This is a genomic window from Desertivirga brevis, assembly GCF_017355835.1.
Map to the genome: position 1 here is coordinate 346,027 of NZ_JAFEWF010000009.1, position 50,451 is coordinate 396,477.

The window sequence follows — 50,451 nt, forward strand, 5'->3', positions numbered from 1 at the left end:
GACTCAGGATAGAGCGTGCATATCTTATGGTACAGTTATCCGATCAGCTCCTGAAGGTTCAGGCAGAGACGGAGGTGGCAAAGCATGAGGCCGATACCTGGTATGAAAATGCCTGGGAATCTGTCCGCTCATCGGTGAAAGAGGGGTTTTCAGAAGTCTGGAATCCCATTGTTGAACTCCGGAACCGTATGCAGGTCGGTCTGCAGCTCCTGCTGGCATCCCTGCTGGAAACGGTTGCAATATGGTTGCTCAGATGCTCCGTATATCTGATATTTATGCTGCAGATTATCTTCTCTACTATTCTAATAATACTCGGGCCTTTCTCGGTTGCAATAAGTATACTTCCCGCTTTCCGTGATTCCTTCACCACCTGGATAGCCCGGTTTATCTCCGTTAATCTTTATTCCGGAATAGCCTATCTGGTACTTTTTGTTGCCTCTCTTTTTCAGCAATATGCTCTGGAAGCAGAAATTACACGGTATACTGATCTGGTGGATCATTCAGGTGCAAATATGGCCAAGCTTGCTGCATTTGCCGGAAATGGTATTCTTTCCTTTGGAATGGTGATCGGAACTTTTGTACTTGGCGCCCTTACTATGCTTACTGTTCCCAGCATCAGTACCTGGGTAGTTTCTACTTCGGGAGTTACCTCCGCTATTTCTACAGTTGCACGGGGCGCCTCAACCATGTCAAGATCTTTTATCTCATTTATCAGGTAGCTCTGGTTTGTTGGTTAGGTGAGGCCGGCTGTGATCTGCAGCTGGCCTTTTTATTTAAAAATCATGATTATCCGAAACATAGAAAACAAAGTGAAGCTCGCCACTTTCGTCTCCGTCGGAAGCCTTCTTGCATCAGTTGCCATTTCTTTTCTGGTCTCACTGTATGCCTACAGACAGGTTTCCAACGCAAGGAAAAGCGTTTATGTGCTGGATGCTAACAGTATTCCACTTCTTATCAGACAGGCTGATATCAAGGTTAACCGGGTGGCGGAGTACAAAGCTCACATCAACCTCTTTCATTCCCTCTTCTTTTCGGTGACTCCTGATGAGAAATTCATCGAGTACCAGATGAAAAAAGCGATGTATCTCATTGATGAGAGCGGGGCCCTGCAGTATAATAACCTTAAGGAAAAGGGATACTTCAACTCCATTCTCTCATCAAGTGCCGTTCTCACATTGCAGACGGATTCTATACTGGTTGACGAAGGCCGGAAGTACTTCCGCTATTATGGTAAACAGAAGATCGACAGAAGAAGCTCGTTCATAATCCGCTCCCTGGTCACCGAAGGAAATATCCAGGATCTTGAGGTCCGTTCTGACAATAATCCTCATGCAGCACTGATCATTCACTGGAAAACAATAGAAAATAAAGACCTTGAAAATGCACAGAAAAACACATTCTGAAGGCGAAAGTGAACCTTTGGCGGAGAGCATGAGCGGCTTTGCCGGGAAGGTAAACCATAGTCGTTTCATTTATTTTACGATGATCATTCTGATTGGCTTGTCTCTGATTCAACTGATCTTTAGGGTAACAGGCGACAAAAAGGAAGCTTCTTTAAGCTTGAAGGGGAGGTACCCTCCCGGACTAGCATTCCCCGCATTACCCTCCGGAACTCTAAGCGATCTGGATAATCTTCTTAAACTCAACGCTGCGATCAGTCTCCTTTCATCTCGGGATTCCCTGACGTCGAACGACTCCATGAAACTTAAAGAGGCTCTGCTCCAGATGCAGCATATCGAAACACAGCTTCAACAAAAACTCAAATAGGTATGAAAATAGATTTTAAACAACCACGATACATTATTCCCCTCATCGTTTTTCCCTTCCTCTGCTGTTTCTTTTACATCTATAAGTCCAGCCTGGAGAAAAAGCAGGAACCCCTGAGCCGGAAAGATGATCTTCAGGAAAACATTGCAGATGTTTCTGATCAGGTGAAAGCCTCGGGAATAGAGGATAAGCTGGACGCTTACAGAAACCAGTTCAGGGAATCCGACGGGTACACGGCGATGAACAACCTGCAGGAAGAGCAGTCAGGGGAAACCCGGGTACCGGATCTCTACAATGAGCAGGAAAAACAGGTACTGGATTCCATTGAGAAGGCCATTAAGTCCCAATACCGGTCCCCTGGTTATAATCAGGTGCCGGCTTACAGCCCTGTGAATAAAAATGTTCCCAGGAAACAGGCCGCTGATATTAATTCTCATCAGGCTCTTGCCCGTGCTCTGAATAGCTTTTCCCACCGGGACGGCAGAGAACCTAAGGAAGAACCCGATCCGATGAAAGTCTTCAGAGAGCAGATGGCGCTGGTAGACAGTATGAGCAGGGCCAATGATCCGGAATATAAAGCGGAATTGGCAAAACAGCGAAGGGCTGAGTTATGGGAAAGGGAAAAGGCGGAAAAGAAGCTGTTGCCGGTAAGGAAAACCTCAGGAGATATGATCTTTAACACCATACTTCCCCACCAGGATAGAAGCTTTATTACTGCTTTAATCGATCAGGATACCCGTAGTTATTCCGGTTCCAGGGTACGACTCAGACTGACGGAGGATCTCCTGGCTGGCAAATTCCTGGTTCCGAAAGGAACTTTGCTTTATGCTACAGTCTCGGGATTTTCTGCAGAGCGTATCAAACTGAGTATTTCTTCGATCCTATGTAAAGATCATATTCTGCCGGTTAGTCTCGAAGTCTATGACCTGGATGGTTTGCCCGGCCTTTACGTACCGGCCTCCGTATTCCGGGAGTTTTCCAGGGAGCTTGGCGGTAATACCATCCAAGGTGTGAATATTCAGGATCAGGTGGAGACCAACAGCCAGCTCGTCATGAGCCTCATGCAGAAAATGTTTCAGTCTACCTCAACTGCTGTTACCAAGCTGCTCCGCCAAAATAAGGCAGAACTTCAATACAGTACTCACGTGTATCTGATTGATCCTGCAGAACTTAAGAAAAAACAGAATAATTATTAAATAGAAATGCTATGAAATATTTCGCTATTTTTATCAATGTGATGATTTTCAATCTCACCTATGCTCAAATGTTTACCCGCCTGTCCGATGTTCCCCTTATCTCTGTAAGCCCTGGCGGTACCCTGCACCTGGTCTCTCCTGAATCAATAACCTATGTCGATATTTCCAGCTCCAGTTTTGCTGGTGACCTTCCTCTTAAAAATCTTCTGAGGCTCAAAGCCCGGCCCGATTCAGGAAAAGTAATGTCGCTTATTAAGGATTGTCTGATAACAGTAGCAGGCGAAAGTTATATAGCGCACTACAAGGTGAGTTGCAACAGGGCGATGCCTCCTGATACAGCTATTGTCCGGGTCAGTATTTTGCCTGAACAGATGAGTCCTTTGCTACATAAAGATCACCACTTGTCGTCGGGGGACTTGAGAAAATCTGCTTTAAGTATTCTTCGCTCCGGCAGTAAAGGAGCCATGAGGCGACATTCAGGTAGGGGCATTCAGGGACGTGTAAATGGTGTTTATGTGCAGGAGGACTATATTTTCCTTGACCTTGGCTTTGCAAATCGCAGTAATCTTTCCTATTCGATAGACGACATACGGTTCTCTATTGAAGACAAAAGAATTCATAAAACCGCCAATGTGCAGGCTGTAAGCATCTCGCCTGTCTTCTCCCTGTTTTCCAGGGATGCCTTCAAACACAATTACCGTAACATCTTTGTCTTCCGGAAGCTCACCTATCCGGGTAATAAAGTGCTTAAAATTACATTAAATGAAAAGCAGATATCGGGAAGAACGGTTACTGTACAGTTACCCTATTCCGATATCCTTTCCGCTGACCTTATTCCTTATGATCAATAAAAATGATGAATCTATGAACAGTCCTGCCCGAATAAGCATCAGATCTGCTTCTGTTCCCGGGAGTACAAACGATGCAGACCCAGAGATCGTTGCTTTTTTTCGTGGCATCCTTAAATCCTCTTTCCCTGAGGAATACGAGCGGCTGGATCTCGAAGGGAAGCTGGAAGAGGAGCTCGTTCGTATTTTCAGTGCATGTCAGTCTATAGTTGCTGACTATAATATGGAAATGGATTTGAACAATCCTTATTTTCTTTATCGGGTAATAGAGGAGATCTATTGCCATTTCCTGAAACCTTAGTTCTCGCCTTTCCCGGGCAGTTCCTCTGTATTCTATTATGAGGAATTTAACATGATATACTTATGGAAGAGTCAAAGGAGCAGCAAAGCCTCCATCGTCTGCTGCAATTCTCCGTTTATATTTCTGTGGTTGCCGAAATTCTGATTTTTGAGGTTTATAGGTTTCTTCTCCTGGATGGTATACCCGGTAGAATAATTACTCATCTGCTTGTTTCGTTATCCAGGATCCCCATGTATAAAGATCTCCTTTACAGTAAACTTTTCACTTTGGGGCTTATCATGCTTGTCTCGGTAGGCACTTTAAGCCGGAAGAAAAGGGATTTCAATAGCACGCATCTGATTGTATTCCCACTGGTAGTAGGGTTGTCGATTACATTTTCCGGGATTTACTTTCATAGTTTTCCTCGTTCGCATCACTTCCTTTCTCTCATTCCCGCAAGGATTCTTTATGTGCTTAGTGCCTTTGCCGGAACTATTCTGGTTCACGTGGCCATGGACAATATCTCGAAGATCATCGCAACGAAGCTTGGCCGCGACAGATGGAATATCGAAGAGGAATCTTTTATGCAGCCTCTCAGGGCAAGGAAAACGCCCTATTCTGTAAATATCCCCATGCTGTTTTATTTCCGTGGCCGGGTGCGAAAGGGTTGGATCAATATTGATAATATTTTTCGCGGTACATTGCTCATCGGGACACCTGGATCCGGCAAGTCTTTTGGTGTTGTAAACTCCTTCATTCGCCAGCTCATTGCAAAGGAATTTACAGCCTGTATATATGATTTCAAGTTCCCGGATCTTGGAAAAATTGCTTACTACCATTTCCTTAAGGCAAAGCGGGAGGGAAAATGCAGGGACTATGCTTTTCACGTTATTAACCTCAGTGAAGTCCAGAAGAGCAGAAGAGTTAACCCATGGAAGAGTGAGTATATCAAAACCCTTGCGGATGCTTCCGAAACTGCCGAGGCTCTGGTAGAAGCATTAAAGAAGGGAGACAAGTCCGGTGGCAGTGATCAGTTCTTTACCCAGTCTGCCGTAAACTTCCTGGCTTCCTGCATCTACTTCTTCAGCAAGTACGAGCAAGGCCGGTACTCAAGCCTTCCTCATGTTCTGGCTTTTCTGAACTGTTCCTACGAGGAGATCTTTCATACGCTTTTTTCAGAGCCGGAACTAAGCTCTCTCCTGTCTCCTTTTATGACCGCCTATCGGGCGCGCGCTTTTGAACAGCTCGAAGGGCAAGTGGGAACTTTGAAGATCTTTATCAGCAGGCTGGCAACGAAGGAAACGTTCTGGGTCTTTTCAGGAGATGATGTCAATCTCAAAATAAGCGGCTCCCAGTCTCCTTCAGTGATTGTGCTGGCTAACGATCCTGAAACCCAAAGCATAAATTCGGCCTGCTACTCCGTTGTGCTGAACCGCCTTACCCGTCTGATAAATACAAAAGGCAATCTTCCCAGTGCCCTTATTATTGATGAGGTGCCTACGCTTTTTATGCATCGCATAGAAAACCTTATTGCAACTGCCCGGAGCAATAAGGTGGGTGTGCTACTCGGGTTACAGGAATTGCCGCAGTTTAAACAGCAATATGGCAAGGAAACAGCTACGACTATTGCCGCTGTTATCGGAAATGTGCTTTCCGGGTCAGTAAGAAATAAGGAAACACTTGACTGGCTTGAACGCCTGTTTGGTAAAGTAAAACAGACAGGTGAAAGCCTAAGCATCGACCGTTCTAAAACTTCTCTTTCTCTGAGTGAAAAGCTTGAGCCCCTGATCCCGGCAGGAAAGATTGCTTCGCTGAAAGCGGGAGAAATGGTGGGTATTCTCGCCGCAGAGGCAGAAGAAGGATACTCGGGCAAGTATGAGACATCAGCCGTCCACTGTAAGGTTAACCTGGATATGGACAGTATTAAAAAGGAGGAGGCTGCTTATCCGCCCATGCCGGATTATTACCAATTCGGGGGGAAAACGGAGGAGGTTCTGCGAAAAAACTATCAACGGATTACTACTGAAGTAAAGGAGCTTACGGCCTTGTTTAAACCTCCAGCTCCCCGGACCGAAAATTCTGCAGCCGATAATAATTAAAAACCAAAATCTTTTTAATGAAACTGATGCAAGGACTTGTAATGGCAATATCGTGGGCAGTCTCAGCAACAGCTCAGGAGATGCCTCTTGCTCTTCCCTTAGAATCGCTCAGGGTCACCTCACCATTTGGATACAGAACCCACCCTCTTTTAAAAGGTTCGCAATTTCATAAGGGGATAGATCTGGCTGCCAGGCAAGAACCGGTACGGGCGGTAATGGTAGGTGTGGTATTTGAAACGGGCATCCATCCAACTCTGGGAAACTATATCGTGATAGATCATGGAGGGATCAGGAGCCAGTATGGTCATCTAAGAAAGATTATTGTTGAGCCGGGAAGAATCGTTACAGCCGGGGAAGTAATAGGCATTACCGGGCATTCCGGCAGGGTCACGGGGGAACACCTGCATTTTGCCCTATTTTATAATCATCAGCCTATCGACCCTTTGTTGTTTTTAGGGAAACTAATAGGATATATCACTTCTCGTTAATAAAAACTATGATTTATGAAGACAATATTTGAAATGGAACAGCTACCACTTGATCAGTTCAGGGAGCTTGGCCTGATAGAAGGCGACCGCCTTCTTTTGCCCGAGAACCATATACAAGCAATGCTTGCGGGAAGACGGACTGACTTTATAAGACTCGAAGATCTTTCTTTCGGAGCCGATCGTATTCCTGAAATCGATGTGAAGTTGTCGCTTTCTTATGTCGGCGGGGAAGCAAGCCTGAATATTCATCCGGTATACAAGGAACCCAAAATGCATCCCTCGTTAACAGACTGGGCAAAAGATTACCTTATAGAAGGAGAGGGCCGGTCAATGGAGCTTGAAGTTGAAAGTGAAAAGGGGAAAAGACAGAACAGAATATTTGAATATGACCCCGAGACTAACGAATTCCTTTCCTATGCTCCGTCATACCTGTTTGCTCCTGAGCAGATTAATCAGTCCGTTCTTAACATGGGCCAGAAAGCCCGGTTTAGGAAAGGTGAATGGGTACTTTTGGATGACGGCACCTCTATCCAGCATCGGGCTTCCGATTCAAAAGGCCTTTTAAGCAGTGGCAAACAGGTAATGTTTTCTGTAAAGGAAGATAAAAACATGGTTGTTTATCGAATCGGAGACTTAAAACAGCTTTTTGGAGATGAAAAGGAAAGTAATAATAGGGGTTTAGAGAAAGAGCAAAAAAAATCCTTTGAGGTATCGAAAGAAATAGATAGCGTTAGTATTCATGAGCGGAACAGAGGCTATAACCAGAATGGTTCGCGCTGATGCACCCCTTCGATTCTCTCGGTCTGGCAGCTAAGGTCGTGACTTTTTTTGAGCCATTTTTTCATTACGCTGAAGACCTCTCCATTCTTTTTGCATACTACAGCCAGTCTGACATTGCCTTTGAAACCTTTATATCCGGAAAGGTCCGTTCTGTTGCCACCAGAGGTATCTGGCAGGCTTGCCCAACTCATCCCCGCTGCGTTAGAGATCTGTATCTCTTTCCCTCTGCTATGGAAGCTCTTGCCTTCTTTCATTATAAAACTTCACTGCTTTCCGAGGGCTCTGAAATTGCAGCAGTTTCAACGGGAATCCTGCCTCATAAGGAACAGGTACTGCTTTTGAAAGAAAGGTATAAGGAAGCAAAATTACATTTAGTCTGTCCTTCTGACCTCGCCGGTCGTATTGCCGATTGTAAAATAGCTCTCTGGGCAAAGGGACTTAATGCTTTTTTTCATTGTGATAGGGACAGTCTATTAATTGAGTTTGGAGGAAGAAACCTTTTGCTGCCAGGAAGCATGCTTTCACTGTCTAGTTTTCAGAAGCAGGCGGGACTGAAGTTTTCGCTTAGAACTCATAAACCCAGGAATCGCTACAATACCTACTATGAGCTGCTTCTTGATTCAATTTGATTTTACACTTTAAATTTCTAGTTATGAATGAAAACAATCTTGATTATCTGAAAAACAGTCTTAAGTATCTTGGCTTTGGCGATAAGCTTAACAAGGTACTTGAATCCGCCATCTCTCAGGAGTTGCCCAAGTTTACCATCAGTCTCAATAATGAGGTAAACAACCAGTCAAAAGAAAAACAGGGCCAGAAGGATTTTATGCGTTACGACATAAACTTCAGCAAAAGTAATGAAAGCGATATGTACTTCCTCAACGGCTATCACGCGAAGCTTGAAAAGCCGGATGCGCCCTCCCGGGAACATACCTTCAATCTCAGCCAGAACAACTGGATTACGGCCAAAGAAGCTTATAATCTTCTCTCAGGAAGGTCCATAAATAAGGATATACCTCGCAGGGAGGAAGGCGCAGAAAAGGTGAATGTCTGGATGAAGCTTGACCTGGAGGTGAAAGATGCACGCAATAATTTCCCCGCCAGATATTTCTATCCCAACTATGGATTCGATGCAGAGCAAACCCTAGCCAAATACCCACTGAAACAGCCTGACGAGAAGCAGAAGGAAGAAATGCTGAATGCCTTCAGGAAAGGAGATTTAGTTCAGGTCGAAGTGAAGCTGAACGGAAAGCTTCAGCCCGCGTATGTTGCAGCCAATCCAGAAATGAAAGCAATGGACTTCTTTGACCAGAAGCTGCAACCGATTCACAGTTCTAAGTTATTGCCAGAGCAGGGGAAGGAGGCTAAGGAAAGTAAAGTGTTGGTTGTAGATGAGAAAGCCTCCGCTGGCATAAATAAAGAGGATAAGCCCTGGGAACAGGCTCCCGAAGAACAAAAGAACTCGAAGTCAGTCGGCCGTTAAGCAATTATGATTGGTGCTGCTCATCAACAGGAGCAGCACTTATTGCCCCCAAATACTTTCTCCATTACCTTACCTGTTGTTCCTAAGATTTTGACTGCAGAGTGGGGGGATAAGCAGGTAGACAAGGAGGGTAGTCCAGTGAAAGCTTATTGCCAGGTATAAATAAACAGAAAACAATTACAATAATTCAAAGTTTCTTCTGCCGTTTAGCTGATCCTGCACTAATATGTGGAACTTCCCCAAAAGACTTCACATTCTTATAGCTGTGAAATTAAAATTCATTATTATTGACCTGATGTCAGCATCAGCACATGAGCAGGGTTTTAAAAACAGAAATACCATTAGTTTCAGTATTGAATAATTGCTTTCCGAGAATTGATTACCAGGATTGTTATTGCATGCAGGTGGACCGTGGTGATCTGCAATTAAATGATGTCGTCCGGTGCTTTTTCACCACCGCTCCAGGTTGGGTAGTAAATATGATGAAACTTAGGGATAAACTCGGAAAGATTGCAGGCCTTAAAGTCAATAAGGATACGCGGCATGTCTCCTCAAACCCCAATACATCCGCTTTTTTACCGGGAGAGAAGTTTGGCTTGTTCCAGATAATAGAGAGGAATGAATTAGAGGTGATTATGGGATCAGATGATAAGCATCTTAACTTTAGAGTTTCCCTGTTCCTTGATAAGCTATCCGGTAATCAAAAAAGGATTTTTATTTCAACAGCGGTCTTAATGCACAATGGATTTGGTCGAAGCTATATGAAACTCGTTGCCCCATTTCACCGGATAGTGGTTCATGGAATGATGAATAAGATATACAGCAGGCTCAAGCAGGCTTCCTGAAAAAACGAAAAATTTGTTGCCCTACAAGCAGCTCTGCAGTTATTACAGTTGGAGGGCTGGTAAAATACTCCATCTCCATAATCGTTTTTTGTGTTTGGTGCGAAACTCAATGCTCCGGCTTATTCCTGCTTCATTTTCAGCGCGGTCAAATAACATGATTTATAGTCTGTCTAAGGAGTTGCTCTGAATAAACAGGTAGTTGACGTTGACCCAGACCAAATGTTATCCTGAAAAACTACTAATAGGCATCTGCAATTAAATAAATCAAATAAAGGGGCGTAAGCTTCGTCCACGCGGAAAAAAAATATTAAAAGTTTGGATTGTTGAATGAGATGTCTACTTTTATTCAACAATGTTGAATAGTCTTTAACGCTGCTCACTAACTAAGTTATTTACTAACCATCAACTCATTTATGATTAAAAGAATTGCGAAGCTTTTAGTATACGTAGCCATATTATTGCAGGCGAATAAAGTATACTCCCAGGCAATGGGTGCCGCCTGTATTAATGTAGACTTAAAAGAGAAAGTTGGTACTATGGACCCAGTCTGGGCATGGTTCGGTTATGATGAGCCGAACTACACTTATATGAAAGATGGGAAGAAACTCCTTTCGGAAATAGCAGAATTAAGTCCTGTTCCTGTTTATGTAAGAACCCATAGCCTTCTGGTAACAGGCGATGCTAAGGCTGCTCTAAAATGGGGATCTACAAATGCTTATACAGAAGATGCAAGGGGCAATCCTATCTACAACTGGGCAATCATCGACAGTATTTTTGACACTTATATCAAAAGAGGAATGAAACCTCTTGCTCAGATCGGCTTTATGCCAGAAGCTTTGTCAACCAACCCAACTCCGTACAGGCACTATTGGAAGCCAGGCGATCCGTATTCTGATATTATAACCGGGTGGGCCTATCCACCTAAAGACTACAATAAATGGCGCGAGCTGGTATATCAGTGGGTAAAACATTCCATTGAAAGATATGGCCAAAAAGAAGTAGAGAGCTGGTATTGGGAAGTTTGGAATGAACCTAATGGTTTCTATTGGAAAGCCAGTATGGAAGAGTTCTTTAAACTTTATGATTATGCAGCCGATGGTGTAAAAAGAGCGCTTCCTACAGCAAAGATCGGGGGAATAAATATCGCAGCCACAGGAGAAAAAAGCGGGATTGAATGGACAACTAAATTTGTAGAGCATTGCATAAATGGTACAAATTACGCAACCGGTAAAAAGGGTTCTCCAATGGATGCACTGCTGTTCCATGCTAAAGGAAGTCCCCGCTTAACAAATGGTATAGTAAGGATGAATATGTCTCCTCAGATGAGGGATATAGAAGCTGGTTTCAAGATTGCTGCTGCCTACCCCCAAACCAAAAACCTTCCTTTAATTATCGGAGAGTCAGATCCTGAAGGTTGTGCGGCATGTGGTATGGCTACAAATCCTGAAAATGCTTATCGAAACGGTACTTTATATTCAAGTTACACTGCAGCAACTTTCGCCAGGAAATATATGCTTGCCGACCAGTACGATGTCAATTTTTTAGGGGCTGTCTCCTGGTCATTTGAATTTGAAGATCAACCCTGGTTTTATGGCTTCCGTGATCTGGCAACAAATGGAGTAGATAAGCCGGTGCTTAACGTTTTCAGAATGTTCGGCAAAATGAGTGGAGACAGGGTGAAAGTGACTGGCAACAGAATGTATCCACTAAAAACTGTTGTAGATTCAAGCATTCGCGGAGCTAAAACAGAAATAGGAGGATTAGCAGCTAAAGCATCCAAATCCGCAGCCGTAATGGTGTGGAATTACCACGATGAAGACAGGCAAGGCCCTGCCGAAGCCGTTAATGTTTCCATTTCCGGAGTTCCGGCTAAATCAGCAAAGCTTAACATTTACCTTATTGATGACGAAAACAGCAACTCCTACGAAGTGTGGAAGAAGATGGGTTCTCCGCAAAGTCCTTCAGCTGCACAAATTTCTGAGTTAGAAAAAGCGGGAAAATTAAAGTGTGTACAAACAAAGAACATAGCTATCAAATCAAACAAGGCTCAAGTGCAACTGAATTTAAAACGCCAGGCAGTGGCCCTGGTAGCTCTCGCCTGGTAATGATTCAATAGTTAAGAAGCTTGTTCAACGGCCTCGAATTCTATAGCTTTGAGAAAAATAAACCATGTAATTACAAAAGTGAGTACTAAAACCGAATTGTTGAATGAGTCCAGTGCGGAAACCTTAGAGGTTGGTGATAGGATCAGGATCTTAAGGATAACCCAGAAAAGAACGTTGCAGGAGGTTGCCGACAGCTGCGGTCTGTCCAAGAGTATGATCTCGAAAATCGAAAACAACAGGACGGTGCCTTCTGTAGCAACACTTGTTAAAATCGCACAAACGCTCGGGACCAATATATCCAATCTCCTGGAGCGTGATGGCTGGTCAAAAGCAATTGTTACTACCCGGCAGGAAGCGGAGGAGAAATTCGTTTCAACGGAAAAAGGGTATTCAATATTCCCTTATGCCTCAGAGTTTCATGGAAAAAAAATGCAGCCCTTTTTATTTGAAGCGATAAAAGGGAAAGTTATCCCTCATCAGCTGTCGCATGAGGGGGAGGAGTTTGTTTTTATTGTGGAAGGATCTATGAGGATGCAGGTTGCCGAAACGGAGTATATCCTTAAAACGGGAGATAGTTTGTATTTCAACGCACTTCAAAAACACGGCATTATTCCTATCTCTGATAAGGTGGTTTACATAGATATTTTTGTCTAAGCTAATTGCCAATTCATTCAGTACCTCTGTCTCGCCCTACTATTACATATGAAGAGAACCGTCTTTATTGACAGCAGTTTGCGCTGTTAATGGAGCCCCTGGGAACATAAACTGCCTCGTTACTTTAAAAAATATTTTATTGAAAATGACCTTTATTGAAATATCAAAACTAGCCATAACCCTTTCCGCTGTTGTTTTCTTAGCGGTTAGCAGTACACTTGCTCAATCAACCACTAACGCTGGCTTAACACTTCCCAGCAAATTCAAGGCAGAGATGCTGATCGACGGGTTAGGCGGGGCCCGCCACATTGCAGTTACCCCCAACAACAAGATCTATGTACGCTTATCCCGGTTAAGGGAAGGTAAGGGCACGGTGTTGCTCGGGGAAAAGGATAATAAAGCTACTGTTATTTCCCGCTTCGGTGATTTTGCAGGAACAGGGGTTTATTTAAAAAACGGCTACCTCTATACCTCGTCTAACAGCGAAGTTTTTCGCTACAAACTGAATGAGAACTTTGAGGTAGTTGATCCAGCTGTACCTGAAAAGCTCGTTACCGGCCTGGTTGATCAAGGCACTCACGAAACGAAGTCAATTGTGGTAGACGATGCCGGAAACATGTATATTCCGATCGGTGCACCTTCAAATTCCTGTCAGGAAAAAGACAGGCAACAAGGATCGTTGGGTATTAAAGATTGTCCTTTGCTGCAAACAGCCGGGGGAGTATGGCTTTTTAAATCCGACAAATTAAATCAAACCTACCATGACGGCATTCGCTACGCCACGGGTTTAAGGAATGTTGTTGCTGTAGATTTTAACAAGCAAACCAATGCTCTGTATGTTATGCAGCATGGGCGGGATCAGTTGAATACGATCTTCCCTGATCTATACTCTGTAAAGGATAATGCAGAGCTGCCTGCTGAATGTATGTATGCCCTGTCTCAAGGTGCTGATGCGGGCTGGCCTTTCATCTATTATGATCCGATGAAGAAGAAAAAAATGCTTGCTCCTGAATATGGTGGCGACGGCAAGAAGGAAGGATCTTCACAATATTTAGATCCTGTAGCTGCCTACCCCGCTCATATGGCACCCAATGGCTTACTGTTTTATACCGGCAATCAATTTCCGGAAAGATATAAGAACGGCGCTTTTATCGCTTTTCATGGGTCATGGAACCGTGCTCCGGAACCTCAAAAAGGATTTTTTGTAGTGTTTCAACCCTTTAAAGATGGGAAGCCTTCCGGCGATTGGGAAGTGTTTGCAGACGGCTTTGCAGGATCGCCGGAGAAAGCAGCTATTGGCAGGGCAGAGCGCAAACCTTGCGGTTTAGCCCAGGGGCCTGATGGTTCCTTATATATATCCGACGATGTAAAAGGAGCTATTTTTAAAATAAGTTATAATGCCAATGCTGTTGAACCAGCTATGGCCGCCAGCCTTAAGACCCCTGCAGTTGTTAAAGCCGGATCGCCAGGTGTTAAGCCTGCCCCAGCAAAACCAAGGGTGGTTAAGCCAGTTCCGGCAGTGGCGAAGAAACCTGTGGTTGCATCGAAACCTACTGCCGTATCCAAATCAATAGCAGCTGGCAAAGCTATTTATATGCAAAGTTGCGTAGCATGCCATCAGGTTGATGGGGGAGGGGTGCAAAATCTAAATCCTCCCTTAATCAAAACAAGCTATGTACTAGGTGCACCGCAAAAGTTAATTAACGTGCTGTTGAAAGGTCTATCGCAACAGCCGGTAGATGGCGAGATGTATAGCAATGCCATGCCTCCTTACAATTATCTTAGCGACAAACAAATTGCCGATGTTTTAACCTATGTCAGGAACAACTTCGGTAACAAAGCCAGCGCAATCACACCCGAGCAGGTGAAGGCTGTAAGAGCTAAAAAGTAGAAAGTATAATACAAATTCAAATGCTCAGCTATTGTAGCTGAGCATTGAAAGCCGGGCCTAAAAATTCTGTAAGTATAATCTTGCCGAGTCGTATGCAATCTTACTGTTAAACGGGCTGCTTAAAACGTCGTAACGAGGTAAAGATCTGACCAGTAGGGTAAAATCATTCTTAAAAATTTTAGAGTGGATAATCGTAACAAGGACCTGCTGGAGCTCTTGGTAAGTGAGTTGATCACATATTACAATAAGTAATGGATCGCCTCTTTACTGCCTGCACGACTTCATTATCATTTATGAACCATGTTCCCAGACCAAGGTTTGGAATTTTAACGCCATTAGATAATGTATAGTTTTCTTCTAAAATCATGTTTAAATGTTTTTCTTTTTTTATCCGCTACCGCAAAAAGCACGGTTTATTCTACATTTCCTGCGAGGTTGGACGGAAGATAACTTCGTTGATGTCTACATCCTCGGGCTGACTGATAGCAAAAGCAACTACACGTGCAAAACTCTCCGGACTAATCCCTACCGCTCCCACATAATCTTCATTAGCCTGGCGAACATTTACATCTGTGATTTGTTCCAGCAGTTCTGTTTTAACTGCGCCGGGACAGACGATGGTTGTACGGATATTATAAGGTTTTACTTCCATTCGTAACCCTTCTGTTAATGCTCGAACGGCATATTTGGTAGCAGAATAAACTGCAGAACCGGTGAATACTTTATGGCCGGCTACAGAAGAAGTATTGATAATCTGTCCTGACTTCTGCTCTTTCATGTAAGGAAGTACGGCAGCAATACCATTCAGTACTCCTTTGATGTTCACATCAATCATCTTCTCCCATTCGTCAACGTGAAGACTATCCATAGTCGACAAGGGCATTATACCGGCATTATTGAGTATGACATCTACCCGTCCGAATTGCTCAACAGCTGCATCTACCAGGCTTTTTACCTGTTCACGCTGCGTTACATCAACAGCAACGGCGAGTGCTTTTCCACCATTGTCCTGGATTTCTTTTGCCAACTTTTCAATTCTGTCGGCTCTTCTTGCACCCAGTACAACCGTTGCGCCAAGCTCTGACAAATGCTTTGCTGCAGCTTCGCCCATACCGCTGCTTGCTCCTGTAATTACTACTACTTTACCTCTAATGTTATTTTCCATATTTATAGTTTTTTACTCTTGCGGACACCCGGTGAGATATGTCCCTGCTTCTTATAATTTATTTTTAAATTAAACAGGTGTGATTTTTACTGTCGCTGCTTTAGCACGATGACTAATCATAGGTGTGAGATAAGGACTCTTACTATACTTATTCTTATAAGCCTCGTCAATAAGATTATTGATATGACCTTGCACCAGTTCAAATCTTACTTCTTTTGTCATTCCGGCTGCCATAATGCGTCCGCCTTTCTGTTGCATTGCAGATTTAAACCATCTTGAATTAACGCCATTATACGCCCTAACATATAATTCATCATTAACAACTACTTCCCATATCCAAGTAGGTGTTCCGTATGTTTTTCCATCTTCACGAAAGGGAGCAATTTTAAGGTCGTCGGCTTTGTCAATTTGCCTTAATTCAATAGCTTCAAATTGCTTGTTCTCTGTGTTCATTATTTCAGTTTTTTAAAGATTTCCTGCATGGTGTTCACATCAATGCGTTCCATGTCTACCAATTTCAACGACTTTACCATTTTTTGTGTCGTTGTTTTATAGAGCTGAAAATGGGGTGTTTGCAAATGCGATTGATAAGCAGCTTTATTCGCATAGATTTCTATAATCCTTATCTGCGTTGGGTTTTCTTTTTGCGACATTGGGAAGATGGCAATTACCCCAGGCTCTATTTTTACTGATGCTCCCGCTTCTTCTTTCAGTATAGAGATATACTCTTCCAAATGTTCAGACACAATTTCAATTTCTGAAATACGAACCAACATATCTGGCTCTGCTACTGGCGTCAACGGCCTTTCGATTATTTTCCTTATTGTATTGGCCTGGGTTTTATTAATTTGATTTTCAATTAATTGGGCTATTTCTTCCAACTGATTTTCAGTTATCCCTGTGTTTTTTCCGATGCCAATATGCGCTTGCAACTGTGGCTCTACTCCAGTCATAGCAGCCAGGGCCGATATGGTTATAAATTCACGTTGCTGATAAGTAAAAACGTCGCTGTCAAAAATATCCGCGAATAAATGCTCCTTTAAAAAAGTGTCTATCCGGGGAGCAAACTCGCCAAAACCGGGTGCTGGTTGTAGCTGGGCCGTTTTCGTCAATGTTTCCAATGTTTTTCTGCCACGTTCGTATTTATTCAAACTGACTGATATAGATGTTGCTTCTTTACCCACGACATCTTTCTTGCCCCTTGCCTTTCTTTCTTCGACCACTTTCATTAAGGTGTTTATGCCATTCAGGCTTCTTGGAAAGCCACAATAGGCATATAGCTGTACCAATATTTCTTTTGTTTGGTTGACGGTCAGACCAGCATCAAGCCCGGTATGTAATGCTGTTTTCAGGTGCTCCAGATCTCCTACAGAAGTCAATGCTGAAATACTTACAAGACTTTGCTGTTGAGCAGTCAGCGGCTGGTATGCATTGTTATTATTCTGGGCATTCATACTATTTAGGTTTATTGTTAGAAGGAGCAACAAAAGCCCTTTTATTGTCTTGCGTACATTTATCATAACCCTTGATTTATTTTTTTACAGCAGTGCTGTATTCTTCGTCTGTGACAGGCTTTAGCCAAACAACATTTTCAGATCCTTTAAAGTTAGTGATGGCGATATGGACAAATGTGCTGTTGGGCGAAGCTCCATGCCAGTGTTCTGTATTTTCAGGAATGTTTACGACATTGCCTTTGTTCAAGGCTTGTGCAGGTTTGCCTTTTTCCTGGTAGAAGCCTTCGCCTTCGGTCACAATCAAAACTTGTCCTCTGGGATGGGTGTGCCAATTGGTTCTTGCTCCCGGCTCAAACGTTACACTGCCAATGGCAAAATCATTATTCTTATCTTTTGCTACCAGTGGCTTTAAGAATGCATTTCCTGTAAACCACTCGTTTGATAATTTATCTCCTTTTGCAAAAAGACCTGTGGTATCTTGATTATTACCTGTATTCATTGTTTGCGCTTTTAGTGACAGTTGAAATAGAAAGGCCATTGACAGTGCCGCAATTTTTAATCCAGTATTCTTCGTCATTTCATTTCAGATTTTGGTTGAAGAAAGAGGTTATCTTATCAAAAGGAATTTTGTCTAACCTGTCGTACAAATCGACGTGGTCTGCACCCGGAACAATCGCCAATTCTTTCGGCTCTGCTGCCAGTTTGTAGATATCTTCAGAATAGTAACGGGAGTGAGCATTTTCACCAGCAATCAGCAGTATCGGACGAGGTGAAATCATCTGAACGTTCGCTGCCATGGGAAAGCTGAAGAAGGACATTGGGGTTGTAGCCGTCCACGCAGTTGTTGAATTAATGGACCTTGGGTGAAAACCTCTGGGTGTTTTATAATACTTCCAAAAAGCCTCTAAAACTGGATTAGGGTTACTAGGTAGCGTATCGGGAAGTCCTTTGTTTCCTTTTATTATATTGCCTTTTTCATCAAAAGGGACTTCATGCAAGCCCACTGCTGTTTTACCATTTTCTGCATCTATCCAGCGTTGTTGACTAATGTAATCAATCACCTTGTGCCGTTGTGCTAATGTATAACTGTCTTTGTAACTACGGCTGATGCTACGGGACATGTCATACATTGAAACAGTGCCTACTGCTTTAATCCGGCTGTCGCTCGTTGCGGCAGTTAATGCCATCCCACTCAATCCACAGATGCCTATTACCCCAATTCGCTTACGATCAACGGCAGGCAGCAAACCAATATAGTCTACAGCTGCACTGAAGTCTTCTGTGTTAATCTCCGGCGAGCCAACGTTACGAACGTCTCCACCACTTTCGCCGGTGAAGGAAGGATCAAATGCTAATGTTACAAAGCCCCTGGATGCAAGTTCGTTTGCATATAATCCTGATGACTGCTCTTTCACTGCCCCAAAAGGCCCACTCAAAATGATCGCAGCAAGTTTTTGATTACCGATGTTTTTTGGGGAGTACAGATCACCAGAGACAGTAATTCCAAACCTGTTCTTGAATGTCACTGGTTGCCTTGTCACCTTATCGTTTAATTCAAAGGTGTAGTGTTCTGTCTGATCTTGCTTGGTCATAACTTCTTTTCTTTGCTTTGCTTGAGGATAGACCTGCCCAATAAGCAGAAAGGACAAAGCGGCTAATAGTGTTATCTTTTTCATTTATTGATTTTCTATGATTGCTCAATCGTTTTAATTGTTCTTGCAGGCACGCCACCAACCACTGCGTTTGCAGGGACATCTTTTGATACAACTGCTCCTGCTGCTACAACAGCATTTTCACCAATGGTTACGCCGGGCAGTATCGTTGCCCCGGCGCCAATCCAAGCATTTTTTTTGATGTGAATATGTCCGGGAACAAGGGAGTGTCTATCGTTGGGGGAGAGTGGGTGTCCTTCGGATAACAGACTTACTTTTGGTGCAATCAATACACCATCCTCAATGGTAATGCCTCCCAAATCAAGGAAAACACAATCGAAGTTGATAAAGACGTTTTTACCGATTTTGGTATTCTTTCCATAGTTAAGGTAGAGCGGAGTGAAAACGTCCACGCTTTCATCAATTTTTGAACCCGTGATTTGGCTAAGTAAATCCCTGACCTCCGCCGGATCGAAGGCGTTGTTTAGCAAAACCAACAACTTTTTGGTAGCAAACGAAGCCTCCCGAAGTTTAAAGGCTTCAGGGTCATCAGATAGAATGGGTTCTCCTTCTCTTAGGCGTTCAAAAATGTCTCTGCTATGTTGATTCGATACCATACACAAAGGTCATATAATAATCCCCCTGCTTATAATGAATATCAAACCAATACTTAAGAATTTCAAACCGACTGCAATCTGAGCGATTTTGGGTTCGTACCAGTAAGCCTTTTAAAGAAGTTATTAAAGTAAGTGATATATTCAAAACCAAGTGCATAAGCGATATCGGCAATGTTCCATGCGGTATGTTGTAGGAGTGCTTTTGCTTCGCTAACAATGCGTTCTGTTATATGGGTTGTTGTGGATTTGCCTGTAACTTCTTTAACTGCCCTGTTGAGGTAATTGACATGTACATTCAAAGCATTCGCGTAATCCTGGGCTGTTTTAAGTCGCAAAGGATTATCAGCACTTTCGATTGGGAATTGCCTTTCCAGCAGTTCAAGGAAAACCGCTGTGAGGCGGGAAGCTGCATTGTTATGCTGGTCGTAATGGTCCGAAGGCTGAAGTTTTAAAGCTTCATGAATAATCAAATTGATGTAGTTCCGTATGAGGTCATCTTTATAGGTATAGTCGCTCTTTTGTTCATCTATCATCCGCTGGAATAAGGAATTAAGAAACAGCCTTTTCGGTTCATCGATCTTTAAAACAGGTGTGCCACCTATCTTAAATAAAGGAGAGTTTTGCAAACTTTCCGAACGGTCGGATGCTTTGAAAAAGTCTTCGGAAAAAAGAACCGTATAGCCTAGATAGGTGTTGGAAATGGTCTCCCAGGAATAAGGAATGTGCGGATTGCCAAAAAACAAAATCGAGCCTTCCTGCTCAAAACTTCTATCGGCATAATGGATTTTACTTTTTCCGGTGGTTAAACAAATCTTGTAAAAATCCTTTCTGCTATACGTCTTGGTAGCGCTGCCGTCTGCTTCAATTTGAAATACATTAAAACCCTTCAGCTTTAGTTCATTGTTGAACTCTGATACCTCTCGCACATTTTTGTCTTCCATTTAGCAAAGTTAAGAAAATCAAATTAACAGTTTAAGGAATCGATGGAGAATGAGAGCGTGAGGAGACGAATGTTTATCTAAATGCGCAACGCTTTGTCTACTCCGAACTCCTTTATGCCTTCCTATGCGCATGCCAACTGGCCCATCAAACTGAAGAAGTTCCCAGGAAAGATAACAACCTCTTTGACGATTGTTTCTTCGACCACAACCTCGAATTGGCCACGCAAGACGCAAATGTTCAGGTTATGATGGAGGGCATCAATGAGATATTAGAAGTAAACAGGTCATTGATTATTATGAAGATGAAGATTAGGATTTAGGTAAAGCAGGCTGGAAATTGGAATAGGGAGAATAGGAATTTTGTAGGTATAGAAGAAAGTGCTGGTCTTCCTTATTCTTTGTCACTACGAGAAGGGAAATTTGTTAACTTGGCCTCAATTATTGCTAGTACTACCCAATTATTAAAGTTGGCATTTCTAAATCCGAAATTATGCGAATATTCCTATGTTCTGCCATTGTGCTGCTATTTACAATAAACAGTTGTACATCTGTTAAATCCGCTAGAAGGAATACTGAATGGATAAAACTGTTTAACGGAAAGGATATAAATGATTGGTTTGTAAAGATCAAGCACCATGAGGTAGGCGAGAATTTTGGCAATACTTTCAGGGCGGAAGATGGTATTATAAAAGTGCGCTATGATCAGTACGGAGATTTCAACAATCAGTTCGGGCATTTGTATTACAAAGTTCCGTTTTCATATTATCATCTAAAATTGGAATATCGCTTCGTGGGAGAGCTTCAAAAAGGTGCACCAAGTTATACTATTCGCAACAGTGGAGTAATGTTTCATTCCCAGGATCCGAGAACAATGTCTAAAGAGCAGGATTGGCCAACTTCTGTTGAATGTCAGTTTTTAGGGGGGCTGGGAGATGGAAAGCCTCGTCCAACCGGGAACATGTGCTCGCCTGGTACCAAGATAATTTATAATGGAGCACTTGATGAACGTCATTGTATTGATTCCAAATCCAAAACCTATTATGGAGATCAATGGGTTAAAGCAGAGCTGATCGTTTTAGGAGATTCGCTCATTACTCATATCATTAATGGCGACACGGTATTGCAATACTCCAAGCCTCAAACCGATGCAGCACAAATGCTAAAAAATGGTTTTATTGCTCTTCAAAGCGAAGGGCAGCCGATAGATTTCAGAAATATAGAGCTTAAAGACTTGTCAAGGAAGTAACCGCTATTAGGTTACGATTACGTCATTAATGACCTTGCATTCCCTAAGGTGCGAGAATCAAAATATATATAGTATTAGGAGTAGCCAAGCGAGTTTGGCTATCAACGAATTCGGGGATAAAACCAAGGTAAACAGGTGCACTTGCTTGATCAGTACATTTGTTCGATATAAATGAATATTTGTTCTATGCCGGGACGAAGTGTGGGGCTATTTTTGGTTATAATAGGCACAGCTAATTACTAACCTAATTGTCCGATTCCTATGAAAGTCGCTACTGTTACTTAATAAAAAATTACCATTTCTAACTCCGGGTTTTTATATGCTGGCAGGCAAACAAAGGCGACATAACTTGCTCTTGCTCAAAGGTGATTGTGTGATGCATGGAAAGACCTGGTAAAAATTATAGTACCCTTCCATTTATACATCAAACTATAACCTAAATGAAACGAAGTCCTCAAACATCTTTAAAAGCTTCCTTTGCTATCTTGCAAATAATTTTTGCTCTAGTGCTATCAAAAGAAGTACTGGCTCAAAAGACCACTCGTATAAACACTACAAGCCTCTGTAAGGCTGTTGAATCAGACATTAATAATACCAGGAAGCATCAGCTTTTTATTGATGCATCATGGGGGAAAGATACAGACCTGATAAACCAATATAATATGTGGGTGAATAAGTATCCTCGATCTCCGATCGTACCCTTGATGATTGGAAAACATCTCGGAGGAAAGGGAGAACCAGAAAGCATACCCTTTCTAATTAAAGCAGTCAAACTTGATGCCTCTCTCGACACCGCCTGGTATCTTGTTGCCAAAGTATCTCAAAATGCGGGTAACGATAGTATAGCAGTGGAATATATCAGCAAAGCGGGATCTTTAAAACCTGACAAAGAGTTGTACGCGCTTCAAAAAGTTCTTATTAAGAGCGCGAATTCTCCTGAAATTTTTGAGGAGGAGGCCTTTAAATTCATTAGAAAATTTCCTTCTACCGAGAGTGCTGTTTTCCTTCTTCAAAAGTTAGCACAAAAAGAAGATAATTTAACGATAAAAATCAGCTACTACGAGATCCTTAACTCAATGTTTAAGGATGAGGCTGGATCCGCACTTGAAGAATATTTCGAACTGTTACTGGACACTCTTCCGGGAAAAGCATTTGAACTCGCAACGGAAAAATATATTCATTTGAAAACGAACCATGGCATATGGGGCGAAAGACGGCGAATAGCAGAAGCTTTTGCAAAGGTTCGCGATCTGGAAAAAAGATTTCAATATGCAGAGGCGATTACGTTACTGAATGGTTTGGAATTAGGTCATTATCCTGAAAAATTCGAAATCATTAAACAAAAGTTAATTGTCTGTAAATCGAAAATTTTAGATGCAGACGGACAGACACAACCAGCCTACGAAAGCCTTTGCTCTTTATATGCAACTAGCCCTGGTTATAGCCTTAGAACTAAGCTCTTTTATTACGGTTACAAAATTGGTAAAGATACTATCACCGTGATGAAAGAGATAAACCAGATGAGAAGGCAGACTTCAATTGAAGCAAGCGACCAATCCTTTACTGAACTATCTAGTTCCAAAGCGCTCAAGATCTCCGATTTAAGGGGGAGAATGATTCTTCTTTCACACTGGTTCCCTGGATGTTATCCATGTATAGCTGAATTTCCTTTTTTTGAATATTCTTTAAAAAAGCTGGACCGAGATCAAATTGTGTATTTAGGGGTGAATGGAGAGATTAAACAAGATGATTTAGTACTTCCCCTGATACACAAGAGAAACTACAGTTTTACTCCTCTTATAACGCCAAAGAAATATGAAGGGAACTTAAAACCATATGGTTTTCCCACAAATTTCCTTATCGACCAGGACGGTAAAATCATTCTTAAAAATTTTAGAGTGGATAATCGTAACAAGGACATGCTGGAGCTCTTGGTAAGTGAGTTGATCACATATTACAATAAGTAATGGATCGCCTCTATACTAAAAGATAATCAAAAGCTTGTTCCGGTCCCAAGCCTGCCCGGTAATGGATAAATAGGGGAAGCCAAACTTGGTAGGCTTCTCCTAATCCAGAATCACGAATGCATCGAGTTCCTACTTGCCTGTTAAAAACAAAATTTCAGAAGCTAAAGGAACTTGACGTACTTCAGTAGGAGTTATTGGGCGAGAGTGACCGGAAGAGCAACTTCCGAGATTTCTTCAGTCGGCTTGTCGTTATTGGCACAACAACACTTGTTTCTTAGTTGAAGTTTTTTTCAAACCAAAATGTTGTTCCGTTGATGGAAGTTTCTTACTTATAGAACTACCCTTAAACCTCTTACTTGAAAGACTCGGATAACTTTTTATTAAGAGCCCGGCGCTAAGGCCGGCCCCAGTATCCGTCCCTCTGAAGATATTTGAAAGCTATCTGTAACTGGCTGTACCCCCCCCCTATAATTTAGCAACGGGAGCAATATCTTCCAGGTCACATGATGGCATCCTTCCACTTCTGCTCATCTTTTTTTACATCCACAGAATAGAGCACTATGGTAAAGCCTTTTCTCTGGAATTCACCATAACTCCAGAATTCCAGTAAAACATATTTCCCTTTAAAGAAACCCGTCGCTGTTTCTGGAGATTTCCAGCCATCTTAAGTTTCTCACCAACGCTTCTAACCTCGACAGTATCAAACTTCTTAGTCACGTCAGAAGGATGAAGGATCAGGAAAATACGGTCATTGTCTGCCCCTTTTATTGTACCAGTTATTTCATAGGTTAGCTTTTGTTGCTCTTGGCCTACGCTCGGGAATGGTAGAAGCAAGAGATTGCTGAGAACATAAAGGGAACAGATACGGGATGGAAGAATGGAATGTTTCATAATGCATCGTTGTGTAAATGTGGATTCCGGTTTTACTGAAAGTTAGCAATATTGAAAACTACCTATTCCTATAATCATTTTCCTAAATATAACGATCAAACGTTTCCTCTGTCTAAAGAATAACATTCGTTATACAGAGATATACAAATGTTCTAGTGATTGAATTTTGCTGAAGGTATTTTAGCAGTATAATTATAAATAATCTAACCGAGGCTTTGAAAGAGAATTTTCCAAATACCCGGTTCCTACCATTTGCAATTGAGGACCTGATGGCTGATGATTTGGAGGATAAAGGCAATACCGAAAGTTTGGCCGCAGGGGGTTTAATCTATTATGATTTGAGGGTTTTTGTGATCAACCAGCTTTGTAATTTATTAACATCATTAAACAAATATGAAAAATAAAAAGCTTTTTTTTCAAATCTTAGTAGGTCCGTTGACTGGTGCTGTTGTTGCCTTGTTTTTATCTGGAAAAATTATCCACTATCCTCAAGGGACTAAAGAGGGGGGAATTATAGGGGCCGTAGCAGTTGCTATAATCATGTTAACTAGCTGGATCTTAAGTATGCTTACTGCCTATATTAAAAAGAAAAGAAGATTTCGAGATCTCCTGTGGGCGCGAAGCGAAAGGCACCAGCAACCTGCCTGCCACTAAATAATGCGGAGCGATTAGCGACGCTCCGTTTATTATACTTAGCTGCGGAACCAATTTTTTAAGATCAATTTGATGCTATCGAATCAGATGAACAAATAGAGTTGTCAGCTTTTAAAATAGTTGACTTTTCTTATCGTTTTGAAGCGTTCAAAAAACGCAAACTTGTATTAAACTAACATTAACAATATGAAACTCTACTTTCTATTTATATTATTTGCTTTACCTCCAAGCTTTAGCTATGCGCAAATAATGCCGGAAAATCCAACGCTTTTATTTCAAGGCTTCTGGACTTCAAATAGATACCTCTTTCAGAATTGTTCAAATGCAGACAGATTTCCTTCAAAAATCAACCGCTTACTTTGTTAATGGGATGTTAGTAGATGAATCGATGTTTAGGACAATCAAACCTGCTCAATTGCAGAATATTAAGATAGAAAAAGATGTTGTTGAATTAGATGGAACTCTATATCAAAGGAAGATATACAGTACGGTTAAAGAAGGGGTTGATTTTAAGCTAATCTCTATCAGAGAACTTATCAAGAAACATGTTGAGATAATAGAAAAAAGGCATCTTGTTGTTCTCCTTGACGTAGAGATAGTAAATGGAGATTATGATAAAATTAACATTAATGAGAATGCGCTTTTGAGACTCATCATAAAAGACCTTAAAAACCCGAAAGAAGGATTGGATGTAAAGATTATAGAACTTTTAACAAAGACTACAGAAAAAATTAAAAAAGTAAACCAGTAAACTAAAAAAAGTACTAGCTAAAGCAGTGGAGGGCTCGCTACTCCTTTTGTTTAATTAGTTAGTGCAACTTGAATCGCAACCCAATTTTAAATTATAAGATTAAAGAAAACTGCTGGCTATAACCATTCGTTTTTACACTTTATTGAAATTTTCCCCTTCACATTTTTTCATGCAGTACTCCTTTTCGTATGAGCCTCTCTTTATGCAAACCCATTTTTTACCACTTAATTTCATCATACCATACCTATTAGAAGATGAAACCCCATTTATTTTTACGGCAATTTTTATCGCTCTTATAACAATCGTAAAATATAAAAATTCTACCCAAGAGAACGCTAAAGTTATACTTGGAAGTCAAAGAGGTTGGCAATAATTTCCTCGCCAAATATTTCTATCCCAACTAGGGATTCAATTTGAGCAAACCTAGGCCAAATATCCACTGAAACAACCGGACAAAAAGCAGAAGGAAGAAATGGAGAAGACCTTCAGGAAAGGAGATTTAGTTAAGGTTTAGCTGAAAGGAAAGCTTCTGTCTGCCTATGTACAGCCTATCCCAAAATGAAAGCCATGGATTTCTTTGATCAGACGCTGCAATTCACAGGTCTAGATTGTTACCAGGGCAGGGAAAGGAGGCTAAGGAAAGTAAGTGCTGGTGGTGGATGAGAAAACATCTGGCACCTTAAACAGGGAGGATAAGCCCTGGGAGCAGTCTACGGCATAACAAAAGAACTCATTAGGTAAATGATTATGTTTGTTTGCACCTCGATATTGGTGGTGTAAGCAACACTTTTTACGGCTCATTATATATTTCTTGACCGAAGGTAGGAGCCGTACAAATAATGGGGGTAGTCGAAACGGTGCTGAGATTGATAACTTCTAGAATTTCGCCCTGACAGAAAAGAATAAGAGCAAGGAACAGAATTGTAAAATTGTTTTTCTTTATTAACTGAAAGTGTTTAGAATGATAAGGAGAGGAATTTATCAGAATTAAGCGGATTATTGGAGGCCCCTTGAAGAGTACCTTAGCCAGGAATTATATACTCCATTAGTTGTTTATTGGAAAGGGTAAATGGAAGTTTAGTCTCGTCGTCGATGTAGATTAGTTTTCTTTTTTTGTCAATCTGTTTAATATGCTCATGATTAACAATATAAGACTGACTTACGCGAACAAACTTTCCTGCCTCCAGCTCCAGATGAAATTTAGTTAGCGACTTTACTATAACATAGCTCTTTTGATTTTTTAAATAAATTGTAGTATAGCAATTATCGGACTGGCAATAAAGGATTTCATCTTGGTTTAACAAGATGATGTAATTATTAACGGGAATAGCAACTTTGGTCATGAAATTGTTGTGATTATTAAGTTAGATAGATTAATACGGTTTATGATTATCAGCACAACAAGAATCGGCATAGGAAAGATGAATAGGTAATTTAAATGTTAAAAAAACTATAACAAATGTTTCTATAACTGATATTTAGGAAATTTAATTTTGTTGTTTTATTTACAGTAAATTAGTTCAGATTGTTAGCCTGATCCGGCATTTATACAATTTAGCATTCAACTGTGCTCGGCTTCAATGGCTGATTGTAGTAGCTGTTAATATAGATTAAGGAATTGATTTACTATTTGTTGCACTGTTACAGTTATGCTCTGTATTGCTGTTAAGGGTAATTACAGTTCTTTCAGTGGAAGGGTTGTTTTGCTTTTTCAGGGAGCAAAGAAAGCCTAAGATTTAGTTCCAAGTAAAAATTGGATTATGGTTCACCTTGATTCGAATGTTCGATGGGGGGCTCAAAATTGAATGATTTCCTCAAAAGAGGCTGCAATCATGCAACCTCTTTACAATCAATTTTAAGCAAGTCACCGGAAGAATGGATGTATATGATTAATAACGAATGCTTATTGATTTAAAATTACCAGCGCAGTGTAGCTTGAACAATTGTATTATCCACACAAGAAGCTTGTAACTCCAACTGGTACCACTGACCCGTATAGGTTGCACTGTAACTTTGGGTAACACTTCCACCACTTTGATAATCATAAGAGCTAATAACATTGCCTCCAAGTCCATGTCTTACATACGCGTATCCCACACCAGATGTAGGGTAACGAGGCCCACGGTTAATTGTACAACTAAATTGAATTGGGCAGTATGCGCTTATGTTAACATACTCGGTATCAGTATATGGATAGCCGGTGCCGGTGAATCCGGCTGCAACACTAATTCCATTATTGTAGGCGTAGGTGCTTGATATTGAAGCTAGAATCAATGTGAAAACTAATAGTAATTTTTTCATGGTTTGTTGTTTTTATTATTTATATATATGGTGACTTGAATAAGAATTTTGATACTCTATTTCTCCTATGATATTATCTTCAAAGAAATGTATGAACATTGGCTGCAGCCTATAATAGCAACCTTAGCTGTTAGCTTTCACGGTGTTCGTTTCTCTTCAAATGAAAGTTCTATTTAAACTTTTAACGCTTTCGGTCTTATGTTCTCGTTTTGCAAGCTGAGTTGCAAGGACTTATTAAATTTATCTCTAATTTTTTTGTTAGTAGGTCTTTGTCAAATGTACTGTAAGGTTTAGATTTTAAGTTAGTTAGGGGAGGCTCTGATAGGAATTGATGGGCAATGCTAATGAATTAGGCAGTTGCTTTCAAGATTTGAGCCAGTTTTATCAAGAGTAGAGGGGGGAACATTTAAATGCTATAAACCAGTTACAGTTGATATATAAGTAATTTTATTCAGCATAGTTTGTTGAATAAAAACTAAGGCAGGAAACTTTAAAATATTCTTTGTAGAACAATATCAACTGCCCGAACTTACCTTTTTTTATTCCATTATCTCAGAAATATTAAGTTTAGCAGCTGATGAAGTTTAAGATTTTAAAATAATAATAAGATTTTGTTGTTGCACTCTTAACATATTCCTTATAAATTTTAACAAATGAGGTATCAGAATAGAAAATGATAGCCGATATTTAAAGCGTTAATTAATGGTGAAACAATTATGTCGCACTATTAACTTGCTTGTTACAAATTCCTTCTTATATGAAAACAGTAGCCAATTTAATCTTTCCTCAACTCACTCCTGCGAGCCTTAGTTTTATGACAAAGGGTATTAAGGTCCGTCTATTGGTTACGATTTAGTCAGCCCAATCGGCGTAGATTTTTCACTTAATATTAGTGCTCGTTCCCGTCACTAAATAAGAGTCCTAATTTACTTAGTATTTATCAGTCAATTTCTAAGTTTTAAGTCAGGTCTCTCTCAGTAGCTTACGAAATCATCAAATCCCGGCTTTCACTCCCGTTATAATAATCTAACACAAGATCACTTTCAACTTTTTTACCTACATACTATTAAACCTTTTTTTGAAATGAAAACTTATTGTATAACTCTCTTACTGTTTATTTTATTTTTAGTTACTGGATGCCAGCATTACGGTAATTCAGATATTCTGCTTCAGATCGGCGATTATAAGCTAAGTGCTGCCGAATACGAATTGATAAGTAATAATCCAATGTATAAAGATCCAATTAGTAAAAGGGAGTTGGAAAATAAGCTGATAGAAAATGGCTATGTTCTTGCCTATGCATTAGAGAACAAATATGACACCATTGCGCTTTTAAAGAAAAGGTTAAATTTCTTGATACGTGCATATTCAGCTAAGGTGGATGGCTTCGTTTGGAATAAAAAAGTAAAGCCACTATTAAATGTTAGCACAGCAGATGTTGAAAGAGCACTATTCAAAAGGAGACAGGAGTACCAGTTTGAAATTATATCCTTCCCGGATAAAGCTACCCTTAATAAGTGTCTGACAGAAGGTGTCGGTTTGAAATCAGAAAAGGAATTTCTCAGCTTAAAACAAGTCTGCCGTTCTAATCCTCTTGTTCGTACTTTTAAATTCAAAAGCCTATATCCTTTTAATCCTTTAGGGATAGCGGCGGATGATTTGGCAAACGCTAATAAGGGAGATGTTTTGGGACCTATTGAAACGCTTCAAGGTTTGGTAATCATTCATATTGAAGATATCACGGGACGACCGCAAGTTCATAGTAAAGAGGAGACCGCAGAAACAGAAAGTGCTCTTATTCATAGCTTGAAAGATAGGTATATAATGGAGAGCCAGAAAAAGATTCTAATTAAAGCTAATCCTAAGATGCATGTTAATGCTATTAACGAAATGGCGTCGAAAGCAGTCCTGGGAAAAAAAGAGTGGCCGGAATTGAACAGGAGTCTGGTACTAATGGAGTATTCTTTTCATGATACAAGACACCAATTTACTACTGAGGATTTTTTGGAGTATGTAAACTTAGAGCCGGTGCTTGTAGGTTCTTTTGCCAGCGTTAGTGACCTGACCGAGATGCTAAAGGGTTATATAATAGAGGAATATCTTTACGAGGAGGCGAAAAGCTTGAATATGGAAAGTGATGAGGGTTTTCGGTGTTTGCGAAAGCAATATGAGCAATCAATCTTTTGTTCATATTATAATGAAAAACATATTAGTCCTTTTATATCAGTTAACCAGCACGAACTCAGAAAATGGTACAAAGAGCATCCCAGTTTTTCTTTGGGATTTTCAAAGGCGATTGTAGATATATATAAATTTAGTAATAGAGAGCATGCAATGGATGGTTGGGGAAAGTTAGCGGGGCCTAATAGGCAGGAGAATTTGTCCCCCCAATTTTCTCCTAGAAGTTTAGTAGGGTTAATTTCGGTGGATAAAGGTAAAGAAATAAGTATTCTGGATTGCACGCAAAGCCCGTATCTGATACGATATTTATTGGATGGCCAGAAAGGCGAGTTATTACATCCTATTGATACAATAGAGCAGAGTTGGATTGTACATATTCAGAGTAAAGTTGGCTCAACGTTATTGCCATTTAAATATGTGAATGCTAAGATAGAAAACCAGCTTCAAGCTGAAAAAGAAATAAGGATTCGAAATGAATCGCTTGCGGTATTAAAAGGTAAATTTCGAGTTAAAGAAAATCACCTAGAGGACTATGAAAAGACAAGGGAATTGAAGTTCTAGACCTAAATGAAGCACACCAGCTGTACTGGACCACCTAGAGTTCTATAAGCTGGTATGGAAGAAGAAACTATTCAAATAACAAGGAGGAACATTAAGCTAGGTTAAATCGATGCTTTCGCTTAATGGTGCTAGAATTTAACGTTCTATTCATTCAAATACAAAGCGACCATATAAGGAGAGGGGATATTATCAAAATCTGATTTTTAAAGCTTTATTATTCAAAAATCTTAAATTTTAACATTAATCTCCTATTCTTTAACAAATCAGCACCCTGACCTCTGTATAACTAAAGATATTAGTGATCTGGCATTCTCTTTTTAAAGTACAGAATTGGACTCGTGCAGTTCTGTTTTTAAATTCTAAGAATTATCAGAAATAACTGGAAGGGAAAAGAGACCTCATTCTGACGAACTAACTATCAATTACCGAAATAAATTGACAAAATATCTTTCGTATGATGTTGAAATTGGAATTCCTCTTTTTTAGTTTTCTTTTATTTGTTTTCGAAGCACCTTCATTTCAGGAGGAGGCTGACCGTTTGAATGTTAATAGTTACACTTTACAAAATACGCCTGCTGCATCTTTCATTTCTCAACTTTCTGCGGAAAGAAGTTTTTGGAATAAGCCAAGGGGACTAGAGGGTAAGCCGGATAACTTTGCCGCCTCAATTAGTACTGTTTACACTGATCCGGATCCATTTTTTGATCCTTTAGATTTAGAAACAAACAGTGCAGCCGTTTATCCGTCTGAAGCACCTATCCCTGTCATTTCAGATAGTAGTCAGTATTTTAAAACTGTATGCAGTCTTTCCCTGGTATCCATTCTGTTGCTGGGTTCGCTTCTGTGGTGGAGATGGAGGGTGGCAATTCAGAAACTGGAAACACAATTTATTTCAGAGCAGGAGCGGCTAAAGGTGCTCCAAAAGATGGAGCAGGAACGAAGAGATGCCGAATGGCAACGTAAGTTAAATAACGAAAAGCTTGAATTCCTGAAGGATTTGAGCCAGGAGCTTCGAATCCAGGTCTCACTGATTTTATCGCCTGTTGATCAATTATTGCTAAGGGAGACCAATGGAAGTAAATCCGTTCATTTAAGAATGATACGGAGGAATGTAGCCTGCCTTCTGGATGTTGTAAACCAATCGTCTGACAAAAAAAATATCGGGAACAAAGAGTTGAAATTAAATCCCGCTGAGGGAGATTTTGTCGCATTGGTTCGCAACCTGGTGGATTATTATCGGGAGGGTGCGGCAAGGAAGCAAATAAACCTTCAGTTTCGCAGCTCTTTCAAATGCTACTTTGGTGCCTTTGATTATGAAAAAGTTGAATGGGCTGTTTCTAACATCATTTCAAGTACCCTAAAAGGCAAACGAAATGAGGGAACTGTGAAAATCGAGATTGAGAGAGATTGTGCGAGAACAGGCCTCATCCTTCGGATTACCGACACGAGGATGGATAAAGAAGAAGAGGTAGGGGGACTTGACAGTTTTCCCCGATCGGATATCAATTCTGCTTTCCTGAATTCTAGAAACAGGTGGGGACTTTCTGTTGCCAGGGAATTTATAGGGATGCACGGAGGAACTATTGATTTGGAGAGTATTGCTGGAGTAAATACGAAATATTCTGTTTATCTCCCCTTAGAACGCATTGACCGATTGCAAACAATACTTCTTTGATTTCAATTTATAATGTTTCGCCTTTGCTACTATTTATAGGGTAGTTTGAAGGAATTTAGTTGCATATTTTTTCAATTCTTGCTGAAATTTTTTCTGTTAACGTTAAATTCCGCTATTTGCGATCCAGCGTGGCCATCTTTTGATAATGCCTGCACTACAACATAATACTTTCCGGGTAAATCTGATGTGAAAAAGTTTATGGTAGAGAAACCCTCTTTACTCGTTTCGTTGTCTGCTTTCCAGAATAAGGTAGTGCGATAATCAGGAATGCGGGAGGTTATTTCTGAATCCCCTTCATACATTGGGGAATAAAACTCTCTTTGGCTCTGTAATCCCTCATAGTCCATGGCTGTAGCGTGGGAAGGCAATTCTAAACCACCCAGGTCTCCAGCGTAAGTACGGAAACTGGCTACTCCGGCAAAAACATTATTCCCATAGGTAAATCCGCTTGTAACCACCTCTAATTGCTTAACTTTTAAGGGATCATATTTTATAAGGGTCGTACCTCCATCAAATACCGGCAATCCATCTATAAGGATTAAGGGAGAGGATGAGTGAAATTCATTTCTTTCTGTGTCAAAAACACTTAAGTGGTAATCCTTTTTTCGTACACCTACGTTAATTTCTGATACATACTCGCGCAAAACCTCCTCCATCGTTTTAAACCTGACAAAGTTATCCAGTTTGTACACCTTCTCCGGTCTCTGGTAAAAAGCCGAAGAATCCACAGGGAGAAGATATTGCTTGTTAAGCAGCTTGCCTCTGAAAGCATTATTAACTTGCATTGCAATGCTTCGTTGAAGGAGGTCGTCAGCCGAATCCCTGAAATCATACTGGCCGCATATATAGTCTGAAAAACTCGAAGAAAATGCTGAGTTTACCTCTATATGTGCAAGACTATCTTTGCGGGGATCAGTTTGCACGACAATTCCCGAAGAACTATTAAAAAAATCCCTTGTATAGAAACTGATCTCTCCAGCCTTATTTGAATAACTTGTATAAAGCTGTATTCGTTGACCGGGAATTGAAAGAAATGCGTTGCGGCCAGTAAGGGGTTGCTTTGAATTTCTATCCAGGATCCGTCCAGTTATGATATGCCCTTGCGGCTCTGGTAAAAATTTAAGATCAGCTTTCCTCTCTTGTAAAACATCTTCCCATTTGAATCGTCTCCAACCATGAGTCAGCATCAAATAATCTATCGCCTCTTCAGAATAGTTCTTCAAATATGACTGGGCGTTCTGCACCCTTCCCTTCAGTTCTGATGTTAACCAAAGGCTGGTGAATATGTCTTCATCCTGAACATCGATTGAATCAACCTTATAAACAGCGAGGGAAAATTTGGCATTTAAAGGTTTGCCTCCTGCTGTTTCCCGCACTTCCACCCTTACTTTTTCCCTCGTATAATAGTCTTTTTTACTAGTTAGGACATCAATTTCAGCTGTTTCAATAGGCTTTTTAAAGTATAATCGTTCGCAAAGCGGCTGTTGCGCAGAGTTCCAAAGAGTTAAATGAGATATGCCTTCGCCTAAAAGCTTAAAGGGAACTTTGAAACCCTCAGATATGCTTTTAGCGTTTAAACTGTGAGTAAATACAGTGTGATGACCAGAATGAACAAAAAGAGTATAGCTGCCTTCGCTCTCCAGGTTTGACTGAACTGATACATTTAAGATGGAGTCGGACGCGAAGGTGGTCGACATCACAGCCCCTCTTGCATATATCCGTGGAAACTGTCCAAAAAAGGGCTTTTCATTTACCGGTGTAATTGACACTTTATAATCCTGTAATTGACTGGGTTCGAAGTGAAAAGTACCTAAGCCATCCCTCGATGGACTAAACCTTGCTACTGTATCTCCTGATGTGTTTACAATGCAGCCGCGGAAGTTAAAACTTTTACCCTCGCTATCAACTGCCTTAAATGCTACCTTGCTTTTCATACCCAACACGAGGTTACCGCCTTCAGGAAAAAACTGTACCCCGTATTTCTTTTTGACTTCTGTTACCTGAGTCTCCTCCTTCTTTAAAGAGTTATAAATAGCAAGGCCTTTATGAAAGTAGTAGGACGGATCGAAATTCTTCATCCAACTGGTATAACATCTCAGGGTATACGCCCCTGAAGTAAGAGTTACAGGTATATATAGAGAACCAGAACCATTTGTTAACTCAATCTTTGACTGAAGCACAGCTGTATTTTCCCTATCTAAAACTTCAATGTAAGCAACTTTACTATAACTTATCGGACGGTTTGTGTAAGCTTCCATGTTGTAAATCTTAAACCATATGATCTCGCCCGCCATGTATGAATTCTTATCGGTATGGACATAGATCTTCTCCTGAAAATTATTTTTGAGATACGTGTCGAACTTATGCTTTATCGACGTAGAATCAACCGTTTGAGCACATACAAAAGACTGAATTAGTATCCAGATTAATAAGAAAGTTAATGCATTCCTCATGGTATTTGAGTGTATTTATTTTGTTCAAATGATTTTGTATAGGTCCTGGTCTGAAAGAGATACGTTGAATTTACTCCGGCCAGTAGTCAGGCTTCACATTGGTTCCACGCAATCTGCAGTCTATACACTGCTCTCTGCTCATCACGACATGGGTGTACCCGGCATAATCCCTTATCAGGTAGCCCCCCATGGTATATAGTAACACACTGTCGAGACGAACCCTTTTTGATTCACATTCCTCTTCTCTGGATAACCACTCGGTTAATCTGTCACGTTTGTTAATGAAAAATCTCTTTTCTGTTACAGTTCCCGCGCTAATCCATCCCATAACGAGTTCTTCCGGGTTGGTGATACAGGCAAGATTGCCTTTAAGCTCGGAAGGTTGAGGGTCAAAAATGCTTCCAATTTTCTCTGTATTCTTCTTCATATTTTCAAGATACTGATACCCCTCACGAGTATGGGTATACTGCTTTACCAGAATACTATATAACTCTCTTAACTTGATCGAATTACCCTTTACAAAAGCCAGGGACGCCTGGGAAACTCGGTCTTCAGTTAGGCGCTCAGTCGAGTTTAGCAGTATCTCTGAAGAGTTGTCTCCCTGCCAGCAACGGTTAATATTAATACTTTGGTCGCGAGGAACAATTTCTCCGCTCTTGTATTCCACATACGAATAAAAGGCTGTTGTTATTTCCCATGTTTCCTCGTAGCTCCATGAATAGTACCTTGCTTTGTTTGAACTATCATGGGTACTGATATATAACTTAAATCCCTCATTCTCTATTCTACGACTGATACTGTCGATTTCGGGTGTTTGCTTACTCTCCAAAAAGTCTGTTTGGTAAACCTTACCATTATTCGTGGTAATTTTAATTCGGTAACTCTGGTTAACGTTTAATTCAGTGGTTACCAGCAGACAGTCGCCTTTCTCACTGGTAGTCCCCCAGATTACCGTGCCCAGATTATCCTGCACTTCTATTCTCGCATTCGCTTCGGGAATTCGGGATTGCCAGTCTTTTAAGTCTCCGGTACGACTAAGAATGAAAGTTGTCGAGTCGCCAATATTTAGGTATCCCTCCACCACCAGAAGGTTTTTAAATTGTGCTTCCACTTCGGGATTGAAAGGTTTTCTGCAAGCACTGCAAATAAAAAATAAAATGAAAAGAGCTATTTCCGATCTCATTTGAAACGAATCTTATAATTTACAAATCGAATAGCTGTACCGAAAATAGACAGCTTACCTGTTAACAATCTTGTTCTCTTTGCTGAAGAAAGTTCCGAAGGAATGTTCCGTTAAATTGTATAATGCGAGGTCCAGAAATTATGATTTAACTGTTTAACTCTATGTTGTTCCAAACATCTGGTAATATCGGAAATCCGCGGAATACGAGTTTGATTTCTCTTTGGGGACAACCGTCGCTGTCCACTCACAGAAAAATCGATGTTTTGATAGTGTTTTTCCTTTCATAAAGTAGGTTTTGTATAAGGAACCGGTAAATAAGGAGCAGAATTATTTGGTGTTCTTTGAATAATCTATTTATACTTTCGCAATTATTGCAGCTATTCAAGGTCAAAACTATTACATGTATGAATAATGAGATGGCACAAATGTTAAAATATGTAGAACATATGTGAGCGGCTTTAACTGGACAGTTGACAGCAGCCTTTCAAGATTTCCCATAAGGATATTCACTATTGTCGATCTTTAAATACCCTACGCAGTAATATATGAGGTACTGAATTGAGCAGTATAAAAAGTGAATTCTTTTTTACCGGAACGAATTTCATGATAGCACATTAATACCGTAAAATCGGATAGTTTTTTCATTGATCCAACCATCCATTGAGAGTTGATTTTAATTAGGTTTGCCGCACTCGCTTATGGTTAAAGAAAAAGAGGCAAAAGCATTAGTCAGCGGAGAATGGGAGCCTATAAGACAAAGGAAAACTCTAATTCATAAAGGCTGCCCGCCAAATAATGAGTTAACTTAGGTTTATACTATCTATGTTCTAAAACCTATTAACCTGATCGAGGCCTTGGATAACGTTCTCGGACCGGAGAATATCAGTAATTTCCGTATCAGTGGCGGTGATTTTGCTATTGGAAGCAAAGGCGTCCGCATTTTGAATACGGAATGCTTTTTTGGATGATTATTACGGGTATCGTGAGTCACATTTTAAGTAGGAATCCTATGGTAGACAGTGACTAAACGGTTAGAAGGTGCTGGACTTATTCCAGCACCTGAATCGATAGCAAAAGGACCAATGCTATTATCTTTCTTCCCTGAATTTAGGGCTCTAAATATTCTTCTTATTCTTTGAGAGCATTCTAGTTTAAAATAATTGTTGTCACGGAACGTGGCTCCAGGATTATTGACGGTGTTACTTTTTTTACTGGTGATGCTTCAAGGTCAGAACCAGCTGAAGTTGTATACGTGCGGTAGGTTTTTAGGGCTCCGAAGTTGCTTGCATTAAGCTTAACAGGCCGCGACTGCCCTGTATAATTAATTGCTACCATCACCAATTTATCCTTACCACCTGTGTACGCGGTTACCATTAGATCCTGCGCTTGTTTAAGTTCGGGCATATTATCACTTCGTGAAATACTAACACGTTTCATTCCCGGACGAATGAAGCGACTGTAATTTCCCAACGCCCACAAATTTTTGGTAATAGCGAACTCGCCGTCCGTGTGATCCTTATTCGGACGTAGGGCCATAAGATAATACTGTGTATCAAATTCAGCGCTACCCGGCTCATAAACGTTCCACAACTGCCATGCGGCAGCGTTGCCAATAGCAATATCATGATGAATAACTTTTGCCAGGAACAGCGCACAATCTATTGCACTGCGCCTTTGTTTTGTTCCCTCCCTAAATCCGTCGGTAAGCATACAGTATTCTGACATCCAATAATCAACCCCATATTTCTTCACGGTATCTGCCAGGTGTTTGCGCACATTTACCAAGGCGCTATCGCTGTCATCAGTGAAGTAGCTATGTCCCGCTACTACCTTTGGTACTAATTTTAGCTTCGAAAAACTGTATTTGCCAGTATCAGTATAGAAATTTTGTATCTGCCTTGATGCTAACTCATTTTCCCCATACAAGTGAGTAAGCTTACCTGCTTCGGTTGTTAATATTTTAGTGTTAAGCTTTTTCGTCAGCAGGGAGTTGTTAACGAGCGTGATGATTTTACTGATTTCTTCATTAGTCCATGGACTGCCTTCCTGATTTGCCGCATTTGCTTTAAATGACCAATCCCATTGCGGTTCATTAACAGGGCTTAAGTAATTAAAATGCACTCCTTCCTTACTGAAATGATTTACCACCTCGGTCAGAAAGTCTGCAAACGCTTCGTATTTATCTGGCTTCAAATTACTTTTAAAATCTTTTTCCGTCTTAAATCCACGTCCGTTTTGTGTGAACTGCACCGGAGGAGTATTTGAAAAGGCAATGAGATTTTCCACTCCATAGCTTTTAGCTTTTTTCATAAACCACATATAACCCGACTGCTTGTTCCAGTCATATGTTCCGTCGGGAGCGAGGAAGGATTCAACTCTTTTTCGAAAGTCAGTAATGCCGCTGCTGTCACCCTGTTCTGTAGTACCACCTCCAATATTAAAACGCCAGGCGGACAGTCCTATACCTTTCGGGTTTCCATTGCTGTCGAAGCTGCGGCTGAATAAGAGCTCAGCTATTTTTTCACGTTTCGCGTCGGGCCAGTGTTTCCCTATTCCCTCTGAAAACCAGGCTCCTGAAGCACCAATATTATCTATGGTTTGCACTTTGTTTTTTGCATCAATGTTTATTGTCAGTTCCTTTTGGGGCTGAATCTGCGCCTGTGAGCCAAGGAAAAGACAGGTAGCAGATAACGTTGTATAAAATGTTTTAAAATTCATGTTTTAGATTAATAGCTTTAAATAGTTTCATGCAAACAGGAATAAAGAAAACTTTATTCCTGTCGTCTTTGCTAACTTTGCATTATAAGGACGAATCTTTAATCCCTCGTCCTTTTAGTCTGATGGTATGATTAATAGTACCGCTCAAAAGTGTACTCAATTTAATAAAACGGATTCTGAGTTAGCTGTCCGCCCGATGCTTGAATTTCAAAACGGGGAATAGGCAACCAGTAATGCTGGGGGTCGAAGCGCCTTCCGGACAGGGCTACTTTTTGATTATAATTAAACGTATTGCCTGATCTTGTTACAGTAACACCATATGCCGGGATATTCTCGGTTACCTCCGCAATTGTCCAGCGTCGCACGTCGTAGAAACGGTGCTCTTCAAAAGCAAGCTCAATCCGCCGTTCTGCGCGTATCGCTGCACGCATTTGCTCCTTGTTCAAACCTAATGGTAGGTCAGGCATATTTACAGATGCTCTGCTACGAATAGCATTGATAGCATTATACACACTGGCGTCTGGTCCCGCTGCTTCGTTCTGTGCCTCTGCATAATTTAACAAAATTTCTGCGTACCGGAAGTAAATCCATGGTTGAAATCCTGCAACTTCCCAGGGATTATCAATTGGATTATTGTCGTCCATAAATTTCCGCAGATAATAGCCAGACTTTGAAGTGTTCCAGTTAGATGGACCCTCCTGACTGTCCTTGCCTCCCGGTGTATAAGTCTCAACAGTACTGCCGCGGTAAGAAGCTCCATTGAATAAAATGGTAGCATAAAAACGTGGATCGCGATTAACGTAAGGGTTTTGCGGATCATATCCTGAAGTTGGATCAGTTATAAGCTTACCATTGCTCATTGGGTAGGCGTCCACCATATTTTGTAAAGGCACATTACCTCCCCATCCGTTATAACCGTTTGGCCCGTTATTTAGTTCCATAGGCACGTGGCGTGCGTTTTTAGTATAAAGTCGCTGAAAAATCACCTCGTTGTTATCTTGAGACAGGAATAATTGACGGTACCCTCCCTGATAAAGACTGTATTTGTTAAGATCCATCACTGCTTTTGCAGCGGCTGCGGCCGCTTGCCATCTGGTTGGATCGCTGGTATTTGCACCGTTTGCATAATTTGGTTTTGCCGATGGGTCATTGGCTAAAATATAGAGAGGACTTGCAGCGTATAATAGCAGTCGCGACTTAAGGGCAAGAGCTGCTCCTTTCGTTGCGCGTCCCAGCACCCATGAATTGTCATTATTTAACGGCAGACGTTGCGCGGCGTCATCGAGCTCCGCTACGGCGTAATCTATTGATTCTTTAATAGTCGATCTTTTAAAGAGGCTTGGATCCTGCAGGTCATCCGTTAAACTCGTAACCTTATCCCCAACAAGCACGGCTCCTCCATAGTTACGGATTAAATCGTGATATCTAAAGGCACGAATGAATTTAAGCTCACCAGTCAACCTGTTTTTATTGCCCGAACTCATATTAACTTTGTCAATATTGGTTAAAGCATAGTTTACCTCACGTATACTACGGTAGCTCCTGGCCCAGATCGTGCCTGCCATACCAGTGTTTTCTGGTGCCAGCTGGCCTCTTTGAATGAGCCAGGTATTATCGTCATGATTGGCCATTGACTCATCTGTTATTGAGCTAAGCATGGCATACTCAAAAGCCCGTCCAAATCCCGGAGGACTGCCTTCTCCCTCATTCCCCGATAGCTTAACTCCCAGGTAGCGATTAAGTACATAATTTTGAAAAAGCATTGAATCGGCCAGGATGGATACATCTGAAACCAGATGAGTAGGCTGGATATCCAGAAAGTCTTTCTTACAGGAGGTTAGCGTTGCAGTTGCTGCCGCTAACATATATAAATATTTTTTGAATTTCTTTTTCATATTGGTTTTTAGAAACGGGCATTAACGCCCACATTAATTATTCTTTGCAGTGGATAGAACTGTCCTGTGCCACTTGTGCCTTCAGGATCATAATCTTTTACCTTAGAAATAGTAAATAAGTTGAATCCGCTTACGTATAGCCTTGCACTTGACATTTTAACTTTGGCGAGCAAAGAGCCAGGCAGAGTATATCCCAGCTGTACATTCTTTAAACGGAGGAAGGCAGCATTGTTCAACCAAAAGGTGTTTGGAAAAAGACCTCCGCTAATAGCAGTTATGGCACGGTCTGTAGCTCTTGGGTAACTGCCTTCGGGGTTAGTTGGACTCCAGCGATTATCTGCCCAGCTGCTGTAGAAGTTTCCTACTGTACCCGCTTCGGGCAGTACATGTTGTCGGACCTGAGCCTGGCCGGCAAATAGCACAGTCAAATCAAAGTTCTTATAGCCGCCGTATAGGTTGAAGCCATAGTTAATTCGAGGAATATTGCCCAAGTCCGTCCTTACCTGGTCATCCGCGGTGATCTTGCCGTCTTTGTTATAGTCCTCATATATCAGGTCTCCAAGCTTAGCTCCTGTAACATGGGGGTAGTTATCCAGATCGGCCTGGGTTCTGAATATGCCGATCGAGTTGTAAAGCAGGTAAGTATTTAAAGGCCCCCCCGTCTGGCGTTGATAGGAGAGCATACTGGAAGCCTCGTCGATAAAGATGATCTTGTTTTTGGCATAGGTAAAGTTACCTGAAAATCCCCAATTGAACTTACCAGGATGGTTGTATCCTAAGGTTCCCTCCACACCATTGTTGTTAACTTTTCCAATATTTTCGGAAGGGACCAGCGGATCTGAGCCATTCGGGTTTACGATACCAGAGGTTCCAGGTAGAGAGGCGTTCCGGTTAGCCAAAATATCAGAACGTTTTTGCTGGAAGTATACCATTTCCAGGCTAAAGTTTTTTAACAGAACTGCATTCAAACCGATATCCAGTTTTTTAGCAACCTCCCAGGTAATACCGGGATTTGCCAATTTAATCAGGTCTATTCCGGGTGAGATGTTCGTGCCATTCGCTCCACTCACAACATAGAAGTTGTTGAGTGAGTAATTGTCGAAATATTGAAACAAACCTACGTTGTCATTTCCCAGTGTACCATAAGAAGCCCTGATCTTTAGATCGTCCACAACATTGTTGGTAAACCAGGACTCTTTTGAAATACGGTAGCCGGCAGAAATAGACGGGAAATACCCCCACCGATTACCGGGAGCGAACGTAGACGAACCATCGGCTCGTAGCTGGCCTTCCAGAAGGTATTTTTCTCCGTAATTGTACGCTATCCTGCTAATTACACTACGACGGGTAAAGTTATAACTGCTACCGTAGTTGTCTTTATCAATTGCAGCTGTACCCCCCTGAGAAAGTTCAGGTGTTTGGATGCTGGGAAAGTTGAGTCGGGATGCACCGAAAGTTTCCTGATTTAACTTACTCTGCTCGTAACCCACAAAAGCGTTTATATTATGTTGCCCCAGTTGCCTGACAAAATTCAGCTTGGCATTTGAGACGATTTGAGATTGATTTTGATGGGTTTCATACAGAGAGGCTGCACCAGCTGTCCCGCCTGCAGTAACCCTTGTATATACATCGGTTGCCGCGTTATACGTATACAGGGAATATGGAGTGTTGAATGACTTTCCAAAGGTGTTGGATTTGTCTACAGAATAATAGCCGTCTACCGACAAACCTTCAATTCCCGGAATATTGTAACTTCCCCTTAAGATTCCGTTGAATACCTGACGTGGGTTACGGTTGATACCGCCAGCGTCTGTTACCTGAACCGCGGGGTTATTATTTTCTATTCCTGTACCGGGAAGCCCGTTCGGGTAAAATGCGCTCACAATTGGCTTTGCGCGATATATAGCTCTGAAAATATCCCCTCCGCCCACAGCGGGATATAAACGGTCTTCCTGACGGCCGGACAGGGATAAGCTTACCTTAAGCGCCTTGGTGATGTTTGCATCTACGTTCGACCTGAAGTTGTACTGGTTATACTTGGTAACCCCGTTTTTATACAATCCATCTTGTGAAACAGCGCCCAGGGAAAGGAAGTACTTAACATCATTGTTACCACCGTTCACACTTAAATTGTGCTGGCTTTGCAAAGCCTGATTTTTAAGCACCTGATTCAGCCAGTTGGTGTTCGGATAATTCAGAGGATCGGAGCCGTCGCGAAATTTTTGAATTTGTTCCTCGCTATAGACCTGATTCAAGCCTTCACCTTCACTATTGTAATATTCGATTTCGTTCATTAATTCTGCATAGGTAGCAGCATCTGCCATTTTCGGAAGCCTGGTAGGTGAGGCAAAACCTTGGTTGAACGAATAGTTAAAGGTAGGTTTTCCTGTTTTACCGCGTTTGGTAGTAATGAGGATAACACCATTTGCAGCCCGGTTACCATAAATTGCTGCGGATGCGTCCTTCAGAACAGTTACGCTTTCAATATCGTTTGGATCCAGGCGCTCGAGTCCGCCTACTTGTCCGGGTACCCCATCCACTACAACAAGTACATCATTGTTACCGGTTGTTGCCAGACCTCTGACACTTATGCTTGATCCGTCATAGCCCGGTTCCCCGCTACGGTTATTGACGATTAAGCCCGATACTCTACCTGCAAAAGCATTGGATAAATTTGTTTGTGGGCTTTTTACTAACTCTCCTCCCTTAACTTCTGAAATGGATCCGGTGAGGGTAGCGCGCTTCTGTGTGTTGTAACCTACCACCACTACTTCGTTCAGGGACCTGGAAGAAACTTCCATTTGCACGTTAATTACCGCGCGGTTGCCAACCAAAATTTCCTGCGTGCTGTAGCCGGTGAACGAGAAAACCAGAGTAGCATTGCTATCCTTCACCTGAATAGAGAAATTTCCGTTAACATCTGTAGCAGTTCCCTGGGTGATACCTTTAATGGACACATTTACTCCCGGAAGTGGCTGGCCTTTTTCATCCAGGACTTTTCCTGTTACCTGAATATCCTTTGAAATACGGCCGATAGTAGAAATCTGAGCGTGAACATTAACGATTTCCGCGCCAGCCAGGAATGGTGAAATGAGCAACAAGCAGGTCATAAAAGATCGACTGACTACATTGCCGAATTTTGGGAACGCTTGTGGGGGAGAATAATGAATTCGAGAAAACTCCATCATAATTTGTTTTTTAATTGATTAAAATTTTACTTCTGTAGCGGGTTATCAAACACTGAAATGTGGTTAGCTTTTTTGATCACAGCATTTGCTTTCCCGTGGCACAGAGATAATTGGTTGTCACGAAAATAGGTACAAATGATGCCCTGGCATGAGGGGTGTTTTGTCATATTGTGCGGGACAGAATGTAAAAACACCCCTAAATCTGACACTAATCACCTTTTTATTGGTTTTTTCTCCTCTAATTCGTCCATTCGGGATTTCGTGAACCATGTATAAATTATTCGAAAATTTAATTTGAAAATTGATCAGTTCGAGGAAGAGTTCCAGAGTTTTAGTAAGCCGAGGAGACATTCTTTCTTAGTGTGCTGGTTCTAATTGTGTACGTGTTAAGGAAGGCAGAAGATTTGATTTATTAAAGGTAGGATCTGGAAGGAAATTCTATAATAAAAAAAAGGTAGTCGGACGACTACCTTTTTTTTGCTTTTTATTGTTTGAGAGGATTGATGTTCACTTTTCGCTCAGGTCCAATTTTTTATCCCATTAGTCCAATAAGTTCATTATGTAGGAGAACTTATACTTGGAATCTAATAGACGGTAAGAATCATGTGGTAAAGCTCCCCAGCTATCGTCTCCGCCAACTCCACGCTGCTTCAAATCAATATTCAGATAAACTTCGCTTCTTGGCTTAATATCCGTTTGATGCTGCTGTTTTTTAGTCAATCCTGGGTCGAGATCTTCTGTCTTGTTATTTAAAGCACTGAAGCCAATTTGCTGATTTCCTTCGATTTGTAAGCCTCTGCCTTCATTATTTGTCAGCCTTATCCATCGCACGTCTGTTTTGTAACCATTCTCCTGGGGGCGCAGATAATTGCGGGTATATTGATTCTTTACTTCGTCTTTATACACCCCAATAAAAGCTGCCGTGTTTCTATCGTTGTAGTTCTCCCAGGGCCCTCTTCCATAGTAAGACAGATGTGAATACTCTGAGGGAAGCTCCATTCGCATTCCGAATCTAGGCATTTCCGGTAAATCCCTGCCTGTCATATCTATGGCTGCAGTTACCTTAATCGAACCGTCGTTTTGGATGAGGTAGTCTACCGTATAAGGAACATTAATTCCGTTAAGCATGTACTCTACTTTAATTGGTAAACCTTCAGGAGACTGCTCCCCCACTGTAACATTCTTCACCTTCCGGTCCACGTGTGCAGTTCTCCATATTCCCAGGTTTACCTGCATTCCGCTTCCAAAGTCATTATCTGTTGGAGCTCTCCAGAAGAATGGCTCAGGATATTGATTGATAGGGGAGGAGTTTTTCGACGTGTAGGAAGCCAGCCTTCCATTCCTAATATCAAATTCTCCTTTTATATCGCCCGCGCTGAAACGCAGCCTGTCGTTTGCCTTCTCAATATTCAGTTTTCCGGTTGCTCCCCGGCTTGTTGTAAAATAATCTCCGGCTTTTTTGAATTGCTCACGGGCTATTTCATGTCCTGCCGGAACAAGCTCTGTGGCTGTTCTTGTATAGGCGAAGACGTTTAAATGGTACTCAGTACCTGCAGAAGATTTAAAGGCAGGAATGTTTAATTTTACGTCCTTTTGCTGATGTGGAGCTAGATCTACATTGAATGTCCCTTCCTTTAATTTCTCTCCATTCCGGAAAAGCTCCCATTTGAAATCATACTTGTTGAGGTTGGTAAAGTCAAAGTAATTTTGAACGTTTATTATACCCGAAGTCAGATCTTTCTCCTTAAACAGAATATTCTGATAGACCTTTTTTACCTCGTATATGCCTGGGTGGACGCTACGGTCTGCAGCAATTAAGCCATTGCCACAGAAATTCTCGTCATTCTGTAAATGATAGCCTCCCAAATCACCGCCATAAGCCCAGAAGACGCGTCCGTCAGGAGTAGTGGTTTTCATCCCCTGATCTACCCAATCCCATATAAAGCCGCCCTGCATGTTCTTACTGTTCATCATAATATCGAAATACTCCTGGAAGTTTCCGCTGCTGTTACCCATAGCATGAGAATACTCACACATTATATAGGGACGGGTTTTGCCTGAAGCCGCATAAGCTTTCATATCCTGGATCCGCGGATACATAGGGCATACAATATCTGTATTCCAGTCTTCCCCGGCCTGCTCAAACTGAACCGGGCGGGAGGGATCTCTCTGCTTCATCCATTTATATCCGTCGTGAAATACCGGACCGTTGCCACACTCGTTTCCTAATGACCAAATGATTACAGACGCATGGTTTTTGTCTCTTTCAACCAGTCTTCTCATGCGATCAAGATGTGCAGGAGCCCATTGCGGAAGATAAGCAGGATGCTGAGACTTGTCAAATGGCCACTGAAGTTCTGCTCCCATTCCATGAGTTTCAATGTTAGCCTCATCCACCAGATATAACCCGTATTGATCACATAGCTTATACCAAAGAGGATCATTAGGGTAATGACTTGTTCTGACCGCATTAATGTTGAACTGCTTCATTAACTGTATATCCTTGATCATCAGTTCGCGACTCGGAACGTGGCCCTCCACATCATCGTGTTCATGTCGGTTCACGCCGTGAACATAGGATGGAACACCATTGATTAGCAATCTTGAATTTTTAATTTCAACCTTCCTGAAGCCGATTTTTGCTCCTGTGAGCCCTAGTACATTTCCGGCATTATCTTTAAGCGTTATTATACAGTCGTAAAGACTCGGACTTTCAGCAGACCACTTTGCAGGACTTTTAACTGTTCCGCTTAGCTTGAATGTTTGAATGGTATCTGTGGATACGCTGATATTCTGGCTGCTTGAGAAAACCTTTTTCCCAGTATTGTCAAGAATGTCAACCGCTAAGCTTCCGCCCTTTACAGGGTTATCCTTAAACTGGCGAAGGTCAATCTCGGCAGAGAATAAACCATTGTTATAGTTTGCGTCCAGATCCGGTTTAAGGAAGAAATCCCAGATGCTCAGCTTAGGTAAGGAATACAGGAACACATCTCTTTCAATACCGCTGATGCGGAAAAAGTCCTGATCTTCAAGGTAGCTTCCGTCGTGCCAGCGAAATACCTGTACAGCCAGCAGATTTTCGCCTTTTTTAATAAATGGAGTGATATTAAACTCTGCAGGTGATTTGGAGACTTTACTCATTCCCACTTTTTGTCCGTTTACATAAACAACAGCGTAGCCGGTAATTGATCCAAAATGAATAAAGGTTTGTCTGCCATCCCAATTCGAAGGAACTGTAAAGGTTTTCCGGTATGTTCCTACGGGGTTATCCTCACCTATAAAAGGAGGGTTTTTGGGGAATGGATAAATAACGTTGGTATAAATAGCTGTACCAAACCCTTTACGTTCCCAGTTTGAAGGAACGGGGATTTCAGCCCAGGTCTTGTCTTCCAGGTCCGGACGATAAAAGTCTTTAATCCTGTTAGCATACTTATCCGTATATACAAACTTCCATTTACCGTTTAATGATTCGTGCCAGGGTGATTTGCCGTATTTATCGTCTATTACATCCTTCACATTTGAAAAAAGCATGAAAGTAGCATGCGGTTTTTCTTTATTTATTTCAATGAGCTCATGGTTTTCCCAGTCGTTCTTTCCCCCCTGCGCAAAACTTGTTTTTGCAAGAAAGACGCTGGCTACAATAAGTAATCTTGTAGTTTTCTTAATTAAATTCCAATGCATCTGGATAATGTTTATTTACGTTTATTTTTAAGATTATTAGTTTAAAAAGTGCTTTATTTAACTCTTTCTCAGCTGGCAATAGCATTCAGGAAATAAGTGCTCAGGCTTTCGAGAAGCCCATTTTACTGCTGATCTGCTTTACTAAGCAAACTTGCCCGCCAGGATTAGAATGGACCCTTCAATGTTTTTTATCCGACTGCCCGAATCGGCATGGATGTTCCATACTTGGTTTTGCTTAATTAATATCTCGCCAACCCCCTTTCGCATCTTTCATTAATCTCCCCTCTTATTAATGGACCTCCCCAAGGAAATTTTTCTAAACATTAGGGGGAGAATATCTTAGTATTTGTATAGCGTGTGTGACTACAGGAAACTCGCAGTTTGGCGACCAATCCAAAAAAAATTTTTCCTGTTCAAAATTGACGAGAAACTTAATATCTAGAAGGGGTTAAAGTCTTAAAAAGAAGGGGGTATTATGTCAATTTTTGTTGTACAGCAATGGAATAACTGCCGAACGGGGGCTGAAGATAAGCTAGGCTTAGGAAAAGTAAAAATCAACGCCTCTTTAATTATTGTGCGTTTTTCTATAAATGCATGGATTTAATGAAACACTCCCGGGCTATAAAGTGATCTACATGTGAGTTGCTTTTCATGAGCTTTTTTGTCTATTCACCTTGGTTATCCCACTGATTTCAATCCAAAGCTTACACCGCTTTTTGATTCGCAGCAGCCTGCTTGATGCTGTTTCCTGGCAGAGATGTTTGTCTCTTTCAGATCTCTCTCGCTTGCCTTAATCCAGGCTTTTCCTTACCTGATCCTATAACATATGTTTAAATATGTGGCATAAATGTTATAATCATCATGAGAGCTTACCCTTTGTTTGGAAAACTTTCTATGTTTATGCCAACGTTGGTATTGCCGTTTCGGGTGATACACGAGGTAAAAAATCAATATGATATAATGATGAATTCATCTTTAGTAGGAACAGAGTATTTTAAAGGAATTGGCCAGATCAAATTTGAGGGCCTGGAGTCTGATAATCCATTAGCGTTTCGTTGGTACGACGAAAACCGTGTGGTTGCAGGTAAAACATTAAAAGAGCACTTCAAGTTCGCTGGGGCGTACTGGCATTCATTCTGCGGTAATGGTTCAGATCCATTCGGTGGTCAAACCCACATTTTCCCATGGGATGAGAAATCTGACGCAGTAGAGCGCGCAAAAGATAAAATGGATGCGGCGTTCGAATTCCTCACCAAATTGAACCTTCCTTATTACTGTTTCCACGACGTGGATCTTGTAGATTACGGAAATGATATTGCTGAAAACGACAGACGTTTACAGGCTATCGTTGAGTACGCTAAAGAAAAGCAGGCAGAAACAGGAATCAAACTTCTATGGGGAACTGCAAACTTATTCTCTCACAGAAGATATATGAATGGTGCTTCTACCAATCCTGATTTTCACGTACTAGCCCATGGGGCAGCTCAGGTAAAAGCAGCGTTAGATGCAACTATTGCTTTAGGTGGTGAGAACTATGTATTCTGGGGCGGCCGTGAAGGTTATATGAGTTTGCTGAATACAGATATGAAACGTGAGAAAGAACACTTTGCCCGCTTCTTACATACAGCTAAAGATTATGCCCGCAAAAACGGCTTCACTGGTAATTTCTTCATTGAACCGAAACCGGCTGAGCCATCAAAGCACCAGTATGATTTCGATTGCGAGACTGTTATCGGCTTCTTACGCGAGCATGATCTGTTAAACGATTTCAAGATTAACATCGAGGTAAACCATGCAACTCTTGCTGGCCATACTTTCCAACACGAATTACAGGTAGCTGCAGATGCAGGTGTGTTAGGCTCTGTTGATGCAAACCGTGGCGATTACCAAAACGGTTGGGATACAGATCAGTTTCCCAACAATATTAATGAATTAACTGAGGCAATGTTAGTCTTCCTTGAAGCTGGTGGTTTACAGGGAGGTGGTGTGAACTTTGATGCCAAGGTCAGAAGGAACTCTACTGATGCTGAGGATTTGTTCATCGCTCACATCGCTGGTATGGACACTTTTGCACGTGCTTTGATCACAGCTAATGATATTCTTCAGAAATCTGATTACAAAAAATTCCGTCAGGAGCGTTATGCTTCTTTTGATTCTGGAAAAGGTAAGGAATTTGAAGAAGGTAAGCTTTCGCTTGAGGACTTAAGAGCTTACGCTGTTGAAAATGGCGAGCCTGAAACAATAAGCGGAAAACAGGAACACCTGGAAAGTATCATCAATAGATTTATTTAGGCTTATTAATACTGTTACCTCTGGCTTCCGGAGTTAAACCGGAGGCCATTTTTAAAATTCGAATATGAAATTTTTTATCGATACCGCTAACCTCGCTCAAATTAAAGAAGCGCATGATTTAGGTGTTTTAGATGGTGTAACAACTAACCCCAGCCTAATGGCTAAAGAAGGAATTACTGGAGAGGAAAATGTAATTAACCATTACAAAGCTATCTGCGAAATTACAGATGGAGATGTAAGTGCAGAAGTAATTTCTACAACTTTTGAAGAAATGATTGCTGAAGGTGAAGCATTGGCTAAACTCCACGAGCGCATTGTGGTAAAGGTTCCGATGATAAAAGATGGCGTAAAAGCAATTAAGTACTTCACCGAAAAAGGCATTAAAACAAACTGTACGCTTATATTCTCTGCTGGTCAGGCTCTATTAGCTGCTAAAGCGGGTGCAACTTATGTGTCTCCTTTTATTGGTCGTTTAGACGATATCTCAACTGACGGACTAACATTAATCGAAGACATCCGTACTATTTTTGATAACTACGGTTATCCTAC

Annotated in this window: 40 protein-coding genes (1 of these 40 only partly in view); 24 read left to right on the forward strand and 16 right to left on the reverse strand. The window is 41.3% G+C overall.

Annotated elements, in window-relative coordinates:
- From J4N25_RS21075 to J4N25_RS21150, 16 genes are all read left to right on the forward strand, one after another.
- On the forward strand, positions 1 to 719 hold the 3' portion of the coding sequence (locus tag J4N25_RS21075; RefSeq protein ID WP_242695964.1) for a TraJ family protein. The gene continues 421 nt to the left of window position 1, outside the view; 719 of the gene's 1,140 nt are visible here — the last part of the coding sequence; the start codon falls outside the window, past its left edge; it ends in the stop codon at positions 717 to 719.
- Between the two features lie 63 nt (positions 720 to 782).
- Positions 783 to 1,403 (forward strand): conjugative transposon protein TraK, encoded by a 621-nt coding sequence (gene traK / locus J4N25_RS21080; RefSeq protein ID WP_207423780.1) that lies wholly within the window; start codon positions 783 to 785, stop codon positions 1,401 to 1,403.
- Positions 1,381 to 1,767 carry a hypothetical protein gene (locus tag J4N25_RS21085; RefSeq protein WP_207423781.1) on the forward strand — a complete coding sequence of 129 codons (387 nt, stop codon included), beginning with the start codon at positions 1,381 to 1,383 and terminating at the stop codon, positions 1,765 to 1,767. Before traK ends, J4N25_RS21085 begins: the two co-directional genes overlap by 23 nt.
- 2 nt (positions 1,768 to 1,769) lie before the next feature.
- Entirely contained in the window at positions 1,770 to 2,963 is a 1,194-nt protein-coding gene (gene traM / locus J4N25_RS21090) for a conjugative transposon protein TraM (RefSeq protein ID WP_207423782.1), read from the forward strand.
- An 11-nt stretch (positions 2,964 to 2,974) separates the two neighbouring features.
- Positions 2,975 to 3,814 carry a DUF4138 domain-containing protein gene (locus J4N25_RS21095; protein ID WP_207423783.1) on the forward strand — a complete coding sequence of 280 codons (840 nt, stop codon included), beginning with the start codon at positions 2,975 to 2,977 and terminating at the stop codon, positions 3,812 to 3,814.
- Positions 3,804 to 4,112, forward strand: coding sequence for a hypothetical protein (locus tag J4N25_RS21100; protein WP_207423784.1), 309 nt, complete (start codon positions 3,804 to 3,806; stop codon positions 4,110 to 4,112). The genes J4N25_RS21095 and J4N25_RS21100 overlap by 11 nt, the downstream gene beginning before the upstream one ends.
- A gap of 62 nt (positions 4,113 to 4,174) precedes the next feature.
- Positions 4,175 to 6,190 (forward strand): type IV secretion system DNA-binding domain-containing protein, encoded by a 2,016-nt coding sequence (locus tag J4N25_RS21105; protein ID WP_207423785.1) that lies wholly within the window; start codon positions 4,175 to 4,177, stop codon positions 6,188 to 6,190.
- Positions 6,191 to 6,207: 17 nt separating this feature from the next.
- Complete coding sequence (locus J4N25_RS21110) at positions 6,208 to 6,678, forward strand: M23 family metallopeptidase (protein WP_207423786.1); 471 nt, start codon at positions 6,208 to 6,210, stop codon at positions 6,676 to 6,678.
- Between the two features lie 15 nt (positions 6,679 to 6,693).
- Complete coding sequence (locus tag J4N25_RS21115) at positions 6,694 to 7,458, forward strand: DUF4099 domain-containing protein (RefSeq protein WP_207423787.1); 765 nt, start codon at positions 6,694 to 6,696, stop codon at positions 7,456 to 7,458.
- Positions 7,458 to 8,087 carry a hypothetical protein gene (locus J4N25_RS21120; RefSeq protein ID WP_207423788.1) on the forward strand — a complete coding sequence of 210 codons (630 nt, stop codon included), beginning with the start codon at positions 7,458 to 7,460 and terminating at the stop codon, positions 8,085 to 8,087. Before J4N25_RS21115 ends, J4N25_RS21120 begins: the two co-directional genes overlap by 1 nt.
- Positions 8,088 to 8,110: 23 nt before the next feature.
- A complete protein-coding gene (locus J4N25_RS21125; RefSeq protein WP_207423789.1) occupies positions 8,111 to 8,941 on the forward strand; it encodes a hypothetical protein in 831 nt (276 codons plus the stop codon).
- Between the two features lie 6 nt (positions 8,942 to 8,947).
- A complete protein-coding gene (locus J4N25_RS21130) occupies positions 8,948 to 9,103 on the forward strand; it encodes a hypothetical protein (protein WP_207423790.1) in 156 nt (51 codons plus the stop codon).
- A 149-nt stretch (positions 9,104 to 9,252) separates the two neighbouring features.
- Complete coding sequence (locus tag J4N25_RS21135; RefSeq protein ID WP_207423791.1) at positions 9,253 to 9,786, forward strand: DUF2867 domain-containing protein; 534 nt, start codon at positions 9,253 to 9,255, stop codon at positions 9,784 to 9,786.
- A 413-nt stretch (positions 9,787 to 10,199) separates the two neighbouring features.
- The gene (locus J4N25_RS21140; protein WP_207423792.1) at positions 10,200 to 11,891 is read left to right on the forward strand and encodes a GH39 family glycosyl hydrolase; all 1,692 of its coding nucleotides are present in this window, start codon (positions 10,200 to 10,202) and stop codon (positions 11,889 to 11,891) included.
- A gap of 78 nt (positions 11,892 to 11,969) precedes the next feature.
- On the forward strand, positions 11,970 to 12,545 hold the full coding sequence (locus J4N25_RS21145) for a helix-turn-helix domain-containing protein (protein WP_207423793.1): 576 nt from the start codon (positions 11,970 to 11,972) through the stop codon (positions 12,543 to 12,545).
- A 145-nt stretch (positions 12,546 to 12,690) separates the two neighbouring features.
- Positions 12,691 to 14,436 carry a PQQ-dependent sugar dehydrogenase gene (locus tag J4N25_RS21150; protein ID WP_242695965.1) on the forward strand — a complete coding sequence of 582 codons (1,746 nt, stop codon included), beginning with the start codon at positions 12,691 to 12,693 and terminating at the stop codon, positions 14,434 to 14,436.
- 418 nt (positions 14,437 to 14,854) lie between these two features.
- Here J4N25_RS21150 and J4N25_RS21160 read toward each other — a convergent pair whose 3' ends face one another.
- From J4N25_RS21160 to J4N25_RS21190, 7 genes are all read right to left on the reverse strand, one after another.
- On the reverse strand, positions 14,855 to 15,601 hold the full coding sequence (locus J4N25_RS21160; protein ID WP_207423794.1) for an SDR family oxidoreductase: 747 nt from the start codon (positions 15,599 to 15,601) through the stop codon (positions 14,855 to 14,857).
- A gap of 69 nt (positions 15,602 to 15,670) precedes the next feature.
- On the reverse strand, positions 15,671 to 16,054 hold the full coding sequence (locus J4N25_RS21165) for a DUF2255 family protein (RefSeq protein ID WP_207423795.1): 384 nt from the start codon (positions 16,052 to 16,054) through the stop codon (positions 15,671 to 15,673).
- The gene (locus J4N25_RS21170) at positions 16,054 to 17,121 is read right to left on the reverse strand and encodes a carboxymuconolactone decarboxylase family protein (protein ID WP_207423796.1); all 1,068 of its coding nucleotides are present in this window, start codon (positions 17,119 to 17,121) and stop codon (positions 16,054 to 16,056) included. Before J4N25_RS21170 ends, J4N25_RS21165 begins: the two co-directional genes overlap by 1 nt.
- Before the next feature lie 10 nt (positions 17,122 to 17,131).
- Complete coding sequence (locus J4N25_RS21175) at positions 17,132 to 17,632, reverse strand: (R)-mandelonitrile lyase (RefSeq protein ID WP_242695966.1); 501 nt, start codon at positions 17,630 to 17,632, stop codon at positions 17,132 to 17,134.
- Between the two features lies 1 nt (position 17,633).
- Entirely contained in the window at positions 17,634 to 18,731 is a 1,098-nt protein-coding gene (locus J4N25_RS21180; protein WP_207423797.1) for an alpha/beta hydrolase, read from the reverse strand.
- A gap of 11 nt (positions 18,732 to 18,742) precedes the next feature.
- Positions 18,743 to 19,324 carry a DapH/DapD/GlmU-related protein gene (locus J4N25_RS21185; protein WP_207423798.1) on the reverse strand — a complete coding sequence of 194 codons (582 nt, stop codon included), beginning with the start codon at positions 19,322 to 19,324 and terminating at the stop codon, positions 18,743 to 18,745.
- A 62-nt stretch (positions 19,325 to 19,386) separates the two neighbouring features.
- Positions 19,387 to 20,265, reverse strand: coding sequence for a helix-turn-helix domain-containing protein (locus tag J4N25_RS21190; protein WP_207423799.1), 879 nt, complete (start codon positions 20,263 to 20,265; stop codon positions 19,387 to 19,389).
- Between the two features lie 490 nt (positions 20,266 to 20,755).
- On the opposite strand from J4N25_RS21190, the gene J4N25_RS21195 reads away from it, so the two are divergent.
- The gene (locus J4N25_RS21195) at positions 20,756 to 21,511 is read left to right on the forward strand and encodes a 3-keto-disaccharide hydrolase (protein ID WP_207423800.1); all 756 of its coding nucleotides are present in this window, start codon (positions 20,756 to 20,758) and stop codon (positions 21,509 to 21,511) included.
- A gap of 440 nt (positions 21,512 to 21,951) precedes the next feature.
- The gene (locus J4N25_RS21200) at positions 21,952 to 23,478 is read left to right on the forward strand and encodes a TlpA family protein disulfide reductase (RefSeq protein WP_207423801.1); all 1,527 of its coding nucleotides are present in this window, start codon (positions 21,952 to 21,954) and stop codon (positions 23,476 to 23,478) included.
- Between the two features lie 558 nt (positions 23,479 to 24,036).
- Here J4N25_RS21200 and J4N25_RS21205 read toward each other — a convergent pair.
- The gene (locus J4N25_RS21205; RefSeq protein WP_207423802.1) at positions 24,037 to 24,369 is read right to left on the reverse strand and encodes a hypothetical protein; all 333 of its coding nucleotides are present in this window, start codon (positions 24,367 to 24,369) and stop codon (positions 24,037 to 24,039) included.
- Positions 24,370 to 24,762: 393 nt separating this feature from the next.
- Here J4N25_RS21205 and J4N25_RS21210 point away from each other — a divergent pair, with 393 nt between their 5' ends.
- Positions 24,763 to 25,023 (forward strand): hypothetical protein, encoded by a 261-nt coding sequence (locus J4N25_RS21210; RefSeq protein ID WP_207423803.1) that lies wholly within the window; start codon positions 24,763 to 24,765, stop codon positions 25,021 to 25,023.
- A gap of 322 nt (positions 25,024 to 25,345) precedes the next feature.
- Complete coding sequence (locus J4N25_RS21215) at positions 25,346 to 25,774, forward strand: hypothetical protein (RefSeq protein ID WP_207423804.1); 429 nt, start codon at positions 25,346 to 25,348, stop codon at positions 25,772 to 25,774.
- A gap of 1,022 nt (positions 25,775 to 26,796) precedes the next feature.
- Here J4N25_RS21215 and J4N25_RS21220 read toward each other — a convergent pair.
- Together J4N25_RS21220 and J4N25_RS21225 are read right to left on the reverse strand one after the other, a co-directional pair.
- Positions 26,797 to 27,117, reverse strand: coding sequence for a LytR/AlgR family response regulator transcription factor (locus tag J4N25_RS21220; protein ID WP_207423805.1), 321 nt, complete (start codon positions 27,115 to 27,117; stop codon positions 26,797 to 26,799).
- A gap of 574 nt (positions 27,118 to 27,691) precedes the next feature.
- Positions 27,692 to 28,075 carry a hypothetical protein gene (locus tag J4N25_RS21225; RefSeq protein ID WP_207423806.1) on the reverse strand — a complete coding sequence of 128 codons (384 nt, stop codon included), beginning with the start codon at positions 28,073 to 28,075 and terminating at the stop codon, positions 27,692 to 27,694.
- A gap of 1,083 nt (positions 28,076 to 29,158) precedes the next feature.
- On the opposite strand from J4N25_RS21225, the gene J4N25_RS21230 reads away from it, so the two are divergent.
- Positions 29,159 to 30,817: a hypothetical protein gene (locus J4N25_RS21230; RefSeq protein ID WP_207423807.1), complete on the forward strand. Its 1,659-nt coding sequence runs from the start codon at positions 29,159 to 29,161 to the stop codon at positions 30,815 to 30,817.
- Positions 30,818 to 31,271: 454 nt separating this feature from the next.
- The gene (locus tag J4N25_RS21235) at positions 31,272 to 32,492 is read left to right on the forward strand and encodes a sensor histidine kinase (RefSeq protein ID WP_207423808.1); all 1,221 of its coding nucleotides are present in this window, start codon (positions 31,272 to 31,274) and stop codon (positions 32,490 to 32,492) included.
- Positions 32,493 to 32,563: 71 nt separating this feature from the next.
- On the opposite strand, the gene J4N25_RS21240 is transcribed toward J4N25_RS21235, so the two are convergent.
- From J4N25_RS21240 to lacZ, 6 genes are all read right to left on the reverse strand, one after another.
- Positions 32,564 to 34,945, reverse strand: a complete 2,382-nt coding sequence (locus tag J4N25_RS21240) for a hypothetical protein (RefSeq protein ID WP_207423809.1) — start codon at positions 34,943 to 34,945, stop codon at positions 32,564 to 32,566.
- A gap of 70 nt (positions 34,946 to 35,015) precedes the next feature.
- On the reverse strand, positions 35,016 to 36,128 hold the full coding sequence (locus J4N25_RS21245) for a DUF4249 domain-containing protein (protein WP_207423810.1): 1,113 nt from the start codon (positions 36,126 to 36,128) through the stop codon (positions 35,016 to 35,018).
- A 1,146-nt stretch (positions 36,129 to 37,274) separates the two neighbouring features.
- Positions 37,275 to 38,846 (reverse strand): glycoside hydrolase, encoded by a 1,572-nt coding sequence (locus J4N25_RS21250; RefSeq protein ID WP_207423811.1) that lies wholly within the window; start codon positions 38,844 to 38,846, stop codon positions 37,275 to 37,277.
- A 161-nt stretch (positions 38,847 to 39,007) separates the two neighbouring features.
- On the reverse strand, positions 39,008 to 40,741 hold the full coding sequence (locus tag J4N25_RS21255) for a RagB/SusD family nutrient uptake outer membrane protein (RefSeq protein ID WP_242695967.1): 1,734 nt from the start codon (positions 40,739 to 40,741) through the stop codon (positions 39,008 to 39,010).
- An 8-nt stretch (positions 40,742 to 40,749) separates the two neighbouring features.
- The gene (locus J4N25_RS21260) at positions 40,750 to 43,929 is read right to left on the reverse strand and encodes a SusC/RagA family TonB-linked outer membrane protein (protein ID WP_242695968.1); all 3,180 of its coding nucleotides are present in this window, start codon (positions 43,927 to 43,929) and stop codon (positions 40,750 to 40,752) included.
- Positions 43,930 to 44,469: 540 nt separating this feature from the next.
- The gene (gene lacZ / locus J4N25_RS21265) at positions 44,470 to 47,610 is read right to left on the reverse strand and encodes a beta-galactosidase, LacZ type (protein ID WP_207423812.1); all 3,141 of its coding nucleotides are present in this window, start codon (positions 47,608 to 47,610) and stop codon (positions 44,470 to 44,472) included.
- A 963-nt stretch (positions 47,611 to 48,573) separates the two neighbouring features.
- Between lacZ and xylA the strand changes: the two genes are divergently transcribed.
- Together xylA and J4N25_RS21275 are read left to right on the forward strand one after the other, a co-directional pair.
- Positions 48,574 to 49,902, forward strand: coding sequence for a xylose isomerase (gene xylA, locus J4N25_RS21270; protein ID WP_207423830.1), 1,329 nt, complete (start codon positions 48,574 to 48,576; stop codon positions 49,900 to 49,902).
- A 64-nt stretch (positions 49,903 to 49,966) separates the two neighbouring features.
- Positions 49,967 to 50,451: transaldolase family protein (locus J4N25_RS21275; protein WP_207423813.1), on the forward strand; the 485-nt coding region annotated here is incomplete at its 3' end.

Excerpts from the sequence above, each read along its gene's own strand:
- traK (WP_207423780.1), top strand. The coding sequence starts at position 783 with ATGATTATCCGAAACATAGAAAACAAAGTGAAGCTCGCCACTTTCGTC.
- J4N25_RS21085 (WP_207423781.1), top strand. The coding sequence starts at position 1,381 with ATGCACAGAAAAACACATTCTGAAGGCGAAAGTGAACCTTTGGCGGAG.
- traM (WP_207423782.1), top strand. The coding sequence starts at position 1,770 with ATGAAAATAGATTTTAAACAACCACGATACATTATTCCCCTCATCGTT.
- J4N25_RS21095 (WP_207423783.1), top strand. The coding sequence starts at position 2,975 with ATGAAATATTTCGCTATTTTTATCAATGTGATGATTTTCAATCTCACC.
- J4N25_RS21100 (WP_207423784.1), top strand. The coding sequence starts at position 3,804 with ATGATCAATAAAAATGATGAATCTATGAACAGTCCTGCCCGAATAAGC.
- J4N25_RS21105 (WP_207423785.1), top strand. The coding sequence starts at position 4,175 with ATGGAAGAGTCAAAGGAGCAGCAAAGCCTCCATCGTCTGCTGCAATTC.
- J4N25_RS21110 (WP_207423786.1), top strand. The coding sequence starts at position 6,208 with ATGAAACTGATGCAAGGACTTGTAATGGCAATATCGTGGGCAGTCTCA.
- J4N25_RS21115 (WP_207423787.1), top strand. The coding sequence starts at position 6,694 with ATGAAGACAATATTTGAAATGGAACAGCTACCACTTGATCAGTTCAGG.
- J4N25_RS21120 (WP_207423788.1), top strand. The coding sequence starts at position 7,458 with ATGCACCCCTTCGATTCTCTCGGTCTGGCAGCTAAGGTCGTGACTTTT.
- J4N25_RS21125 (WP_207423789.1), top strand. The coding sequence starts at position 8,111 with ATGAATGAAAACAATCTTGATTATCTGAAAAACAGTCTTAAGTATCTT.
- J4N25_RS21130 (WP_207423790.1), top strand. The coding sequence starts at position 8,948 with ATGATTGGTGCTGCTCATCAACAGGAGCAGCACTTATTGCCCCCAAAT.
- J4N25_RS21135 (WP_207423791.1), top strand. The coding sequence starts at position 9,253 with ATGAGCAGGGTTTTAAAAACAGAAATACCATTAGTTTCAGTATTGAAT.
- J4N25_RS21140 (WP_207423792.1), top strand. The coding sequence starts at position 10,200 with ATGATTAAAAGAATTGCGAAGCTTTTAGTATACGTAGCCATATTATTG.
- J4N25_RS21150 (WP_242695965.1), top strand. The coding sequence starts at position 12,691 with ATGACCTTTATTGAAATATCAAAACTAGCCATAACCCTTTCCGCTGTT.
- J4N25_RS21160 (WP_207423794.1), bottom strand. The coding sequence starts at position 15,601 with ATGGAAAATAACATTAGAGGTAAAGTAGTAGTAATTACAGGAGCAAGC.
- J4N25_RS21165 (WP_207423795.1), bottom strand. The coding sequence starts at position 16,054 with ATGAACACAGAGAACAAGCAATTTGAAGCTATTGAATTAAGGCAAATT.
- J4N25_RS21170 (WP_207423796.1), bottom strand. The coding sequence starts at position 17,121 with ATGATAAATGTACGCAAGACAATAAAAGGGCTTTTGTTGCTCCTTCTA.
- J4N25_RS21175 (WP_242695966.1), bottom strand. The coding sequence starts at position 17,632 with ATGACGAAGAATACTGGATTAAAAATTGCGGCACTGTCAATGGCCTTT.
- J4N25_RS21180 (WP_207423797.1), bottom strand. The coding sequence starts at position 18,731 with ATGAAAAAGATAACACTATTAGCCGCTTTGTCCTTTCTGCTTATTGGG.
- J4N25_RS21185 (WP_207423798.1), bottom strand. The coding sequence starts at position 19,324 with ATGGTATCGAATCAACATAGCAGAGACATTTTTGAACGCCTAAGAGAA.
- J4N25_RS21190 (WP_207423799.1), bottom strand. The coding sequence starts at position 20,265 with ATGGAAGACAAAAATGTGCGAGAGGTATCAGAGTTCAACAATGAACTA.
- J4N25_RS21195 (WP_207423800.1), top strand. The coding sequence starts at position 20,756 with ATGCGAATATTCCTATGTTCTGCCATTGTGCTGCTATTTACAATAAAC.
- J4N25_RS21200 (WP_207423801.1), top strand. The coding sequence starts at position 21,952 with ATGAAACGAAGTCCTCAAACATCTTTAAAAGCTTCCTTTGCTATCTTG.
- J4N25_RS21205 (WP_207423802.1), bottom strand. The coding sequence starts at position 24,369 with ATGAAACATTCCATTCTTCCATCCCGTATCTGTTCCCTTTATGTTCTC.
- J4N25_RS21210 (WP_207423803.1), top strand. The coding sequence starts at position 24,763 with ATGAAAAATAAAAAGCTTTTTTTTCAAATCTTAGTAGGTCCGTTGACT.
- J4N25_RS21215 (WP_207423804.1), top strand. The coding sequence starts at position 25,346 with ATGCAGACAGATTTCCTTCAAAAATCAACCGCTTACTTTGTTAATGGG.
- J4N25_RS21220 (WP_207423805.1), bottom strand. The coding sequence starts at position 27,117 with ATGACCAAAGTTGCTATTCCCGTTAATAATTACATCATCTTGTTAAAC.
- J4N25_RS21225 (WP_207423806.1), bottom strand. The coding sequence starts at position 28,075 with ATGAAAAAATTACTATTAGTTTTCACATTGATTCTAGCTTCAATATCA.
- J4N25_RS21230 (WP_207423807.1), top strand. The coding sequence starts at position 29,159 with ATGAAAACTTATTGTATAACTCTCTTACTGTTTATTTTATTTTTAGTT.
- J4N25_RS21235 (WP_207423808.1), top strand. The coding sequence starts at position 31,272 with ATGATGTTGAAATTGGAATTCCTCTTTTTTAGTTTTCTTTTATTTGTT.
- J4N25_RS21240 (WP_207423809.1), bottom strand. The coding sequence starts at position 34,945 with ATGAGGAATGCATTAACTTTCTTATTAATCTGGATACTAATTCAGTCT.
- J4N25_RS21245 (WP_207423810.1), bottom strand. The coding sequence starts at position 36,128 with ATGAGATCGGAAATAGCTCTTTTCATTTTATTTTTTATTTGCAGTGCT.
- J4N25_RS21250 (WP_207423811.1), bottom strand. The coding sequence starts at position 38,846 with ATGAATTTTAAAACATTTTATACAACGTTATCTGCTACCTGTCTTTTC.
- J4N25_RS21255 (WP_242695967.1), bottom strand. The coding sequence starts at position 40,741 with ATGAAAAAGAAATTCAAAAAATATTTATATATGTTAGCGGCAGCAACT.
- J4N25_RS21260 (WP_242695968.1), bottom strand. The coding sequence starts at position 43,929 with ATGATGGAGTTTTCTCGAATTCATTATTCTCCCCCACAAGCGTTCCCA.
- lacZ (WP_207423812.1), bottom strand. The coding sequence starts at position 47,610 with ATGCATTGGAATTTAATTAAGAAAACTACAAGATTACTTATTGTAGCC.
- xylA (WP_207423830.1), top strand. The coding sequence starts at position 48,574 with ATGAATTCATCTTTAGTAGGAACAGAGTATTTTAAAGGAATTGGCCAG.